Below are 57,671 nucleotides of genomic sequence, written 5' to 3' on the forward strand. Positions count from 1 at the left end.
ATCAATCAATCAATCAATCAATGCAACCATAAATTAGGAGAAAAAAAATCGAATGACAAAATCCCAAAACGCGGTTGTCAGCACCCCCACAACGATACTAAAACCGATCACCAGATTGACCAATTTGGTATTCAGATGGTATTGCTCGGCAATGATCCCTGAGGTTACCAAGGTTGGCATAGCCGCTTCGAATATACTAATCCGCGCAACAGCGCCCTTTACACCAAGTAGTAAAGCAAATAATAATACCAATGCTGGGGCAAGAATCAATTTATAACTCATCGCTGTACTGATCTGCGAAATCTGTTGTCGCCAGCCATCAAACTTCAACTGTAAACCAATAGAAAATAAGGCCAAGGGTCCAACGGTCGCCACCAGCCTATCAAAAAAAGGCTCGGCAACCGAAAGATCAACCAATTGCGACAGCATTAAGGCTGTTATACAACCGATCAGGGGTGGAAAGCTGACTAACTTTCGAAGCATAAATTTGACATCGATCGCCTCGCCATCTTGGGCATTCGCTCGCAGTGCATTGATAAGTCCAGCTGTAGAAAGTAGAATAAATGTGGTTTGGTCGCAAATAATCGCAATCGGCAACTGGGCTTCGCCAAAATAGGCGATGATCAATGGAAAGCCAATAAAGGACGTATTGCTATAACCAGCGGCCAATTCCAAACTACTGCGCGAACGCTGTTTATAGTTTTTACGCCTACAGTACATTTCCATAAATAACCAACTACCTGCCCAAACGAGGATTGCCGAAAACACCGGAAACAGTAATTGCGATGACCATACAATCTTCGGAATATATTTGAAAGACACCGCTGGAAGGGCAAAATAAAGAATCCAGGTATTGATCCCTTTATGTGCTTCGGAATGAATTAAATTTGTTCGCTTTAACAGCATCCCTGCCGCGATGCAAAATGCAATCATTATAAAATTGACCATGTTTTATTACCATTTTATACGACACAAAGGTGCAATAGTACAGCAGGCAATAACATGTACAAATACATTATTTTTATGTACATTTACGGATATATAATCAGGAGAATAATGCGCAAAAAACAGTTTGAGCCTTTGCGGATCAGTGAATTTATTGAGGATAGCTTTCATTTACCTCCACATGAACAGAATTATTATGAGCTTGTTTATATTCGTTCAGGCAAAGGAACCCATGTGATCAACAGATTTGAACTGAACTATGAACGTGGTGATGTATTCTTAATTAGTCCGGCAGACAAGCATTATTTTAACATTGAAGAAAAGACACATTTTCTGTTTATTTTATTTACAGATACCTACTTCCTGCAGAATAAACGCAATCAAAAGCGCTATGCCTGGATTATGGAGCTGATGAACGACAGGGGATTAAAGGAACGCCAATTGGATATGGACGAGCATTATCGCCTGATTTACACTCATATCCTGGAAGCGGTCCGACTGTATAGTCATACCACAGTCCGCGAGCATTCGGACTGGCTATTTGACCAACTCGTCGCGATCTTTGGGCTCTTCAAAGAAATAGCAGAGACGCAACGTATACCCCAGCAGCATGAACTATATGTTGACCGATCGATTTCGGCTTACATTCATCAGCATATTTTTTCGCCCGAACAACTTCAGGTCAGCCTACTGGCTCAGAAATTCAATATTGCCCCATCCTATTTTGGGACCTACTTTAAGAAGAACTTCGGCAGCAGTTTAAGAGCGTATATCAATACCTACCGGATCGAACTCATCGAGAACAGACTTAAATCCAAAGATTATACCTTGAAACAAATTGCTGCAGAACTCGGATTTACCGACGAGAGCCATCTTTCCCATTTCTACAAACGCGCCCGGGGATTTAGTCCTTTACATTATCGAACTCAGCGGACTAAATAGTAGGCTTTCCAGATAATACACCCTGTATACGCGGAAAAATTGCAATTGAATGGGCTAAATCTTGGGTGGAATGACGCTATAAAACTTCAAGCCCTCAGCTTCAAACTTCTTATACAATACAAGTAAGACATCATTTTTAAAGGCAGAAGCATTGGCAGCAAAATTTACCCAGCCGGAAACACTCAGGTAAATCATCTCAGCACTGATGTCCTGTATACTGATTCCGCTATCTCTATCCTTGATAAAATGGTCACTACTTTCCATAGCGTCTTTGATCCATTGTTTGGCTTGGTCCAAATCTGCTTTCCGATCGATATGGAGAACAAAACTTGTCTTGCTGTATTCTTGGGATAAGGTCCAATTGACAACCCTTCCCGACAGCAAATCACCATTTGGAATAATGACATCTGCACCATCACCTGTTTTTAAAACACTGGCGCGTATACCGATTTCCTTGACGCGCCCTTTTTTGTCGGCAAGCTCAATTTGATCACCAACGCGAAACGGCTTATCAAAAACCAAAATTATGCCCGAGACAAAATTATTGATGATATTCTGCATGCCGAGTCCGATACCAACACTCAATGCGCCAATCACGACCGTAAGTTTGTCCAAACTCATACCCAGGGCCGAGATGGCCATAAAGAAACCGATCAGAATAATGGCCAAGCGAAAGAGCGGAAATAAGGTCATCTTCTGATTATAGACCTGGCTGAGCTGACCGTCTTCACCACCAAGAACGATCAAACTAATATTTTTCTGAAACCAATTGGCCACCAACAGCAGTAAAACCGCTACACCAAGATTTCCTAAGGTAAAAGAGATGCTGCCGATGCTGCGTACTTTTCCGAAGAATGTTTCGCTCAATGCCAATAAACTTTCAATAAACTGTAAGTTATTTGCCAGCACAATGATCGCCAAAAGCACACAGACAATACGCAGAATTTCGGTGATGATAGCCAAGGTGCGCTGCTCGTTGAAACGCATCCAAAAACCGGAAGTCAGCCGATCTTTTTTAAACTGATTGCGGACATCCGCCTTAATCATATCCGAAAAATACTGCAGTGTAAAAGACTGCACCAGCCCCACAGCACAGGCAATACTAAAACTACGTGAATGCTCCACATGCCCGATAATATTCAGTGTAATTGCGGTCACGTTGAGTATAGCAAAAATTACATAAATAAAATTACTGATATAACCCGGACTATCCGCATTCTTTATACGCCGTTTCGTATAACTGACCAATCCTAAAGCAATCAAATTGAAGGCAATACAAACGATACGTAAAAACAGGTCATCGCTTACGATCATATTGACAAATACATCCAGGATATAGAATACAATAAGGATAATGGCAATTTTACGCTGCAATCCACTCATGCGATGCCTGAGCAAAAACATGAAGATTAACATGATGACCAATTGGGAAGCCTGCAAAATGAAACTTGGTGTAAAGAAGTTTACAAAAGGCAACAGTGTCAGGAGAAAAATAATGGTTTTCCCAACGATCGCATCAATCGCAAGTTTATGTTCAGGATCATTTTGCCGAAGGATATAAGACACCCGTACAATCCAGTAGCAATACCCCAATCCCAGTACAATCAACAGGATACGGCTCGCCCAATCTGTCCGATTCACATATTTGTCTATCGACTTATTGTTACTGTAATTACTCCGGATATTATTTAAGATCACATCTTTAGAGATGGCTGCCGTATTGGCTTTCCATATCGAACTTTTAGCGGTCACGGAATCGGCTTTTTTGTTTCCGCTTTTTATTTCGTGAACGGTTTCAATCCGAATCAGATGACGTTGATTTTTAGCTATAAGTTCATCAATCGTCCGATTGATCGCTTCCAGCGAATCTTGTTTTGCAGCTAGTTTAAGCTGCGCATTGTCGAGATATTGATACGCTCTACTGTGATTATTGGCACTGATATCATAGCGGTTGATCAGCGTCTTGATCTGATCTGCTGTCACATTGAGGCTATTGGAATAATTGCTGATACTGCCTTTAATTGACTTCAACTGGCTGATTTCTTCATGGATACTATTTTTTATTAAAGCAATACTATCTTTAGCCGATCCAGCATTCGTTGTCAAGTAGCCATTGGATTTTTCATTCAGCTGCGCGATAAGCTCGGCCATGGAAGCCGTACGAATATTGGATAAAAAGTTTAGATTTACTTTGCGCAGATCATTTCGTAGCTCATTCCGCAGTGAGTCATTTCCAACCCGCGTCGAATCCACATTCGACCGTCTACTTAGGCTGCTATGGCTCGCCGTGCGATCGCCTATCTGATTCTTCCGAACCTGAACGGAGTCCTGTGCAAATCCGTGCAGCTGAAAAGTCAAGAGACTTAAGACAAAAATAAAACGCTTAACAATGCCCAATTTCATACTTCTAATTTTGTTGACTTTCTTTCCTGGCAACAGGTAGTCAAATGCCATGGAAACTACAAATTGCAAAGAAAGGACCAAAGGTTTTTCTCCGACAAAAATAACTTATCTCCTGTTAAAATCGAATAGCATCGGAGAGTTTTAGTTCTTCCAGCCGTTTTATTTTATCATCACGATAAAATAAATTCATCGTCTCAAAAGGAATCAACTTCAAGTCTTTATTGACGATGTGGACACAAGATTTCTTAACAGCACGAACATCAAAATCGTAGGCATCCATAAAATTCATAATGATAATGCGGAAAAGATTGTCGTAATCAAGATCAGGTGCGCACACTTCTGGCAAACAGCAAAGTAACTGGTTTACTTTTGGCTTTACCTTATCCACCGAAATTCCGGTACTAAATATATCCAGCAATTGCATCTGAACACCTTTGTCCTGTTCATAGACAATGGTATTGCGCGATTGGTTATTTAATAAAATAGCCGGATCAATATGCCGGGTCAAGGGTATCCGCTCATCGCCTATCTTCAGGATATAACCCATCGCCAACGCATCAGGATTACAAGGAACAGGAATAATATCATGTGGATCCAATAGGGAATATTGATTCAGAATTTCCTGACGCACCTCGGTCAGTGTCATTTTATGCTGCTGTGCATCGGTCGCATTTCGCCCGGCAATTTCCACCGGTTGAAAAGTTACCCCGCGTACACATCGCTGTTGTAAAGCGTACTCCAAGATTTTACCAATTTCATCATCATTGGTTCCCTTTTCTAAGACCACAACCAATGTTGTACTCAGATTGAGCGCATTTAATTTGTCAATGGCCTTTTTTCGGACATCCGTGAGATCTTTGCCCCGAAACTTTTCGAGCACGGATGGGCGAAAAGAATCAAACTGGAGATAGATTTCAAATTCAGGCGCATAGGTGGCGAGTTGCTCAGCAAAACCAGGATCATTGGCAATTCGGATACCATTCGTATTGAGCATGAGATGCTTAATAGGTTTTGTCTTCGCAATGTCTAAAATCTTAAAAAAATCAGGGTGTATGGTTGGCTCTCCACCGCTGATCTGAACAACATCCGGTTCACCCTCACTTTCGACGATTTTGTCAAACATCTGTTCAATCTCTTCCAGCGAGCGATGTCGTCCGTAGTGGGGCGACGACATGGCGTAACAAGTTGGGCAGGTCAAATTACAACGGTCGGTCACCTCAACAATGGACAGGCAGCTATGCTGCTCGTGATCTACACATAAACCGCAATCGTATGGGCAGCCATAATGTACTTCATTGTCAAATTTCAACGGTGTTTCGGAGGCTTTATTATAATTCCGAATGTTCTTATAATAGTCAACATCCGTCGCAATCAGCGTTTTGAAAAAACCATGATTGGGACAGTTTTTGGTCATAAATACCTGTTCATCCTCGATAATAATCTTGGCACCCACACGCGAAAGGCATGTTGGACATAGGCTAATGGTATAATCGTAGTACGTATAGTTTCTTACTGGCATCGTTCTGATTTCTAGTTCATAAAGGTAAGTCCGCAGGCAAGCCCCCCTGCCAGCATTGCTCCAATTCCGCCCAACAATAATTTAAGCCAGGGATTGACATTAAACTTCGACTCCTTATTACCTGCTTTAATAATCGAGCCGATAATAATAACCAAAAGTGCAATGCCAATCACAATAGCACCTATAGTAAGAAGAAAAAGTCCCAACATCGCGGTACTTTCCGATCCAAATGATCCTTCAAGCAAATACATGATTCCTATTTTTTGATTAAACGTTCATTTTTTAATAAATAAATATAATAAATTATCACCACGATGCAGGTAATTTGTATGGTACTTAGCCCCAAAAGTATAATTGCCCGTGGCTTAATAAAGTCCAAAAGGAAACGAAAACTAAAATAACTAAGCATAAAAAGCTGAAACAACACACCATTTCGATAATTGTATCGTCGTTTAAAAAGTTGGAGCGTTACAAATAAAAGCAGCAAAAATGCGATTTCATACAGCGCAACTGGATGCCGTTTGTAGGCATCGCCCAAGTACATCCCCAATGGAGAGGTAGTGGGAAAACCGTAGGTCTGCTCGAATACACCCGTGTAAAAACATCCTATCCTGCCAATGACAATTGCGGTAATTAAAGGAAAGACCATCCGATCCCCGGTACTTTCTTTTTTACCCATGATCTTTTTCATCCCTTCTACAGCAACCAAACCTCCTGCCAAACCACCGATTATCGTATTATTCACCCAGATGTAGGTCCATTTATGTGTCGCATTGAGCAACTCAGCCGGACGCTCGAGGGACCCGATAATATGCGAGCCGATTAAAGCGCCTAAGCCGGCAGCAATAACAATAAGAAGTGAATTGGTATGCCCTAAACTTTCCTCATCCTTCCACTTGAGCAGTTGGTAATAACGCATCCCTATAAACATCCCCAACCCTTCCATAAAAGGATGTAAGAGAAATGTTTTTCCAAACAAATCTATCGTAACCGGAAATTCAATTAGCACAAGCATAAACAAGTATACGAAAGACGATCAACAAAATGATAAACAAAATTGCTCACCAAGCAGACAGGACGCCAGCATTTAAAAACAAAAAAAGCCAGTCCGAGAAATGGACTGGCTTAAGAATAATTATTTTACGACAGCTATTAAAGCTGATTGCTATACACAAACCGTATTTCCTCACGGAGGTTATAACGCGAAGCCATCACTTCGCCATAGGCGCCTGCAGAACGAATGGCAATTAAGTCGCCACGTTTTGAGACCGGAAGTGGCACTTCCTTACCAAAACAATCTGAAGATTCACAGATCGGTCCAACCACATCATAGTTAATGGATTCTACAGTGTCCACCGCACTGATATTCTCAATTTTATGATAGGCCTGATACAAGGCCGGGCGCATTAATTCAGTCATTCCGGCATCCAATACCAAGAAATTCTTCTTGACACCATTTTTGACATACAAGACACGGCTTACCAAGCTTCCGCATTGCGCAACCAAAGCCCGTCCCAATTCAAAGTGCACTTCTTGCTGTGCTGTACGCTCCAGGAAGCGGTCGAAAATATCAAAATAGGCTTCAAAATCGGGAATTGTATTCCCATCCGGATTTTTATAATCTATCCCCAACCCGCCACCGACATTCAATACACGGATTTGTGTACCGCGTTCTTCAAACCAGTTTTTCCATTCATTGACTTTCACACACAGGCTTTTGAATACGGTCATATCCGTAATCTGTGAACCGACGTGAAAATGAAGACCTACCAATTCAATAGACTCACATTTTTTAAGCACGGCTGCACATTTTTCCAAATCGGCATTGGGCACACCAAATTTGTTTTCATCAAGCCCTGTTGTAATATAATGATGGGTATGTGCATCCACGTTTGGATTGATCCGTAAAGCTACATTCGCTTTTACACCTTTCTTTGAGGCAAGCTCATTGATGACCTCAAGCTCCTGAATGGATTCAACATTAAACGCGAAGATATTTTGATCGAGCGCGTAATTGATTTCCTTATCGGATTTACCAACTCCTGCAAAAGTAACTTTTTTGGAATCAAAGCCACATTCAATGGCTTTCTTCACCTCATTGCCGCTCACACAATCCGCACCAAAGCCGACCGCTTGAATCGCCTTCAATAACTCGTCATTAAAATTGGCCTTTAATGCATAATGAACATGAAATCCCCGTTTGTGCGAAGCAGCATGCGCAGCCTCCAGGGTCTTGTTTAACACATGCAGATCATAATAATAAAACGGCGTTTCTTTCTCTGCAAACTTCGCCGCGATACCTGTATTTATCATATAAAAACCTAATTCTTAAAATAAACGATTGTGCAATGAACGTAATGCTTCAGTTTTATGATCTGAATTCAATAGAATTGACACGTTAAAGTCTGAACCACCATACGAAATCATACGAACTGGAAGGTGTTTTACAGCATCAAGTACGCGAGCGGCATAGCCATGGCTATTCAAACCAAAATCCCCTACAACGCATACAATGGTCTGATCACCATCCACTGTTACTGAACCAAAATCTTCCACTTCTTTGATAATATCCGCCAAATTTGTGGTATCATCAATCGTCAAAGACACCGCCACTTCCGAAGTTGTGATCATATCGATTGGTGTTTTATAACGCTCGAATATTTCAAAGACACGGCGCAGGAAACCGTAGGCAAGTAGCATTCTCGACGAATGGATATGAATTGCTGTGATACCGTCTTTCGCTGCTATAGCACGAATACAACCTTTCTGCGCACCGTCTTTACTGATCAATGTCCCTTTTGCATTGGGTTCCATCGTATTCAACAACCGAACTGGAACGTTATATTTTTGCGCTGGGAACACCGATTGTGGATGTAAGATTTTAGCACCAAAATAAGCCAGCTCCGCTGCTTCATCAAAGCTTAGATGTGCAATCGGTGTGGTTCCTTTGACAACACGGGGATCATTGTTGTGCATCCCGTCGATGTCAGTCCAGATCTGAACTTCCTCGGCACGGATTGCTGCCCCGATCAAGGAAGCCGTATAATCTGAACCTCCACGGCGCAAATTATCAATTTCACCAAAAGAATTACGGCAAATAAAACCTTGCGTGATAAATAGGGTATTTTCTGGACTCTGGGCCAAAATATGGCTTAGCTTTTCGCCAATGTAATCAACCATAGGCTCATTGTCTTCATCAATTTTCATAAAGTCCAGGGCTGGCAAAAGCACGGATTTTACGCCAATTTCATTCAGGTAAAAATGCCATAAAGCGGTAGACATCAATTCGCCTTGTGCTAAAATAACTTTCTCCTCGATGGGTGTAAACAATTCGTTGGCCAAGGTAGAAATCAGGTTAAAATGGTAATCGATCAATTCTTTACCATTTTTATATCCCTGTTCAGTACTGAAAAGTTCTTTAATAAGGTCTTCGTACTTATCCTTATGCTTCTTGACCAACTCTTTAGCTTCGTCCTTCTTACCTGCTGTGTAAGCTTGACCGATTTCAACCAAAGCATTTGTCGTTCCAGCAACTGCGGACAACACGACGATCTGACGTTCAGCAGGGTTTACAATATCCAACAACCCTTTGATACGTGCTGCACTCCCCACGGAAGTACCACCAAATTTTAAAACTTTCATACTGAAGTTACAATTATTAAATTTCTGTGTGCCAATATAGGCAATTCATGAATTTATATTAAAAAAATGCGGCACAAAATCATGAAAGTTTTGTGCCGCATATCTGATATGTTATGCGGAAGAATTACTTCTTCAAGTTTTCGATCAGTAGACCGGCCAATTCTTCGCCGATTCTTTCTTGAGCTTCATTAGTTGCCGCTCCAATATGTGGCGTCAATGAAATTTTCGGATGTTTCAAAATCTCCTCACGTGGAGTAGGTTCGTTGTCGAATACATCTAAACCAGCAAATGCTACCTTGCCCGAATCCAATGCTTTCACCAATTCCAACTCATCAATAACGCCACCTCTAGAAGCATTGACTAAGCCTACACCATCTTTCAATAATGGGAACTCCGCAGCTCCAATCGCTGGTTTATCCAAAAATGGAACGTGTAAAGAGATAAAATCTGAAACTTTCAATAGCTCGTCCATCTCCACTTGTTGAATAGGCACGTCAACCTGGATACCACCTGAAAGTGTTATGGTCAACGCTTTTGGTCCTTCGAACAAATCCGTATAAACCACATCCATCCCTAGACCAATGGCGATTTTGGCAACTTCACGACCGATACGGCCAAATCCAACGATACCGATCGTCTTACCACGAAGCTCCGTACCGGCACCATAAGCTTTTTTAAGGGCGCCAAATTTTGTGTTGCCCTCAACTGGCATTTTTCTGTTGGCATCGTATAAGAAGCGGACACCATTCAATAGGTGAGCAAACACCAGCTCAGCAACGGATAGCGAAGATGCCGCCGGGGTATTGACAACAGCGATGCCTTTTGAACGGGCATATTCTACGTCAATATTATCCATGCCTACTCCACCACGGCCGATAACTTTCAAATTAGGGCAGCCATCAATCAGGGCCTGACGCACTTTAGTTGCGCTACGTACCGTGATTGCGTCATAAGCAAGAAGCTTTTCTGGAAGCTCTTCTTGTGGAATATGCGTTGTATCTACACTATGACCGGCATCTTCCAGCATTTTTTTTCCTAGTGGATCGATACCGTCATTCGCTAATATTTTCATCTTTATAATTCGTTTTTAAAGGTAGCAGTACCATTCAACTCATTGGAAGATCCAATCCCGTGAATACGATACGACCTTTATAATTCGTAATCTAACTAATTATTTATTCGTCAACTGTTAAATTTCAGCAACATGCATGCAGCCTTAGGCTGTATGCGTGTCCTCAAATTCTTTCATGGCATCAATCAACGCATTTACGCTGCTCAATGGTAAAGCATTGTAGATTGAAGCTCTAAATCCACCGACAGAACGGTGACCTTTGATGCCAATCAAATTACGTTCTTTCGCCAAAGCCAAAAATTCAGCTTCCAACTCTGGTGTATCCATCACAAAAGTAACATTCATGCGTGAACGGTCTTCTACAGCAGCAGTACCTTTGAATAATGGGTTGCGATCGATTTCATCGTATAAAGCACGTGCTTTGATGATATTCTCTTGTTCCAATACCGAAACACCGCCTTTTGCTTTTAACCAACGAAGGTTTAACATCGAAACAAAAATCGAATATACCGGTGGTGTATTGTACATTGAACCACCGTTGATATGCAATTGATAATCCAACATCGATGGAAGAATACGTCCTGATTTACCTAAGATATCATCTTTAACAATCACGAGTGTAACACCTGCAGGTCCCATATTTTTTTGAGCACCAGCATAAATCAAATCATAGTCAGCAACGTTGATCTCACGTGAAAAAATATCAGAAGACATGTCAACAACCACTGGCAAAGCGGTTTCGGGTTTATCAAAAACCTCCGTACCGTAAATGGTATTGTTGGCTGTATAATGAAAATATGCCGCATCTGTTGGGATGGCATATCCCTTAGGGATATAGGAATAATTTTTATCAATCGACGAAGCTACAACATCTACTGTACCGAATTTTTTAGCTTCTTTTAATGCTTTTGTAGCCCATACACCCGTATCCAAATAAGCAGCCTTACCGCCTTCAGGTAAAAGATTCAACGGCGCCATTGCAAATTGCAAACTTGCCCCTCCTTGAAGGAAAAGAATCGAATATCCCTGAGGTACTGCCAATAACTCGCGTACTAATTGTGTGGCTTCATCTATCACTGCTTCAAACTCTTTGGAACGGTGAGAGATCTCTAAAATTGATAAACCGGTGTTGTTAAAATCAATTACAGCTTCTGAGGCTTGTTGAAATACTTCCTTTGGCAGAATACATGGACCTGCTCCAAAATTATGTTTCATTGATGTTATAGTTTGTTTGATTGCTATTTTTTAACCCTAGCTAAGCAATCCGTTGTTTAAAAACCAAAGGTAAAATAAAATTATATATTTTTCAACTAATCTGTTTTTTTATTGAAAATTTATAAAATTCTAAATGATTTCAATAAAAAGATCGCACAACAAACAGCTAATTCAATGCAAAAAACATCAAATAAGCAACACTTTCCATGCCATATCTACCTGATTATCTTGCAAATACTCCTTAGCCTTGAGCTGAAGATGGGTATTACGAGAAGATTGATCACCAATAAAGGCATTTAGCAATTCGTAAATTTCAGGGAGACTCGTTATATCATCTACCTCCTGTGGCGTGGGTAAACGGTCGACCTGAGCCAACTTCATTTTTTCGTTCTCCGTAAAAACGGTCGATTCCTTTATAAAAAGTGGCAGCTGATTGTAATCCATAAAAAAGCAGAAATTTTATTCAAATTTCTGCTTAATATCTCAGAAAATAAAATTCTTATATTTTTTCAATAATTCGATCTGCAAATTCGCTTGTTTTGACCAAGGTCGCATCATCCATCAAATTGTAAAAATCCACCGTCACAGTCTTAGCCAATATCGTTTCTCCTAAGGCCTTAACAATTGCCGCCGCCGCTTCGGTCCAGCCGAGGTATTCGAATAGCATAACACCGCTTAAAATAACCGATGAAGGATTCATGGTATTGGTATTTGCAAAGCGAGGTGCAGTACCATGGGTGGCTTCAAAGACAGCGTGCCCGGTTTTAAAATTGATATTAGCACCCGGTGCGATCCCTATACCGCCAACCATTGCTGCCAGCGCATCAGAAATATAATCACCGTTCAGATTCAACGTTGCCACAACAGAAAAATCCCGTGGATTCAGCAGGATCTGCTGTAAAAAGTTGTCGGCAATCATGTCTTTAATCAAAATTTTACCGGAATCTAAGGCCACTTTTTGTTCTTGATTGGCAACCTCCACACCCTTTTCTTCTTTCGTTCGCTCCCACTGTCCCCACGTATAGGTTTTGTCGGCAAATTCCGTTTCAGCAACCTCATAACCCCAAATCTTAAAAGCCCCCTCCGTAAATTTCATGATATTTCCTTTGTGAACAATCGTCACGGAAGGCAAGTTGTGATCAATAGCATGTTCTATTGCTGCACGGACTAATCTTTTGGATCCCTCTTCAGAAACCAGTTTGACACCGACGCCTGTCGTGGCCGAGAAATTGTAATCAATATCAAGCTCATCATGCAAGAAATCCTGGAATCTGTTGGCTTCAGCTGTTCCTGCCTGAAACTCTATTCCAGCATAAATATCTTCGGTATTTTCGCGAAAAATCACCATATCCACATACTCGGGATGTTTGACTGGCGAAGGTACACCCTCAAACCATTTTGTCGGGCGTTGACATACATAGAGATCCAAATCCTTACGCAACGCAACATTCAACGAACGGATTCCCCCGCCTACTGGCGTGGTGAGCGGCCCTTTGATTCCAACCAGGTACTCTTTTAATACATTCAGCGTATCTTTTGGTAGCCATTCGCCTGTTTCGTTGAAAGCTTTCTCACCTGCCAACACCTCCTTCCATGTTATTTTCCGTTGTCCGCCGTACGCTTTCTCCACCGCCTGATCAAAAACACGCACTGCCGCATGCCAGAGGTCAGGACCAATGCCGTCGCCGATAATAAAAGGAATTGTTGGAAAATCTGGAACCTGTAAAGTTCCTTCACTTGACATTGTAATCTTATTTGACATAACCTTCAATTTTAACGGACAATAACTATCCCTTATTAAACATATTTCCGATTTCTTTGCTAATTTTTCTAAAGATTGGTGCAGCTTCAACATCTTCATATTCGTCGATGTGCGCATTTTCCACTCTACTAGGAAACACTAAAACAAGATTTTCGTTTGCATAAATACGATCTAATTTCTTTGCTACTCCATCCAGCGAATCCCGATAGGAAACTTCTCCATTTCTAGCCGACACAAAAATAAACATCGCATCCTCCTCCTTAAACGCTTTAAGGCCCTGTAAATTGTCCCAGTTGTCGTAATGTTTGAATGTGACAGGAACAGAATTTTTCAATTCGACGAGATGTTCTTCAATGGCAGCGGCAGAACGTGTATCAACCACAAAAGTGATGGACAGGGATAATTCCTTGGCAAACTTGACCACCTTCTCCAGCCAGTATTCGAAACCAAATTCCGCCTCGCACATCGGTGGTGCAAAAACGACAATCGACTTATTCGAAATAAAAGGTTTTTTAAAATGACATAACATCACATTAGCCGAGGTTCTATTTAAAATACTTTCCGTTTTCTCCCCGACAAACTTATCCATAAAATTGGCCGCACTTGGCCAGCCCAAAACAATACAATTGGCAGAAACCTCTTTTGCCGACCGCGCAACCCCGCTGGCAATGTTTAAATCTATTGTAGCACTTATATTCACATTTGTTTCACTACCCGAAGCATACCTGACCATATTGTCCAGGTTCTTCCGTGCTTTAGACATGTTTAATTGTGCCTGTTCATTATCTTTCACAACGGACACAATATTGACAGGATAGGAACATTTCTTGCTTTTAATATAGGTTGAAAAATCCAAAATCGGCTCCATATTATCCATATTAGCGATAGAAATCAAGATGTTTTCATCTTTTTCCTTTACCACATCAGTATGTTCTTCGTCCTGTTCGCCATCCATAACCACTTTACGTGAGGCATTTCCCGTCACCACCGTGGCGACAATGCAGGTCACCAAAATCAGCAGAATCGTACCATTAAGCACATTCTCATCGATAATGCCGTTCTTATGTCCAACCATAATAACGGCCAGTGTTGCCGCAGCATGTGCACTACTTAAACCAAATATTAGGTTACGTTGACCACGGCTGTATTTAAAAACAATCTGTGTCAGCCAGGCGGCCACATATTTTCCGACGATAGCCACAACGGTCAGTGTTCCGGCAATAATAAGAGCCTGCGGCCCTTTCAAGATCACGCTGACATCGACAATCATGCCCACAGATATCAAGAAGAAAGGAATAAAAATCGCATTACCGATAAACTCGATCCGGTTCATCAAAGCCGAAGAATGTGGAATCAGTTTATTGAGGGCCAGACCGGCCACGAAAGCCCCAATAATCGGCTCAAGGCCGGCAATTTCCGCTAGAAAGGCCGCAAAAAACACAACCGAGAGAACGAAGATATAATTGGACGTCTTCTCACTCCCCAAGCGCTCAAAAAACCATTTCGCGATCCTCGGAATAACACCAAACATGATAAACAGAAAGATAGCAAAGGAAATCGTCAGGGTAATCCAAAATTCATTACCTATATTTCCCTGAGAAACGCCAGTAATTACAGCAAGAATAATCAGCACGGCCGTATCGGTCAGGATTGTTCCACCGATCGTAATCGCAACAGCCTCCATTTTTGAAATACCATAGCTATTGACGATGGGATAAGAAACCAGCGTATGGGTAGCAAACATGCTTGATATCAACAAACTCGGCAAAACACCGTAACCCAATAAAAAGTGACAAACGGGATAGCCAATACTGATCGGCACGATGAATGTCAAGAAGCCAAAGAGCAAGCTCTTATTTTTTGTCTTTTTAAATTCATTCATGTCCAACTCGAGCCCGGCAATAAACATGATATAGAGCAGGCCTATTGTTGAAAAAAGCGTTATGGCCGAGTTTTTTTCCAGCCAATTTAGTCCATGCGGTCCAATAATAACGCCGGATATAATTAATCCTATAATCCCCGGAACCTTAATCGGTCGCAGTACAATCGGTGATAACAGGATAATAAAAAGTACCAGTGAAAATATAAGTACAGGATTTTGTAAAGGTGCTTCGAAGGCGTGGGAAATATGCTCAAAAGTTTTATTCATATGTGCTTGTATACTAGCCGTAAAATATAAATACTTATTTTTCTATACAGCTCGAAAAATAGTTAACAGCACTAAAAATACGATTTTTTAAAGAAAGCGAAGCCTAAAAAGAGCGTTACTTAAAAGAAATGGCTTTAATCGGACTAATTTTGGTAATTAGCATTGACGGAATAAATAAAGAGATCATTCCGATAAACACAACAGCCAAATTGGCAAGAATCACATCAGACCATTGAAGTTGAACGGCCACATAGGAGATATAGTAGGTCTTCTCATCCAATTTAAAGAAATGGGTAAAATCCTGAAAAAAGTAAAAACCGAGGCCAATAAGATTACCGATTAACAATCCGAGGCCGATCAGGTACAAGGCACTGTACATGAAGACGCGGCGAATTCCGGCATTGTGATACCCCAACGCCTTTAAAATACCGATCATTGAAGTACGCTCAAGAATGGTGATCAGCAAGGCGGAAATCATATTGATAATAGCCACGACCGTCATCAATATAAAAATGATTTTGGTGTTCATATCCAGCAGTTCCAGCCACTGAAAAATATCGGGAACCTGATCCTTGATATTAATTGCCTGCATATCGATAGGCAACAGATCTTCAACCTTGTTTGTTGTCCGTTCGAGCTGACTAAAATCTTTGATCCGAATCTCATAGCCCCCTACCTCATGATCATCGAGGTTGCTCAGTTTGCGGATGACATTGAGAGACCCGATCACATAGACCTTATCTAATTCTTCAGAGCCTGTATTAAAAATGCCCTTAATGACAAATTTACGTTTGCGTATAGGATCCTGCACGAAATACATAATAAAATCGTCACCGACTTTTAAGAGCAATCGATCTGCGAGATACTTAGAGACTAAAATCTGATTATCGGCATTATCCGATTTAAAGTCTATCATATTCCCTTCCACCAGCATACCTTGAAACGGCTGCTGATTATACAATGAATCGATACCCTTGAGAACCACGCCTTCCACTTCATTGTTGACATTGATGATTCCGGCCTTGGTTGCAAAGGAACTGATGGAATTGACTTGAGGAATTGCCAATATGGACTTGCGGACCTCCGGTGCAAGTGTTATGGGCGAATTTTCGTAAGACTTATTCAGGTCGTAACGTAAAACCAATACATCGGCAAAAAAACTCCGTTGCTTACTGATAATCTCTCCCTTAAATCCGCGCAATACCGCAATAGATATAATAATCGCTGCAATAGCAAGAGCAATGGCACCAATAGTCACCCGAACGATCAATTTTGAGAACGTTCTTTTTCCAGAAAATGCGATCCGATTTGCTAAAAAATAAGGAAAATTCAAGCTTTCAATATATTTATGTAACTTCGCAAAGTTATAAAAATTTGTTATTTACAAAACTGAAATGACAAATTATTAGGTGTTTTTCAGTAGGCTATTCAACGAGGAGGCTCCTGCACTGGTTTAAAGAGTTTTATAAAAATTTTCAAGTATTATGCGTATTATTTTCATGGGTACTCCCGATTTTGCTGTAGCTTCACTTGAAGCACTGATTCAGTCTGGCGAACAAGTTGTCGCTGTGGTTACTGTACCGGATAAACCTGCAGGACGCGGACAAAAAATACATGAATCTGCGGTGAAAATATTTGCTAGACAACATAACATCCCAGTTCTTCAACCCGTGAAACTTCGCGATGAAGCATTTCTGAATGACCTCAAAAGTTTTCAGGCGGACCTACAGGTTGTGGTCGCATTTCGTATGCTACCTGAGATCGTCTGGAATATGCCTAAATTTGGAACAATCAACGTTCACGCCTCACTCCTTCCACAATATCGGGGTGCAGCACCGATAAATCATGCCATCATCAATGGCGAGAAAGAATCGGGCGTAACGACATTTTTACTACAGCACGAAATCGATACGGGAAACATCTTATTGTCGAAAAAAGTTACCATCAAAGAAACAGACAATGCCGGCGATCTCCACGACAACCTTATGGTGGCTGGGGCAGAAACGCTCCTTCAAACCATCCAGCAATTGAAGGCCGGCACTTTGCAGCCTAAACCTCAAGACGTCCTTCTCACCACGGAGCCACTCAAACACGCACCAAAAATCTTCAAAGAAGACTGTAAAATAAACTGGGATCAGCCCACTGCGCAGGTTTATAACTTCATTCGCGGTTTAAGCCCTTATCCAGCGGCATTTACCCTCTTAAATGATAAGGTACTAAAAATCTATCGCACAGAAAAAGAGCTTGCCCATACAGCTACAATACCGGGCACCGTAGAAACTGACAAGAAAAGTTTCTTAAAAATTGCGACACAAGACGGCTATATTGTCATTTCTGACCTTCAACTCGAAGGCAAAAAAAGAATGAATGTAGTCGATTTTTTAAAAGGCTATCGATTTTAACCTTTTTCATCACCACCATCATAATATTGCAGCAGATCACCAGGCTGGCAGTCTAGCGCTTTGCATATCGCTTCAAGAGTATCTAATCGCAATGCCTTCGCCTTTTGATTCTTGATGATTGAAAGATTGGAAAGGGTAATTCCGACGTTGTCACTCAATTGGTTAAGCGACATCTTTTTCTCTTTCATTATTTTATCCAAGTGAATTAAGATTGGCATAATATAATTTTTATTCTTTTAAATTTATTTAATGTCACTAATAAAACAAAAGATCCATCTTTTTGTTTTATCATAAAATTATCATTTTAAAATAAATTTGAGGAATGCATGGTGCATAATAAATCAGCTGCCGACGAGTTAAATTGTTTAGAACAATAAAAAAAATTAAACCTTTTAGCTCTTTAAATATCAAACAGTTGAATATTACAGCAACAGATAAGAGGAAAAAAAAATATTAAAATGGAATAGTTTTTGATGATTAAAAATTGAAACTCAAAAAAGCCTAACTCATTAAATATGAGTGGCTAGATAATCAATTTTCCATTAATAATTCAAAAATTTTTCGTATTTTCGCAAACATTTCTTAGAGAGGAGAATTAATAAAAATTAATGAGACAGCTCAAAATTACACAATCTATCACCAATCGTGAGTCACAGTCTTTGGACAAATACTTACACGAAATTGGTAAAGTAGACTTAATTACAGCAGAAGAAGAAGTAGAATTAGCACAGCGTATCCGCGAAGGCGATCAAGTTGCCTTGGAAAAATTGACTAAAACCAACCTTCGTTTCGTAGTATCAGTAGCAAAACAATATCAAAATCAAGGTTTAACCTTAGGTGATTTAATCAATGAAGGTAACCTGGGCTTAATTAAAGCGGCTAAACGTTTTGACGAAACAAAGGGGTTTAAATTCATTTCTTATGCCGTTTGGTGGATTCGCCAATCTATTCTTCAAGCAATTGCTGAACAATCGCGTATCGTACGTCTGCCATTGAATCAAGTTGGTTCATTGAGCAAAATCAGTAAGGCTTTCTCAAAACTAGAACAAGAATACGAACGGGAACCATCTCCAGAAGAATTGGCGGATATCCTTGAAACCACAGTAGACAAGGTTTCGGATACGCTAAGCAACTCTGGCCGTCACGTATCTATGGATGCTCCCTTTGTTCAAGGTGAAGAAAACACACTTTTGGACGTTTTGGAGAACCATGATCCAGACACAGACAGTTCTTTGATTGATGAATCTCTGTCAGAAGAAATCAAACGATCATTGGCAACATTAACAGAAAGAGAACGTGAAATTATCGTGCTTTTCTTTGGCTTAGGTTCCAATCACCAATTGTCGTTAGAGGAAATCGGAGAAAAATTCAATTTAACACGTGAGCGCGTTCGTCAGATCAAAGATAAAGCTCTTCAACGTTTGAGACACACTTCAAGAAGCAAAATCTTAAAATCCTATTTGGGTTAACAAGAGATACTTATTAGACATTTTGGCAATCCCAATCAGAAATGGTTGGGATTTTTTGTTCCTAATTTTTTAGCCAATAAAAAAGGGTTGCCTACTACGCAGGCAACCCTTCTGTTTTCCAGGACTCCTGTTATTTAGAATCCGGCATCAAAATAAATTCAAAAAGTCGATCTCTTTTCAAATATTTTCCGGCAACATCCTGCACCGACTTCGAAGTTACCTTCTTCAAATTGTCTATTCTACGTGTATATCGTGCAAGATCAAGATCATTCTGATAAGAACTTGATATATAATTCAGCCAATAACCATTTTCACGAAGATTTAACTCATTTTGTCGCTGTTGTTCTGCTAGGAACTTTTCGATATCTCCATTTTCGGGGCCTTTTTCCTGAATCTTTTTTACTTCATCCAAGGCCGAAGTGATTAAAGCATCAGCCTTATCTACTGCCGAACCAAAACCAATGGAAAAAGCATAACGTGCTTTTGGCAGCTTACTGAAACTCGCCCGAGCGCCCACGCCGTAAACTCCACCTTCTTTTTCACGGAGTCTTTCCAACAATTTGATCGTCAACACACTCTCCAAGGCTTCCATATTCACATTTTCAGTTTCATTATAGGTATAGTCCCCATAGTAGGCCAATTGCGTACTTGCCTTCTCCTCTTTGCCTTTATGAACAACTACGCGCTCGCCCTTGCTCGGCTCCAGAATATTTAAATCCTTGTAGCTTTCTCCTCTTTTAAGGGCCGGCAATGAAGCCAGGTAGGTTTCTAAATAAGGCTTGATCTGATTCTCGTCAAATGACCCCACAATTGTAAACACAAAATCCGAAGCATCAGCAAATCGTTCTTTGTAAATTGCCAAAGCACGTTCCCGATCAATTTTATTGATCGTTTCTACCGTTGGGTTTTGCCGGCGGACATTGTTGCCATAAAGCACTTCTTTCACTTTATCCGAGAATACATTATTTGGATTGCTCAACCTATTTTCCAAAGATCCTTTTGCCCGGGTCATGGTACTCTGGAAAATATCCTGATCCAATCGAGGCTCGGTAAAATAACCATAAATCAATTCAAAAGCATTCTTCAAGCCTTCTTTATCTGTACTACCTGAAATACCTTCGTAACGTTCGGAGATATACGGAGAGATGGAGACATCTTTTCCTGAAAGATACTTCGTAAGCTCAACGTTGTTCATTTGTCCAACGCCGCTTGCATCAATTAAAGAAGACGCATTGGAGGCTGAGAAGTAGTCTGCATCACTATAGCCTGATGTTCCACCCGGACTATACGCCATAATCTGTATCTCATCATTTTTAAAGTCCGTAGGCTTTAAGATTACTTTCACACCATTGCTTAAGATCAATTCTTTCGCTTGAACGGCGTCAATACTTTTTGACGATACAACAGTGCCTTTTACGGGCTCTTTTGAAAGCAAGGGAAGATTGGAAACTTTATCTTCATATGCTGTCACGGGACTCTCTTCCACTGCCTTTACCCAGCCCGTCACGGTAGACTCAGCGGGTAAATTGGCCTTATCCTTTTCTGGCCCCATAACTAAAACATCGCGGTTCAGATCGGTATAATATTTTTTCACCAAACCATTCACTTCCGACAGTTTCAAGGTTGGTAACAGCTGTTTTGTCAAACGATAAGCGTTTTCATTACTTAAAGCAGGTTCATCATCAATAAAATAATTGAGATAACGGTTTACATAGCTATCCGACTTCTTTTTATCACGCTCGATAAATGACATCTCGTTACCCTTTTTCATATCGGCGATGGCACGATCCAACTCCGTCTGTGTAAAACCGTATTTTTGAATGCGCTCAAATTCGGTTAACATCGCTTTAAATCCGGATTCCAACTCGCCTGGTTTAGGCACCACCAACAATGAAAAAGTATTAAGGTTAGCAACAAAATCGCTGATACTTCCACCTGCCTGCATAAAAGGAGGGTTCGGTTGTTGCATCAATTCAGAAAAACGCCCCGCGATCATCTGATTGAACACATTCTTCAACAGCTCGTTTCTGTAATCTCCTACCGTGGAAACCTTTTCTTTTTCGCTTTTGATCAAAATCTGTGCAACAGTGTAGGGCAGTTCCGGATCTGAAATAGCCAAGAACTGGTTCTTGTTTAACAGATCGACCCGATATTTTTTACGCTCCAACGCTTTTTTGGGCATTTTCATATCGGAAAACAATACTTTCACCCTTTCTTCCATCTCCTTGGGATCAATATCTCCAACGATGATCAGGGCCTGTAAATCCGGGCGATACCAGTCTTCATGGAATTTGCGTATTTCTGTGTAGGGAAATGTTTTCAGTATCTGTTCAGTTCCGATCGGCAAACGCTTGGAGTAAAGGGAACCATTGAGCAACATCGGAAAGTATTGATCCTGTAAACGCTGCTGTACTCCTCTTCCACCTCGTTTTTCTTCGAGAATAACACCCCGTTCTTTATCAATTTCTTCGCCATCCAACAAAGCGTCCTGAGCCCAATCGCGCATTACCTGCAAACCATTTTTTAAAAGTTCAGGATCGTCAGAAGGAATGGGCAGCTGATAAACGGTCTGGTCAAAGCTGGTATAGGCATTGAGGTCCGATCCAAATCGAACCCCCGCTTTCTGCAGGTAGTTAACCAATTCATTCTTTGGAAAGTGCTTCAGGCCATTGAAGTTCATATGTTCTAAAAAATGGGCCAAACCAAGCTGTTTTTCATTTTCTAGAATAGAGCCGGCCTTCATACCCAAATACATGGTAACACGGCCTTTAGGCTCGCTATTTTTACGAATAAAGTATGTAAATCCATTTTTCAGTTTCCCTGTCATGACTTCATTGTCGAAGGGTAATTTTTGATTCAGCGCCAAACTATCTTGGGATAGAATCGCGCGCGCTTCCGCAGTTAATGTGGTTGGCATTTTTGCTTCTGCTATATAGAACGTAGCCGGTAATAGAAAAGCTAATGCGAGTGGTTTAATGAATTTCATACAAAAAAATGTCTTTTTTCAGTTATTTTTGCTAATTGTTTTATATTAGGGTAAACGGAACAGGAGATCAATTGTCCCGATAAATCGTAAAATACAGATTAATACTTTTTTCATTATCCAAGGAGGAATCGGGACCCGCTATAAGGGAACGTCTCTTTGTATCACTTATAATCTGTAAAAATTCCACTTAAAAATACAGAATAACTTTCGAAAAGAACAACAGTTAATTGTAATTTTGTTGCAAATGGATTTTGAAAACTGGACTGATATAAAAAAAGAATTCGAACAATTCTTAAAGTTCGAAAGAGGCTTAAGCGTTAATTCAATTGATGCTTACTTAAATGACGTATCCAAATTTCAGATCTACTGCGAAGACAATCATTTGGTTTTAAATACTGTAACGAGAAAAAATATACAGGAGTTTTTGGCTTGGTTGCAGGAGTTTAATATTTCACCCTTCACACAATCCAGGCTGATCTCTGGCCTGAAGACTTTCTTTAGCTTTTTGATGATCGAGCATGAATTCGTCCACAATCCGACAGATCTTCTTCAGGCGCCACGCTTGGCACGCAAGCTGCCCAGCGTTTTGAGCATACATGAGATCGATCAATTGATCGCGGCAATCGATCTTTCTTCACCCGAGGGTGAGCGCAATAAAACGATCATCGAAATCTTATACGGATGCGGTCTCCGTGTTTCCGAACTTGTCACACTCAAGATATCGAACCTTTTTTTAGATGTTGAATTTATCAAAGTTGAGGGCAAGGGAAGCAAAGAACGCCTCATTCCAATTGGTCAACACGCCATTAAACACCTCCGTATCTACTTAGAAACGATCAGACCTCATATCAAGATTAAGGCCGGAAATGAAGATATTGTATTCCTCAACAGAAGAGGCGCCGCATTATCCCGGGTCATGATCTTCTTGATCATCAAAGAACTTGCCTTAAAAATCGGTTTACAAAAAACCATCAGCCCACATACCTTTAGGCATAGTTTTGCATCACATTTAGTGGAAGGCGGGGCAGATCTAAGAGCTGTACAAGATATGCTCGGTCATGAAAGCATTACCACGACCGAAATATACACACACATCGATAGGGACTACCTTCATTCCGTTATTACGCAATATCATCCACGGTCGTGATGAATGTCCGATCACCTTTTGCCAGCTCGGCCATCCAAATGAACTATACTGGTTTATTCAGGGGCAATCGTGCTAGCCTCCTCTCATTCCACATTGCCCGCCCGATGCTAAGCATATATGGAAACTATTATAGCATTGACGTAAAAAAATAGAGAATTGACAAAAGCTAAACGCTAAAATACTGACGATAAGATGCCTTAAAAATTGATTGCTAAAAGATATAATTTTATCACAAAGATTGTTTGTAAGATCTAGAAAATAGTATATCTTTGCCAGACGTTCCCGTAGTTCAATGGATAGAATTTCAGATTCCGGTTCTGACGATGTGGGTTCGACCCCCGCCGGGAACACATCCTATTTAACAACAAAGACTATCCTAGGATAGTCTTTGTTGTTTAGAAGCTCTTTTGCAATAACTTGTGTTGCGAAGCCGTAAAAATATTCCGGAAGATGATATTGATTTCATGGTCAATGGCGGCCCCCGAAATTCCGGTGTGTGGATAGAGTCTTATCGTATTTGTTAAGATAGATTCCACAAAATCTCTACTTTGTATCCCTATCTGTTCATAAATCGCTGCATTATCATTTCCATCGTGAAGATTTTCCCAAGAAAGAGCGGCCAAATTCATGATTGCTTCCCTCCGATTAACATAATCTTGCTGAAATTCATCGAGTACCCTAAACGCTTCTTTACTTTCAGTCTTCTCCCATTTGGATTGATTGCTTTTTAACACAAATAGTTTTTCGATTAAATCCAAAAAGCGCTTATACATTCCCGTAAAGTTGGCCAGTAAAGTCAATTCCGCAAAAGGCATAAAGGGATATTGATACAACAGCTCGCGACGTGTACTTTTTGCCGCATCAATCTCAAAAGACTGCCTGCTATCAACGAGAACGTCTTCCAGCGAAAAAGAATGCGAAGCTGTAGCTTCCAATCCAAATGTATCCCAGTCATAGTGAATCAGTACATGATCCCGATCGACAAAAAATGATTTTATCAGCGGTTCACCTTTTTCGTCCAAAACGGGTTTTCCCGCCTCCTGAATTGCGGCATTTAATGTGAAGTGCGTTAAATGTGGCGCTCCGGTAGCATATCTCCAGAAACCACGGAGTCGATAGTGGTCCCCTTCACGCGTAGCAGTACCAGATGCCTGTCCACTACCTCCGAAACAAACCCGATCCGTTTCGAAAATTTGATTTCCTATAAGGGGATCAATAAAACCGACAAACAGATTTGCTCCTGAACATAAGGTTACTGTCCAGGCTAATCCCCCATCCCAATAAGCCAGATCAGCCAATAAACTGAGTCCTTCAGGTACACTTAACCCCAATCCACCTAATGCACGGGGAACCCAAATCTTAAACCACTTCCGACGGTAAATCAGATCCAGTTGTCCATCTGACAACGTTTTCTGCTGAATTCCTTTTGCCTGATTATCTTTCAGTATAGCGATATCTTCGCTATTGAATTGCATATCTTTCTTCACGTATTATTCTCCTCCAATTAAAATACCCACTAAATGCCATAACAAATAAAAATAACGTCAAGCCCGAATAAAGAAACAGCCCTTTATGGATCAGTAAAGGAATTGCCATCAGATTACTGATATTCAACAATATCCAGTTTTCTATCTTCCGCTTTGCCAATAACCACATCCCTGCCCAAGCTGTACAGGAAACTGCAGAATCCCAAAGCGGTACATCAGAATCTGTTAAGTGTACCAATCCGAAATAAAACAACAGAAAACCGACAGCACATATGCCACCTACTATCCACCATTCTTTCGGCTCACAGTGTGTTATGGGCGTAGCTACATCACGACTATATTTCCAATAGATCCAGCCATAGATGCTCATGATCAAGTAATAGAGATGTAGCAATATTTCGGCATATAGTTTCGCATGGAATAATACGTATACAGAAATTAAGATACCAATAATCCCAAAAATGTAATTGATCGATTTATTTTGCCGGGAAAACCAAACTTGTAAAACACCAAAAGATACCCCCAACCATTCCGCAATGGTGGCCTGTTGAATCTGTTTTACAAAAGCTTCGAAAATTGTTTCAGAAGTCATCGCCTTGTTTATTATATCGTGTCATTCATAATAAACCTATGGGAGAGAAACGGCTATTTTTTATTGAAATTAAATCCCTACGCCAGCATTACCTGGATCAGGTATATAAAAGCGATTGTACAAGGAGGTACAATCGCTTTTATTGGGTATAATCTCAGCCGAGAATGACCATGGTCATTCCAAGCACCCCATAAGTATATTTTCTGTCGAATTGATTATTCTATATCAATCAATTTCAACGCTTTGTGCGTACGCGTACGCGTTTCTTTACAAAGTTGCGCATCATCGTTCAATGATTTCCCGTGTGAAGGGATCATTTCACGTAGTTTTTTACGGTATTCATCTGATTTGGCACGTTCAGGGAAACATCTCTTCAACAGGCTGATCATAATAGCCACTGACGTCGAAGCTCCAGGAGACGCTCCTAATAGCGCAGCAATAGAACCATCGGCACTCGAAACGACCTCTGTACCAAATTCTAAAATTCCACCTTTCTTTTCATCTTTCTTGATGACCTGAACACGTTGTCCTGCTTTCTCGATAACCCAATCCTCCAATTTAGCTGTAGGCATAAATTGTTTTAAAGACTCCAGTTTATCTTTTGGTGACTTCATGACTTCAGTAATAAGATACTTCGTCAACGGTAAGTTGTCAAGTCCGGCTGATAACATCGGACGGATATTGGACAATTTGATAGAAGCCGGTAAATCGAAGTAAGACCCCTGTTTTAAGAATTTAGTTGAGAAACCTGCATATGGTCCAAACAATAACGCTTGCTTGCCATCAATATAACGTGTATCTAAGTGCGGTACAGACATTGGAGGCGCACCGACAGAAGCTTTACCATACACCTTCGCATGGTGTGTATTAATGATCTCTTCATTCACACAACGCAGCCATTGGCCTCCCACCGGGAATCCGCCATAGCCTTTCGCTTCGGGTATTCCAGATTTTTCCAACAATAACAACGAGTGCCCACCGGCTCCAATAAATACAAATTTTGCCTTGATTTCTCGCTTTGTTCCTGTCTTTAAATCTTTGACTTCCACTTCCCAGCGACCGTCATCTTCACGTTCGATGTCAATTACTTCGTGGTTTAAGGAAATCGAAATATTTTCTTTATTTTCAAGATTAGCGATCAAATCACGTGTCAACGACCCAAAATTTACATCAGTACCCAGATCCATTTTTGTCGCAGCGATTTTTTCGTCTGCCGCACGTCCTTCCATCATCAATGGAATCCACGATTTCAACAATGCTGTATCTTCGGTATATTCCATCCCTTTGAACAAGTTTTGGGTCGTTAGTGTTTCCCATCTTGTCTTTAGAAATTTAGCGTCTTTTTCACCAAAAACCGCACTCATGTGTGGAATACTACGGATAAAATTTTCAGGTTGGGCAATAATGCCTTTATCAACGAGGTAGGACCAAAATTGCTTAGAGACTTCAAATTGCTCGGCAATTTTCACTGCTTTATCAATCTTGACAGAACCATCTTTCTGTTCGGGGGTATAATTTAACTCGCATAAAGCAGAGTGACCCGTGCCAGCATTATTCCATGCGTCAGAACTTTCAGCAGCCACAACATCCAAACGCTCAAGAATTTCAATATTAACGTCTGGGCTTAATTCATTGATTAGAGTACCCAAAGTAGCACTCATAATACCGGCGCCGATCAGAACAACGTCAACTTCTTTATTTGATTTTTTGCTCATGTTTTTGTGATTGATGCAAATTTAATATAGTTTTTGGTAAACGTCCAAGTCTTTTGTCAAAAAACTGTACTTTTTAGAACCACTTATTCAAAAATACCATTGATTTATTAAAATAATCCTAAGTGAGCAATCGCTTACCGCAAAATTCTAAAAATGTTACCTTAAAACACTCCCCCACTCCAAGATAAACACCGGGTCAGCACACAATGTTTTTCTATTTTAAACCGTTATTTATCGAAAGATTTTGTGTTATAATATAGTTTTAACATTTTTGCAGAACGTCGATAGGCAATAGTGTACACGATGGCTAAAAAATAAGATCATTTATTCGCTCATACTATAGCATCGAGAAAAACACAAACACTGTGACATAACCAAGATAAACCTAATGGAAGCGAGTTCATGTATCGTGTTGAATTCCAAGATCAGACGGGCTGTGAGCGAAAGAAAGCACGAGGAAAATGGTCATAAATGCCATAGTGTAATTAATTGAAGAACAAATAACTTATACAGATGAAAATACTTGAAGGAAAAATTGCTTTAGTAACAGGAGCATCAAAAGGAATCGGAAGGAAAATTGCAGAAGTCTTTGCACAACATGGTGCTAACGTCGCTTTTACGTATCTTTCTTCTGTCGAAAAAGGACAGGCGTTGGAGCAGGAGCTTCAGGCTTTTGGCACCAAAGTGATTGGTTATCGCTCTGACGCTTCAAAATTTGAAGAAGCAGAACAATTGATCAATGCGATCGTCGCTGATTTTGGCGGATTAGATATTGTTGTAAATAATGCTGGTATCACAAAAGATGGCCTGTTAATGCGTATGACCGAAGAGAATTGGGATGATGTATTAAATGTCAACTTAAAATCTGTCTTTAACGTTACAAAAGCTGCTTCAAAAATTATGATGAAAAACCGTAAAGGTTCATTTATCAATATGTCATCCGTTGTTGGCGTTCAAGGAAATGCTGGTCAGGCAAATTATGCTGCATCAAAAGCTGGTATCATTGGGTTCACAAAATCGGTCGCTAAAGAATTAGGTTCTCGTAATATCCGTGCAAACGTAGTTGCTCCAGGCTTTATACGTACCGAAATGACAGATGTACTGGATCCTAAAGTTGTGGCAGGATGGGAAGCTGGAATTCCATTGAAACGTGCTGGCCAACCAGAAGATGTTGCCAATGCATGTCTTTATTTAGCATCTGACTTATCGGCATACGTAACCGGACAGGTTCTTCCTGTTGATGGTGGTATGTTATAAAAAATAACAGGCTTAGGTCAAGTTTTCTTACCTTGACCTAAGCCTGTTCTCTAGTTATGTTTTACGACGATCCCGATCTATCTACCCCTCTAATCCGGTTATACTGGACAAAGACACTATACTGCTCCTTCTGTTTACAGAATTTTCTGTCTCCACATACCTGTATTATTAATAATACCAAACATCTTCAATAGGCTTCTGATAAGAAGGAATCTATAGATCGCCTTCAATATTTACAAATTTTCGTTAATTTTGTCGATCAAATTTAAATGCTATGGCGAACTGGAAGGATTTTTTTGAAATTAAAACCGAGGATGATTTTAATCAGCATTGTTTAGATACCTACCAATTCCAGAGCCAGCATTGTAAGGTTTATCGTGACTATATCAGCCTCCTCGGCAGAGAAAAAGACCTTATTCAGCACTATACGGATATTCCTTTTATGCCTATTGAATTTTTTAAGACGCAACAGGTTATTGCTGAAGGAATGGAGGCTGAAATCGTATTCTCGAGTTCGGGTACAACGGGTATGGTCACCTCAAAACATTTAGTCGCTGACCTCCGTATTTACGAACGCACTTTCCGTCGTATTTTTGAAGACTTCTATGGGCCACTGAGCCATATTGCCATACTGGCCCTTCTACCCTCATACCTTGAAAGAAGCGGTTCATCTTTAATCTACATGATTGATGATCTCATGAAGCAAAGTGAGCAGCCTGAAAGCAATTATTTTCTCTATAACCACCAAGAGCTTTACGATACACTTGTGGCGCTCAAAAATAAAGGCACAAAAACAATCCTTTTCGGCGTAACGTACGCCCTACTCGACTTCATTGAACAATACGCCTTTGAATTTCCTGAACTGATTATTATGGAAACTGGCGGAATGAAAGGTAAGCGCAAGGAAATGGTCAAACAGGAAATCCATAAACTCCTGGAAGAAGCCTTTTCCGTCCATGGAATCCATTCGGAATATGGCATGACAGAATTACTCTCACAAGGTTATTCTTCAGGTCAGGGAATTTTCCATCTTCCCAAATGGATGAAAATCTTGATTCGCGACACCAATGATCCATTGAGCCTAATTCCCATGAATAAAACTGGTGGTATCAACGTTATCGACCTTGCGAATCGTTACTCGTGTTCATTTATAGCCACGCAGGATTTGGGTAAAGTATATCCAGATGGATCTTTTGAAATATTAGGACGTTTTGACCAAAGTGATATCAGGGGATGTAATTTGTTGGTTCAATAATGATCCAACATGATTCAGCACGGGTTTTGTGATGATCCTTTATATTCCCAAATAAATGAAAGCGTAGGTGGTGAAACACATAGGGCAATTAAATTAAAACACCTGTTCATGATGTGTGAACAGGTGTTTTTTCATTCGAAGTATGATCTTTATTTCAGACTCGGATCTTCAAAGGTGTTGCCCGATCGCATATCCCCCGAATCATATCCCTTTTTAAACCATTCCATACGTTGAGCGGACGTACCATGCGTAAATGATTCAGGAACAGCATAGCCCTGTGCCTCTGTCTGTAATTTATCATCTCCCACTGCTTCGGCAGCTTTCATACCGTCCATAATATCATTATAATCGATTTTTATATCGGTATATTCATTGAGATAATGCGCCCATACTCCAGCATAAAAATCAGCTTGCAGTTCGGTCATCACAGAGATCCGGTTATTTTCGCGTTCACTCATTTGCCCACGGGCCTGATTGGTCTTTGGTAATAAACCCACCAACTGTTGGATATGGTGTCCAACCTCATGGGCAATTACATACGCCATGGCGAACTCTCCCTTCGCCCCGAATTTATCCGACAGTTCTTTACTAAAGCTCAGATCCAGGTAAATCTTTTGATCGCCAGGACAATAAAAAGGTCCGTAAGAGGCCTGTCCCATGCCACAACCATCCGTTTGTGTACCACCATCATAAAAAACAAGGGTAGTAGGCGTATAACTCTTCTGCATCTGCTCTTTAAACAGCTTTGCCCAAACATCCTCTGTACTTTGGAGTACAGTCAAGGAGAATTCGGTTAGCCTTTTTTCTTCAGGATTTAACTCACGTGGCTGCCCGGACTGTTCGGTTTGCACCCCCATATTTTGAGCCTGCTGTAAGAGTTGACTCGGATCTCCACCCATCAAAAATCCAATGACCAAAACAATAATTCCACCAATTCCTCCTAAAGCAATTTTTCCTCCCCCCGACATTCCTCTGCGGTCTTCAAAATTACCACTTTGTTTACCTCCTTGCCATTTCATAGTATTTCTATATTACAGTTAATAATCTTTTCTAATGTTGGATAAACACAAATTCGGTACCAATGTTTTACATGAAGTAGATTTATTTGAAGAAAAAACTCATGCTACAATTTACATTATAGCTCGCTCATATCATAAATTTACCAGTAAGAAAAGATAGTCATTAGCAAAAACAATGCTTTAAAGGGACAAAAACAGGAGTTATTTCTCTAAGTCGTGATATTCGTCATTGTACATCAAAACAAATTTGGCTAAGTTTGGGCTTTCAAAAAAATTGACATGAAATTAGAAGAACAATTACAAGCGAGAGCTGGCGGAAAATGTGAGCTGACAGGCGAAGATGCCACTTTAATTGCTTATACATTACCACCGGAAATAACATCAAATTTGGACAATACTTTACTGATTTCAGAAACATTGGTCAATCAGCTCAACAAAACGGAGCAATTAAATCCGGACGATTGGAAATTCCTTCCAAATGCAATGTGGTCCGAGAACCCATCGGTACAAATTGTATGCTGGCGTATGTTAAACCGACTAAAAAATGAAGGTTGGGCGTCTGAAGCATTGGATATTCTCTATTTAGACGATGAGACACTAGCTGAAGCTAAGAAAACTGGAGACCATGAAAATGACGGCTATGTTTCATTTCATGAAGATAGCATCGGGCAACGACTATTGGAGGGCGACACTGTTGTTCTGACAAAAACGCTTGATGTGAAAGGCTCCTCTTTAAAAGCGACTTTAGGTACCGTGGTTAAGAATATTCGACTTGTAGCAGACAATATCGAACAAATTGAAGGAAAGATTGAAGGTCAAACCATCGTGATTCTGACCAAATATCTCCGTAAACAAAATTAAAATAGACTTTTCGTCTAAATAATTAAGGCTTAAACTGGGGAACTCCTGTTTAAGCCTTAATTATTTAAATAGATACTAGTTGCCACTATTGCGGATAATTCCGCACAAATTCGAAACGATAGTTTGGATGTTGTTTGAGACTATCGATCAAGTCCGATAATAGCCGCTGCCCTTTTTTCGTTTGGTACATATTGTCATGTGTCAAGAGCACAACATTGTTCTTTGTATAAGACGTACCTTTGCGGAGTAAATTCTTCATTTGGGTATACAATTGATTCACCGATAGGTCCGGTTTCCCTGTAACACCATTAATCTTCCACTCACAATCCCAACCAATTACTTTATAACCATTTTGGTGTAGTAGCTCGGCCGTCGAAGCCCCACTTTTCAAATCAACCTTTTTGCGGTCTCCGATATACCAGATATTTCGTCCCGGCAGCCGCACTATCTTATGTGTTAAGCCCAGCGATTGCTCAGCAAGTTCAAAATCTTCAAAGGCCGTCTGCGCATTCGAATAGAACGTACTGTACTTATTATGTGCATGCCAGTAACTGTGGTTGTAACAATCTACTAATGGATTATTTTTATAACGTTCTGTAAAGCCGTGTAACTTCTTACTCATCTTGTCATGATTACCAATCAGAAAAGCATTGATTTTAATGCCTTTTGCTGTCGCAATGGAATCAAGGTGCTGACTTCCATTTAAGGGTCCATCGTCAAAAGTGAGATAAATGTATCGTGGAGAAACAGTATCAGTCAACAATACCGTTGTATCTTTAGCTCCTTTGTAGTCCACATCTTCTTCCATTTTTGTAATGGTGTCTTTCCGTAGCGAATCTACTTTACTTATTGAATCCTGCACGGCAAGTAAACTATCCTTTTTTGGTGGCATAGAGTCAACAGCCCCCACATTTTGCACCTTATTTGTCCCACTTTGATTGCAGGAGTAAAATCCCAAAATAGATATACTTAACCCTACCCATACAACACCCGAATTAACTACTTTTCTCATTACAAAAATTAACTTACCATCACAATTATTTCACAAATACTCAAAATCATCTAAAATAAGCTGATTTCAGTCCCGTGTTGCGCAAAATTAATATATTTTTCATTAATAAAGCTGTTATGTTATTTAATTTATTGTGCATGGCACTCAAAGCGTCATGATTTCGCATGCCTCCAGCGCTACGAAAGCAGACCAGCTGTTATTTCCGGCCAAAAAAAAGGAACCTATGTTGATATAGATTCCTTTTTTATTCTGTTATTCAGCTACTCAATTAATCCCGATGTCTTCCGCCATGACCGTTACCTCGCCCGTGTCCATGTCCCTGATCATTGCCACGCCCGTGACCACCTTCGCGACCTCGTCCATAACCGCGGTCGTTTCCTCTATCGTATCCCCGACGCTCACCCCATGAATGTTCGCGGCTTACCCGACGCTCGCTTGCAAATGAATATCCACCACCATGATGACTGTCTCGAATGGCGACCTGCCTTCCCCGATAACCGCCATAACGGCTTCTGTAGCGATCGTGATGATGCCAAGGTGTGCGATCGTTGATTACTACTTTATGCACCCGATAAAAATCGTAATGTCTATATCGTCTCGGTAAACTTGCTCTTCTTATCCAGCCGCCGTTATCATAATAAACGTAACATCTCGCGGGTACATCGTAATACATATTGTATTCTGGCATATAATAATAACGCGCGTAATCATAACCCGCTGGCCCCCAACTAGGCTGACTTCCAATATTGACACTGATACTCACTTGCGCCTGTGCGGCTCCCGCCGTAAAAAGGCCTGCAATGATCGCCGCCGCATAAAACAATTTTTTCATAAGTAGCTCCTCCCTTAGTTTGTAATTTCTTCTTTACAATACGACAACAAACAGTATGCAAAAGATTAATGTTCAAATGTTAATTTTTGTTAACGCAACAATAAAAACCTCATTTTGAACAGGTTGAAAATAGTGTAATTCACAAAATACCCCAAACCTTTTTGAAGGATCCGTTGTTCAGATTGATAGGACTTTAATGAATAATTACCATGAGTATATATAACGTAGGCATATTTGTCGGCAGCTTGAGAAAGGAATCTTTCAATAAAAAGATCGCACAGTTTATCCTCGACCAGGAGGAATCGAAATTTAGCTATCGCATGATTGATATCGGCGATCTCCCCTTATATAATCAGGATTTTGACGATGCTGGTAACCCACCGGCTAGCTATACCCGTTTCCGTCAAGAGGTCGCGTCCTTGGATGCTGTGCTTTTTGTTACCGCAGAGTATAACCGTTCGATTCCGGCGGTATTAAAGAATGCGATTGACGTGGGTTCGAGACCCTATGGAAAAAATAAATGGGATGGTAAACCTGGCGCAATAATTTCCTCATCAACGGGAGTTTATGGGGGCTTTGGGGCCAACCATCATTTGCGTCAATCACTTGTCTTCGTCAATATCCCAACGATGCAGCAACCTGAAGCTTATCTGGGCGATATCGGCAGCTGTATCGGTCCAAGTGGAACAGTGGAATTAGCAAAAACCAAAGATTTTCTCCGCAGCTTTAAAACAGCATTTGAGCAATGGGCTGAGCGAATCATTCATACAAAAAGGCAGAATTAAGTTCTGCCCTTTTGTATGAATGATCAAATTAAACTAGTCTTGTTCATCACTGAGGTCATAGTTCCAATGCTGTAATTTTTCCTGTAAGATCCGCGATATCTTATTGAAATAGCGCTTTTGCTTATAGCCCATTACCCATTGTACCCCCTGTACAGCATTGGTACAGAAAATCTCATCTGCCCGTTTCATGATTTCGGGGCTTATCTGTGCTTCCACCACTTCTATACCTTCATCCTGTGCCATGTCCATGACTACCCGACGCATCACCCCTTCAATACATCCTTCGGATAATGCTGGTGTATAAAGCACCTTTTCATAATAGACAAAGATATTTGAAATTAAGGATTCACATAGGTAACCTTCCTGATTTAGAATTAACACATCATCAAAAGCCATTTTCTTTTTATAGATGCCAGCTAACACATAAATCTGCGCATTTAAAGATTTAATCTTTGAAAGATCGCTATAAGGTTTTTTGAATTCATTGTACAGCCCTACAATCAAACCGACCTTCTTATCGCGAAGATTAGGTTCTATGCGCTGCACCTGCAAAACAAAACCAGGTTTATTACTCGTCGGACTATACAATCCGCCACCAGATCTAAATACGATCAACCGGATACGAACCTGCTGTCCCAACATATTGTTTTTACGGATTAATTCTTCGGATCTCGAACGAATAAAAAATGCATCGAAAAGGTTTGCATCATCCAAATGAATCAACTCCATTCCTTTTTGTAAACGCTCGACATGAAAATTTAGAAAGCGGATATCACCATCCTTATACAACATCGTTTCGAACAGTCCGTCCCCATAACGAAAACCTCTATTCTCAATGCTAAATATTTCCTGATCTTCCGGCACTACATTGCCATTGAAATTGATATAGTTTGTTGGCATCTTAATTTTGTTCTAAATTTTAATCATGTTCTATAGCCATTGAATTTGCCGCATATCCGCGCCACTTTTCTAAAGCTAAACGAAAATCTTCCGGATATGGTACCTCAAAATACATATTTTCTTTTGTAGAAGGATGAATAAATCCCAATACTTGAGCATGAAGTGCTTGTCGCGGCAGCAATGAAAAACAGTTATCCACAAACTGCTTGTACTTTGAAAACACGGTACCTTTTAAAATCTTATCGCCACCATACATGGCATCATTAAATAGCGGATGACCAATAGATTGCATATGCGTACGAATTTGATGTGTACGTCCCGTTTCTAATTGACATTCTATTAGGGTAACATAGCCCAGTCGCTCCAAAACTCGGTAATGTGTCACTGACCAACGCCCCTTGTCTTCACTATCATACATCGCCATGATACGTCTGTCTTTTAGATGACGTCCAATATAACCTGTGATTGTTCCGTCCTCTTTTAAATCTCCCCAAACTAATGCAATATATTTACGGGTAATGCTGTGATCGAAAAACTGCTTTGCCAAAAAGGCCATTGATTTTTCATTTTTAGCAATGACCAATAATCCGGAGGTGTCTTTATCGATTCGATGCACTAAACCCGGGCGATCGGAGTTTCCAGGTAGCTGTGGCAGCTGCTGTATATGATACGTTAATGCATTGACCAAGGTTCCTGTATAATTATTATATCCTGGATGCACGACCATTCCCGCCTCCTTATTCACGATCAACACATCGTCATCCTCGTATTTGATATCTAATGGAATGTTTTCAGGATAAACTTCGTTATCCCGTGGCGGATCAGGTAGCACCAATGTAATCACATCATCAGGTCTAACCTTATAGCTCGCCTTGATCTCCTTACCGTTAACCATGACAGAACCAGCTTCAATAGCATGCTGAATTTTGCTCCGCGTAGCATTTTCCACCCTGTTCATCAGATATTTATCAATGCGGAGTAATGCTTGCCCCTTATCCACCTCAATACGTAGATGCTCAAATAATTCCTGTTCTTCCTGATCTTGCGATCCAATTTGTTCTGTCATGCTACAAAAATAAACCAAATGAAACAATTTTCGTTAAATTTGTTTTCATTTAATGTTATGTTGCCGTTCAAAATCCATAGTCCCGAAACTGAATTGTGCCTTCCGGCCTGGGAGAAGAAGCATATTAAAGTAACGCTTAAGCGGGATGACCTCATACATCCGTTTATTTCGGGCAATAAGTGGCGAAAATTAAAATATAATCTGGAAGAAGCAGTGCAGCTAGGGAAAAGCCATCTGGTTACATTTGGCGGGGCATGGAGCAACCATCTTTTGGCTACTGCTTGCGCCGGCGCTACCTTCAAGTTTAAAACAACTGCTTTTGTTAGAGGTGAAGAAGGGGTTAACAACCCTGTTTTAACGATGTGTCGTCTTTTTGGGATGCAGCTTATTTACGTCGACCGCGAATCTTACCGAAATAAAGAAAATTTATACGAGCGTTATTTTGGTCAGGATCCGACGACATTCTATATACATGAAGGCGGTTACGGTATGCTCGGAGCGAAAGGTTGCGCCGAAATCGTTGACGAACTCCAACATGAATATCAGCATATTTTTACAGCCTGTGGTACAGGAACAACATTAGCGGGAATAGGCAATGCTGTCGAAAAACGAGATCTATTTACCCATGTACATGGCGTTCCTGTTTTAAAAAATGGTGGCTTTATTCAAACGGAAGTCGATCAACTTTACCCCAACATCCCCCCGCCTATTTTACACCTTGATTATCATTTTGGTGGTTATGCCAAATCCAACGCCGACTTGCTCGCCTTCGTTCAACATTTTATAGCATCCACAGGAATAATGATTGAACCTACTTATACCGGCAAATTGCTCTATGCCGTGGATGACCTGATCAAAAAGGACTACTTTACCCCCGCCGATCAGGTACTCGTAATACATACCGGCGGACTTACAGGTCTACTTGGCATGTACGAACGTTTTAATTTTCTTGATCTACATCAATAAATAAAGCAGAACACCCCACAGAGACATTTGATTGACATTTATTCAGCAATTATATTGTAAGTTTGACCCGATTTAAAAATAAATCAAATCGAAAACATGCGAAAACCATGATTTTCCAAAGGTAACAGCGAGGCCAGTATGGGGTATTTTTAACCCTATGCAGCACCTCATAAATTAATGATATAAAGATGAAAATATTAGCATTTGCAGGCACAAGCAACAAAAACTCAATCAACAAAACATTTGTCACAAGTACTTCAAAATACTACAAGGAAGCCGACGATACCATCGAATTGCTAGACTTAAACCATTTTGAAATGCCGATCTATTCTTACGACAAAGAAGTCGAGTTGGGCATTCCACAATTAGCGCATGACTTTGCAGCTAAAATGGATGCCGCAGATTTCCTGTTGATTTCTTTGGCCGAACATAATGGATCCTATACCACAGCTTACAAAAATATCGTTGACTGGGTTTCACGGATTCCTAACCGTAAATTATTCAACGGCAAACCTGTTTTCTTATTGGCTACTGCCCCTGGTCCAATGGGAGGTGCCACAGTTTTGAACACTGCTGTCAATCGAATCACTTGGGACGGTGCCGATATATTAGATTCCTTTTCTCTTCCCGAATTCCACAAAAACTTTGAAGAAGGTAAAGGTATTATCGACCCGACTTTAAGAAGTCAATTAGAAGCTAAAGTACGTAAAACAAAACGTGCACTTGCCGAAAAATTATCCGTTCAGGGTTAACAAAAGATTAACAAATAATCATTGTAAAAACCTCTTTTAATATGTAAATTGAAAACCTATTAAAAGAGGTTTTTTGATATGGCAAAAAAAATATTACTACTTGTAGGAGACTTTGTAGAAGACTACGAAGCAATGGTTCCATTTCAAGCAATGGGTTCTATAGGGATAACGGTAGATGCAATTGCTCCAGACCGCAAAAGCGGGGATGTAGTTCCCACAGCAGTACATGATTTCACTGGTGATCAGACCTACAAAGAATTGCGCGGGCATAATTTCGCAATCAATAAAGATTTCGACCAGGTAAATGTTGAAGACTATGACGGTCTATATATTGCTGGCGGACGATCGGCAGAATATATTCGACTCAACAAACGTGTTTTGGAGATTACGAAACACTTCTTTGAGCACAACAAACCTGTGGCGGCAATATGTCATGGTATCCAGGTGTTAACAGCTGCAAAAGTACTCGCAGGTCGTACATTGACAGCCTATGTTGCTGTAGGTCCAGACATTGAATTAGCAGGCGGCACATGGAAAAATATTCCTGCAGATCAAGCGGTCGTAGACGGAAATTTGGTCACCTCTCCTGCTTGGCCAGGACATCAGGCAATTTTAAAAGAGTTTTATAAGTTATTAGGTATTACTATTACAATTTAAGTGTTTTTTAATGAAGAAGAATAAAAGGTTATGGCTTTTGGTCATACCGATTTTAGTGCTGCTGGGTTTTATTTTAAAAGATAGCTTCAATCAGAAAAGTATTGAAGGTTTACCGGGAGGTTTTAAGGAAGTCGCTTTCGTCAGAAATGAACAAAATAAAGGCGGTATCATACGCATCTATGCCGTTACAGTAGGTGACCTGTTGAACGCAGATTATACAGGCTGTCTTGACTTGATGCCTGTCAATGATTACGGAAGCACAACAACGGTGTATTTCTTCGATCGAAGTGCACCTTATCCAACAAGCTTATCAATTGACACACCCCATTTTGACACGACGAAATACAAAGCTATTCAAATTTCCAAAAAGTACGGAAAGAAGAAATAGACGAAATCAAACATAATGACATGTCCCTCAAAGTCTGCTAGACTTTGGGGGATTTTTTTTTGCCACGCTATGCTCTACCTTGTAGCGGTTATTTCTAGGGAAGAAGAATGATGGCAAAAATGCACCTTAAAACGACGCTCGAAATACATCAACAAAAAATAACTTAATAATTCTTTAACACAAAAAAGTTCGATTATCCCCTGCAGAGCTATAGTTTTGCTTTTTAAATTTACGTATATTTAGCTATGGCGAAAAAATTTATTCCTAGAGACGTTAGTTGGTTGAGCTTTAATGGCAGAGTACTTCAGGAAGCTGCGGATGAGACTGTCCCTTTACCCTTAAGAATCAAATTTTTAGGTATATTTTCCAATAACCTCGATGAATTTTTCCGCGTGCGTGTTGCAGGTCTAAAACGGGCTATAGACCTCAAAGATAAAAGTGCCAATCAATCCTTCTATGAAGATCCTCAGCTTATCCTAGAAGAGCTCAATATCCGGGTCATCAAGCAGCAAAAGAAATTTGACAGTACCTGGAATCGTATCCAAAAAGATATGGCCAAACAAAATGTCTATATTAAGACCAGTGAGGAACTCAACCCCGAACAACAGAAGTTTGTGAGTGACTATTATCAGGATGACGTAGAATCGAACGTCATTCCGCTGATATTGGACGATGTGCGGCCTATGCCTTATATTCGGGATAAGAGCCTTTATTTGGGCATTGCTATGGGAAAACAGGAATGGCAGTACGAAACCAAATTTGCACTCATCGAAATCCCGACCAGTCAAAATGGACGCTTCGTCCAGTTGCCATCGCCAAAAGATGAAAAACACATCATACTTTTGGAGGATGTTATCAAGTTTAATCTTCCTCTGATATTCTCCTATTTCGGTTTTGATGTATTCAATGCACATGTATTTAAAGTCACAAAAGACGCCGAATTTGACATTGACAATGACATCAACACGACGCTGGTCGAAAAGATAAGCAAAGGGGTAAAAAACAGAAGAAAAGGTAAACCTACCCGATTTATTTTTGATCAAGAGATGGACCATAAATTGGTAGAATTCCTGATCAAGAAACTTAACCTTTCAAAAAAAGACAGCATCATTCCAGGACAAAAAATACACAACTTCAAACACTTCATGGATTTTCCCAATGTGTTTAAATCCTATAATCAGCCCTTGGAACGGACGTCCTTTCCACACCCCTATTTCAAGAACTACGAACGTGTAACGGATACTGTATTGAAAAAAGATGTGCTGCTCTCCTTCCCCTATCATGAGTTTAGACCGATCATTGATCTACTTCGTGAAGCAGCGATGGATCCAGATGTGAAAACCATCCAGATTACGGCATACCGCTTAGCCTCGAATTCAAAAATTGCAAATGCCCTGATTAACGCGGCCCGCAATGGAAAGGAAGTCACCGTGATGCTTGAACTTCGGGCAAGATTTGATGAAGAAAACAATTTGGACTGGAAAGAGAAACTTGAACTGGAAGGCATCAAGGTATTGACCGGTATCCCAAATAAAAAGGTCCATGCAAAACTATGCGTCATCAAAAAACGTATTGGAATGAAAACGATCCAGTATGGTTTTGTCAGCACAGGAAATATCAATGAAAAAACGGCTAAATTATACGGAGATTACTGCCTATTAACGAGTAATAGGGATGTTATTGCCGATATAAATAAGGTTTTCAATTACCTGAGACGTCCTAAGTCAAATCCGGCTGAAATTATCAAAAATTGCAAAAGTCTGTTGATATGCCCAACGGATATGCGCAGGGAACTTCTACACTACATCGATCAGGAGATTACCGAAGCCAAGGCTGGTCGAAAAGCATATATTATTGTCAAGGTAAACTCACTGAGCGATAAAGAAATGATTAAAAAGCTCTATGATGCCGCAACAGCTGGTGTCAAAATAGACCTTATCATCCGGGGAATCTACTGTGCAACAAATCAAAAAACCTTTAAATTGCAAATGAATGCCATTTCAATCGTCGATGAGTATTTGGAACATGCACGTGTGATGTATTTCTACAACGCTGGCCGAGAGCAGCTATTTATTTCCTCGGCAGATTGGATGACAAGAAACTTGGATCATCGCATCGAAGCAGCGGTCAAAATAACAAGTAAAAAAATCAAGGAAGATTTAAAAGAAATGCTTCAGATCCAGCTCAATGATAATGTCAAGGCCCGTATACTCAACAATTCACTGAGCAATCATTACGTTGAGAATAAAAAGGCGCCATGCCGTTCGCAGATTGAAATATACAATTATCTGAGAAAAAAATTAGCGGATCATTAGTGGGCTGTTGATCAATACGAGCACAAATTGGTCAATAAGCTGAATTCAAGATCATTCTTGTCATTACGAACGAGAATAACGTTTTATATTATATTAATTAAGACACAAGTTGTATCTTCATTCCATGAAATTTAACTTGTGTCTTATATTTGCCTTAAGCCTTTCCACGCTTTCTCTCAGTGCGCAGGAAAAGACCATGCCTTCAGATTTTGTATACGTCAAGGACATTATTCCAACAATAAGTTTAGAAATGCGTTATTTTGGTAGCCACAACTTCACCGGAAGGCCAATTCAAGGTTATGAAAAACCAGTCGCTATTTTAACGAAGCGCGCAGCGCTAGCACTGCAACAGGTCGAGAACCATTTAAATAAAAAAGGTCTTGGCCTGAAAATATTCGATGCCTACCGTCCGCAACGTGCTGTTGACAACTTTAAAACATGGTCCTTAAACACCAATGATACTATCGCAAAAAGGGAATTCTACCCGCTTATCAATAAGAAGAACTTGTTCAATCTAGGCTTTATTGCCTCCAAATCAGGCCACAGCCGTGGCAGTACAGTCGATCTAACGCTCATTAGCTTAAAAGATCATAAGGAGATTGATATGGGTGGACCTTTTGATTTTTTCGGCGCAGTCTCCCATCATCACTATGCGCATCTGACCGTCCAACAGAAAGAAAACCGGAAGATTTTAAAAGAAGCGATGGCTAAATTTGGCTTCAAAGCTTATGATAAGGAATGGTGGCATTACACTTTGCAAGATGAACCCTATCGTAAAACCTATTTTGATTTTATCGTAAAATAAACATGTCTGTAAAGGAAACTCCCATCAAAAACAAGGGTTTTTATGTCTTTCATTTTAAGGGCAACAAATCGAAACCTGTCTTTAGTTCCGAGCAGCAGCAGATTTTAACAAAAGGTGACCTCTATTCGCTCTGTTTAATAAAAAAAGGTGAGACTTCCTTCATGATTAATAATGAACGGGTACAAGTTGCGCAAAATCACCTATTGTTAACCAATCCATCCTCCCGAGTGAATGGCTCTTCGGTCGTCAAATCTTGGGATTGTGAGGTATATTTGATTTTCTTTACGCTGGATTTTAGCTTCAAACTGGATTTTCAAGAAGATTTCTTCGAGGTCACCAAAAAATCTCTTGCCTTAAGTGACAGTTACATCTGGTCGCTATCGAACCAAGATTCGATCAACTTATCTAACTTATTTAAACAGTTTATTCATTACGACCGACAAGACTCTAGCTACCTTTTCAAACATCAGATTATTAAGTCATTAACAGAAATATTATTTTGTGAAATAGCCCGTCTAGGAAGCCAAAATATGCGAAATACACCCGCTATTCCCTCCCGGAAAAGAGAGATTCTGGCCAATTTCCATTTGCTATTAAAAAAGTCGTTTCATAAAGAACACATGGTGCAATTTTATGCGATGGAACTCGGCATCACAGCGAAACATCTATCCGTAATTACCAAGGAACTAACTGGAAAATCAGCAATAGAACTTATTCAGAACGTTTTAGTGGAGGAAGCAAAATCATTACTTTGCCAGGGGCTTCCCATCGGAGAAATTGCAGTGAAATTACATTTCTCGGATCAATCTTTTTTTGGTAAATTCTTTAAGCGAAATGTTGGAATCTCGCCTAAAGAATTTCGTCAGAATCTCTACTTAAACAAAGTCGATTAAATCGAAGATGCTTGTAAATTGCTGGTCTGCAGCTCCAGTATCCTGCAATTTATCCTCGCCCCAAGTCTGCCCTTTCAACCATAAGGTTTGGCAGCCAACCGCTTTGGCAGGTACCATATCTTTACTATAGGAATCACCCACCACCAATACCTCTTGTGCAGGAAGTCCTATTTTAGTTACACCTAAGGCATAAATGGCAGGATCAGGTTTGCGCACACCGACGACAGCCGACTCCACAACTTCCTGAAAATAAGATAGAATCCCAAAATCATCAAGGACCGATTTTAAATTACCATAAAAATTGGAAACCATGACAATCGGATATTTTTCATGGAGTGAATTTAACAGTGGTTTTACCTCTTCAACCGTATTCTTCGCCAATGAATAACCGTCAAAGGCTATTCTATGCGCTAATGATCGGTCTAAGTCGTACCCTGCAGCAATAAGATAATCAAATTGCACATTGAGCTTTGCTTCAAGCACTTCCAAAAAATTAAACTGCGGTTTAATAATAGGTTGTAAAGCCATCTGACGTTCCGCGTAGGTATAGGCCTCCTGAAAAGCGTTCAAATTTACGGGAACCTGATATTTTTCATAACCCGACCAGATAACAGCTCCCCAGTGGCCGCCATTGGTGTCTAAGGTTCCACCATAATCAAAAATAATTCCTTTAATATTAAACTTATCCATGTTATTTCCTTTTTACTAAACTCATCCACCCCAAACCGATCATAATCCACACAATTTCCCTAATTCGTGTCACAACACCCATAAAAATACCGACTTTCGCAGGCAATCCTATACTCATTACGGCCATTGCCAATCCACCTTCCCGGGTTCCCAACTGCATTGGAAAGAAAAAAACAAGATTGGCAAATAGGGAAGATCCTGAGCTAATGATCATAGCATCAATAAAATCAATATTGATATCTAAAGCCAAACCAATAAAATAAATCTCAAAACAGCCTACAACGCGTGCTACAAATTCCCAAAAAAGCGCCGTATAGAAACGATCACGACGATTTTGAAAGAGGTTTTTCACCTGTTGATCGACGTCATTCAAAGTTTCATATTTCGTATCCAGTACATCACCCACTTTCTTGCCTACCAAAGGCAGTTTAGACAAGGCTTTCAATAGTGAAACGGTAATTCCCTTCTTATAAAATTTTGTAAATAGCCAAGTACAGATGATAGCCATTACAAAAATCGCAGCACAGGCCACATTGACCATCGTGCTAGCAGGCACAAACCAAAGAATTAGAAAAACAGAAGCGACCCAAAATAAAATATGCGATAGGATGTGCATGACACCGTATAACAGCACAGATGAACCTGCCTTCGAACCACCGACATAGTTTTTAAGCTCCATAATACGATAAGGCTCCCCTCCTAACGCAACAAATGGTGTTATATAATTGATGGCATACCCCGATATTGTCAATTGTAAGACCTTCCAAAAAGGGACGTTTGTCTGTGGCAATTCCGGTTCCTGAATAATTGCCTTAAATGCCATAGCATTCATCCAGTAGAGTACTGCCCAGCTACCAAGTACAGGCAGAAACCACCAGCCAATATTTTCAAGGTTGTTCCAAATCTCATCAATTCCCATTGCATGAATCATATAGGCCAGTGTACCTATACCGATCAGCATAAAGAGCACTTTATAGATTTTGCTACCCATAGGTTGGATCATTTGTTAATTTATCAACAAAATAGCCACTTACCTTTTCTTGTCGGTTACACATATAGATCAATATCGGATTTAGGACAAACATGTCAAAGAAAAAGTAAATCCAAGGTTGGCCGATAAACAACCAAACAAATAGGAAAATCACCCTTGTATTGAACTGTACAATATTTGTATACTTCATCAATGGTTTATTTTGAGTTCTAAAGTCGACCATTAATTGTTTTGGCAATTCGTCTTTATAGCGACTTTTCACTAGGCGCAGTAGCTTTTGCAGTTTTGGCGAAAGCTTTTCCTGGTTTCGTGTATAGCCCATATAGCCATTTAACACAAATTTGCTGAAAAAATTCTTGCGCCAGGACAAGGCATCGTAGTCAACTTTCAAATCACGTGTATTGTCCAGCTCACTTCCAGCTTTACCTTTAATAAAATACAAATGCACGTTACGATAATAATCAGCCATTGCTGACTGAAGCATATGCGATACACCTGCAAGCACACAAAATACCCATAGCCATTGTGGCCACCCCTCGTTAATACTGCGTAAACAGATCGCAATATGAATAGAAGCAAACCAAAAATCGCCAGCAAAACCATCCAAGATACGACCAAAGCGACTTTTATTGTCCGTCATTCTGGCCAGCTGTCCATCGGCACTATCTAGAGAATTGGCAAAAACCAATAAAAGCATGCCGATCACATTAATCCATAACGCCGGGTAATAGAATAAAATACCCGCCGCAACGCCAAAGAAAATACTAATAATGGTTACAGCGTTGGGTGTAATACCAATTTTTGCACAGACTTGCGCAATGCGATAACCTATAGGTCGATAAAACCAAATATCAATTCGTTCCTCGGTATCATTAGATTTTAAAGATTGTTCGAATGCACTCAAATTATCTTCTTCGATTACATTAACTTGTTCTTTCTGCATTGTGGTTCTTTTCAGTAAATTTATGGTAAACCATTTGAGCAATGGCCTCTGCAGCCTCTGCCCGACAAGGCGCAAAACTTGGCCAGTCATTTAAGTCAATAATATGGAAGTCTCCATTTGCATCAATAATCACGTCGCCGCCGTAGATATGTACATCCAGGACTTCTGCCGCACGATTGGCGACTTCTTTTAGTTTGTCGAGATCAAAAGGAAAGTGTACGACCTCATCATTAATTTGTTCATACAAATCATATTTGTGATGATTGTGTTCATAGGGGTAAAAATAAAAAAAGAAATCCGTTCCCCGCACCGCATAAAATTTTAGTAGGTCTCCGGCAAGATGTTCAGAAATCACCGCCTCTTTAATCCCGCGGAGCGCATATTCATTCAAGATATGTTGCGCTTCTTTCAGACTAGCGGCAAAAGTAACATCTTCTTTATGAATGGCGTGAAAGTCGCCACGTTTGATCCACACACCCTTTCCTTTCAGTTTCTCAAAAATAGATTGAATATCGGCAACCGTAGAGATCACGATACTTTTCGGATAAGGAACTCCACCTTCCAAAAGCTTAAGGGTCATATTTTTCCGAAAGCAATTTTCAATTCCAAATCCAGAATTCAAAACATTGACCCCATTATTTTGAAGAGATTGCAACTTTTTCACTAAAGTCTTTGTTCTCCCCATAGTCAGAATATTATCCTGCTTCACGGATGCTGAAGACAAAAATTCATCCTCGTTACAAAGCTCTACCGAGGCACCTTTTTCAGTCAGTTTTAAAACTACTTCATTGAATATGGCGGCATCATTCCCCACATGGTTGGGTGAAAAGCGATTTTTTCGAGTTACGCCTAAAATAGAAATCATATCGCTCATTTTACTAACTAACCTCCTCACTCAAAAATTGTTCTGCGACAACACGATCTTTTAAATGATCAATATCGACCACCTTTTCAAATACAAATGCTTCTACTTGTAAATCGTTTTCCAATAGAGCACGCTGAAAATTACGCATTCTGGAATTACCTGCTTCGACGGAGCTCAACGCACAGTCCATCGCCGCCTGACGAAAGCAGTAAATTCCCCCAGAAACGTACTTCGTTTTGGCGGTTGCCGTATCCAAAAAAGCTTCCACCCGAAGCTGCGAATTGGTGTTCACATAGAGCGGACTCTCATCGTCAACAAAAGGAGTTACAGCCATAAAAGCATCGGCCTGTTGATGTTGCTGAAATGCTTCTAAATAGGCATGAAATTCATGTGGCCTAAAAACCGTATCTGTTGTGGTCAGACAACAGGACGACCAATCGGGGTTGTTTTTGACAAGCAAGGCAAAACTATGCAATGAACTTGCAGTATCTTCCTCTATAAGCACAATAGGTAATTCAAACGTCGTTTTTTCCAAAAACAATTTCAGCTCCGGAGATTGTTTATTGATAATAACATGAACTCGTTGCGCTCCTTCTTTAACAAACATGCGAATCAATCGTTCAATTAATGGAACTCCATGTAATGGTAGCAAGGGTTTCGGTAAATTGAACCCCTCTTTTCGCAATCGAGAACCTTCTCCCGCTGCTATAATTGCAAATTCCATTTCTTCTAATTGCAAAATAAAATCATTTATAAAAAAGCAAAACCCCCGTCACTATCTCAGCGTTCGTAAGCGCAAAAGTCTACAGAGGGTTATATCACAAATCTTCAATACCGTAAAGATGTTGAAGAAAAAGGGGAAAAACTGTTTTTAGACAATTGTTTCCCCGCTCTTATTAAGTTAGCTTATTGAATACTATCGACTAGCTCCTGGTAATAATCCAGTCCTAAATGTGTGATTAAATCTTCACCCATAATGTGACGCAATGTATTTTGCAATTTCATCAATTGTTTGAAGATATCGTGTTCAGGAGGCAATCCTGGAGCTGTTTGAGGCGACTTCAAGTAGAATGACAACCACTCTTGAATACCCGACATGCCTGCACGTTGCGCCAAGTCAATAAACAAAGCCAAATCCAAGGCAACCGGTGCTGCTAAAATTGAATCGCGGCATAAGAAATTGATTTTAATCTGCATTTTGTAGCCCAACCAACCGAAAATATCGATGTTGTCCCAAGATTCTTTATTATCACCGTGTGGAGGATAATAGTTGATACGTACTTTATGGTAAAGGTCACCGTATAACTCAGGGTTCTTTTTCGCATCTAGAATTTCTTCCAATACCGATAATTTAGACACTTCTTTTGTTTTGAAATTTTCAGGATCATCCAATACTAATCCGTCACGGTTACCTAAGATATTCGTCGAAAACCAACCTTCAACACCCAAAGCTCTCGCTTGAAGACCAGGTGCCACAATTGTTTTCATCAATGTTTGACCTGTTTTAAAATCTTTACCTGCAATTGCTACACCATTTTCATGCGCCAACTCAACAATCGCTGGAACGTCACATGTTAAATTTGGTGCACCATTGACATACGGAGCGCCCTCTTTCAATGCCGCATAACAATAGATCATACTCGGTGGAATACGTTGATCATCATTATCTAACGCTTCCTCTAATTTAGCTAAGGTTGAAAAAGCTTCGTTTGTCTCAATATAACGCTCAGTAGATCCACACCATACCAAGACAATACGGTCTAATCCGTTTTTCTCTTTGAATTCACGAATATCACGTTGTACAGCATCTGCCAATTCACGGCGAGTTTTTTCAGATTTGATGTGCGTTCCGTCCAAATTTTTCACAAAATTACGGTCAAACACAGCTTTCATCGGTTGGATAGCCTCCAATTCAGCCTTAACAGCATCCAATTGACCTTGCTCCAATACCTGTGCTTTTGATGCAGCCTCATATACGTTATCTTCGTATACGTCCCAGCCACCAAAAACAACATCTTCCAGTTTTGCTAAAGGGACGAAATCTTTAATTAATGGATTTCTGTTCTCAGTGCGTTTACCCAGACGGATTCTGCTCAATTGAGAAACAGATCCGATTGGTTTTGAAAAACCTTTGTTTATAGATGCCACACCAGCGATTAATGTTGTAGCCACAGCACCTAATCCCGGAATAAGAATACCCAATTTTCCATTGGCATCTTTCACTTGTTGTCCCATATTAATTCTATATACTTAAATTGTTATTTAATTGATGTATTATGATAAAATAATTCTTAAAATTAGCTTAAAAAAACATATTTCATACCACCCCGCACTTAATTTATAAAATCGTGACAAATAGCGATACGAAGCCTATTCGAAACCTTAAGAAATAATCCGAAAATGAATTATTATTTAGTATTCTACTAGTCCATCTAACTGGAATTTAACGTTTTTAGCTAAAGTTGTTAACCCAAAAAACAATTGTCCTTAATTTTACTCAATATATCAAGATTCGAAAACTAATCCAAATTCAATCCAAAAAAAGTTTTTCTTTCTTAAAAATTGGTCAATTTTTCTTTTTCTATTTCCCATAAATATGACAATAAAATTGGAAAATGGTTTTAGTAGCACTAACTTTAGCCTAAAATCTAAATACAGGCAATGAGTCTATCGTTCAATTTATAAACCAACAGCATTTGACCTGCGCATTGTTATTGGATAAATGCTCTGCCAATCGGTAGCGCGATGACAAATTTAACGGTATCCCCTATAGCCTAAGGTGCATAAGAGTATCCATAACATTGCAACGAACGAAACCAAGTGTAAAGTAGAGTTTTACACCAAAGAATGTACTGAACAAATAATTATCTGAATGAAAAATACAATTTCGTGCCTAACTTTGGCGCTTTTAAGCGCAAGCCAGTTACATGCTCAAACCGCTGCCGACTCGGCTTATGTTAGAGATCATTATGAAAAGACCGAAGTAGCAATCCCCATGCGAGATGGGAAAAAATTATTTACTGCGATCTACAGTCCAAAAGACAAATCGAAGAAATATCCAGTTTTGCTCAATAGAACGCCCTACACGGTTTCTCCTTATGGACAAAACGAATACAAAAAAAGCCTGGGCAACTTTCCGACGATGATGCGTGAAGGCTATATTTTCGTCTACCAAGATGTGCGGGGCAAGTGGATGAGCGAAGGTGAATTTGAAGATGTACGTCCGACCACCTACAGCAAAGACAAAAAAGCCATCGATGAAAGTACAGATACCTATGATGCGCTTGAATGGCTACAGAAAAATCTCAAAAACTATAATGGCAAAGCCGGACTCTATGGGATCTCCTATCCAGGCTTCTATTCTACCGTTGGATTGGTCAAAACGCACCCGAGCTTGAAAGCGGTCTCCCCACAAGCTCCGGTAACAGACTGGTATATCGGCGATGACTTCCACCATAATGGCGTACTGTTTCTTCAGGATGCATTCACCTTCATGTCAACCTTTGGTGTCCCGCGTCCAAAACCCATCACCCCAGATCAATTCAAGAGCAAAATTCAGATTAAAGAAGCCGATAAATACAACTTCTTTTTAGAAGCCGGAACAGCACGGGAACTGAAGGAAAAGTATTTTGGTGACTCCGTACAGTTTTGGAATGACCTGTTTAAACATCCCGACTATGATGATTTTTGGAAGTCGCGTGTGATCACCAATTCTTTACAGGAGGTAAAACCAGCGGTGATGGTCGTCGGTGGTTTCTTTGACGCGGAAGATGCTTATGGAACATTTAAGACCTATCAATCGATTGAGGATAAAAGCAAAAAAAACAACTCGATTTTAGTCGCGGGACCTTGGTATCATGGCGGCTGGGTTCGTGCAGAGGGAAACTATTTAGGTGATATCCAATTTGAGAAAAAAACCAGCGTTACCTATCAGGAACAATTTGAACAGCCTTTTTTCAAATATTATCTAAAAGATGAAGGGAACTTCGCACCATCGGAAGCGAACATTTTTGTCTCTGGAAGCAATGAATGGAAACATTTCGAACAATGGCCACCCAAAAATGTAGAAACAAAAAAACTATACTTCCAACCTCAGGGGAAACTTGGATTTGACAAAGTTCAACGTACAGATTCTTGGGATGAATATGTCACTGACCCCAATAAACCGGTTCCGCACCAGGGTGGGCTAATCCAAAACCGAACGCGAGAGTATATGGTAGATGATCAGCGTTTCGCCGCTAGTCGCCCTGATGTCATGGTTTATCAAACGGAACCGTTGACAGAAGACCTGACTATAGTTGGCCCCATCAAAAATTTCCTTAAGGTTTCTTCAACAGGTACAGATGCAGATTATGTTGTCAAACTGATTGATGTTTACCCGAACGATGCAGCAAGTTATCAAGGAAAAACAATGGCTGGATACCAGATGATGGTACGTGGTGAGATCATGGCCGGGAAATACCGAAATGGTTTTGAAAAAGCGCAGGCCCTGACTCCAGGAATGGTCGAAAAGGTGAATTTTGAAATGCCAGATGTTGCGCATACGTGCAAAAAAGGACATCGCATTATGGTTCAGGTACAAAACTCCTGGTTTCCGCTGGCAGAACGAAATCCACAGGTGTTTTTAGCGCCTTATACAGCTACCAAAGCTGACTTCCGTAAAGCCACACAACGTATTTTTCACGATGTGAACAATGCCACGTACATCGAATTTTCTGTCCTCAAAGATTAACAGTTAAATTTGAATAATAGCGTTTAAGAGCGAATTGAATAAGGCTACATCAGCTAAACAGCTGTGCCTGATGTAGCCTTATCTTTAATCTTCCGCTACATACTTATCTTCCCCGGCCTTCCATCCTGCAAACAATAAAAGTACGATACTGCCCGCTAAAAAATAGAAGGAGTAATTCCAGGTAGCATCTATTTCGTGCAGCTTACCGAATACCGGCGGGCCAAAAGCTGCAATCAGATAACCAACAGACTGGGCCATGCCCGATATTTTAATCGCATTCGCCGTTGACCTCGCCCGCAGGGTAAAGAAAAGAATAGACAAACTGAAAGAAAGTCCATTGGAAAGTCCCAACAATATGGCGGCAACATAAATTCCCTGAAGTTTGTAATGCCAAAATATAAAGATACTTCCAAACATGCCTATCGCAACAGCCGCTGCCATTAGACGCTGATCCTTCATCCGATGTGCCAAAATAGGCCCAATAAACATTATGGGAATCATGGCAATTTGGATCAAAAAAAGCAACCAGCCCGTATCCTCCGCTGGCATACCATAATCGACCAATACTTTAGGTAACCAAGAAATCAAACTGTAGTAAATTAAGGACTGAATACCCATAAATAAGCTGATATACCAAGCTAATCTTGACCTAAAGATATGTCCGATTCCACTTGTCGCCGGTCTATTTTCAGTGATACCCTGTGCTTTCTTTCGGCTTAAAGCATCAAAGGAAACAATGATAAGGGATAACAAGGCTAAAATCACCCAAACCCCCAAGGAACCCTGCCACCCGAGACCAGTCCATTCGCCCAATCGTAAACTAAACCCCGAAGCAAAAGCTGCGGTCAGATTCATTGCTACGGCAAAAATGCCTGTCATCAGTCCAATCTGCTTTGGAAAATTTGTTTTTATATAACCGGGCGTAACGACATTGCCCACACAGATCCCAAGTCCGATTAAAAAAGACCCCACAAACAGCGTTGGCATATTGCCCCAAATCCGAAGCACAATTCCTACACTCAACGCCATTAAACCGAGTAATAAAAAACGGTGCATGCCCAGTTTATGTGAATATCGGCTCACTGCTACAGAACAGCTCGCAAACATAAAAAGAGGTATTGCCGTCAATAGACTGCTTTGAAAACTATTTAATTGCAAATCTTCACTGATTTGCCCCAGTACAGGGCCAACGGCTGTGATTGGCGACCGCAGATTGGTTGAGACTAAAACAACAACCAATATGGGTAACCAGGTCCAAGAGACAGCTGCGGATATTTTTATATTTTCTTTCATCATAAAACCACACTATACATGTAAATTAAGCTATACACGTAATGAATGCTTGCAAAGGTATGTATGGAATTTTAATTAAATTTGCCATTAATTTAATTTAAAACGACATGGATCAGACAAATCATACGTTGATAATTGAAGGCATCCAGAAATCAACCTATGTCTGGTTTGAAGAAAACTGGATACACGACGACGAGTTACACAGTCATCGGAAAGGTCAATTGATTTATGTTGAGCAGGGTTTTCAATACCTTACCGTTGCAGGAAAAATGTACCTACTCCCCCAAAATCACGTTGCTTGGATTCCTTCAGGTGCATTACATAAGACCAACTCCCACTCGGAACGCATTAAGCTTATAGTCCTTTTTTTTGATCCCCCACAATTTGACAGCTCACAAGAGCATTTGTTTTTCAATCAGGTACAGCTATTTTCGGCGCCTAAAGTATTACGGGAAATGATTTTATATACCGAAAAATGGTCAAAATTGAGAGAAGAAAATGAACAGGAAAGAGTTTTCCTCGGTGCTTTACTCCATGAACTCCCCTATTTCTGCTCACAATTACTCCACTTAGAAATTACCCTTCCGCATGAAAGCAGGCTTCAAACGGTCTTAAATCACCTACATGACCATTACACAGAAGCCATCACGTTAGACGAGATTGCCATGCTGTCCAATCTTTCGCTCCGAACTATTGAACGCCTTTTTAAAAAAGAAACCGGAATGACGCTTGCAAAATATCAGCAGCTCCTTCTCATTATCAAGAGTTTGGAGCTTTTGAGCACAAAACAATTCACCATCTCTCAAATTGCGTATAAAGTCGGTTATAAAAGCGTCCAAGCATTTACCAATAGCTTTTATGCGGTGATGAAATATAGACCTTCGCACTTCATGATGGACTAGTTTTGGCGTAGCTACAGGCGGTTTGTAGCTAAGCAGCTACAAAATTTAGGACGTTTAAAAAAAATAGTAACGAATATTTGCACAGGTGTAATATTTACACTATCTTTGTATCATCATAATTTAGGTTTATAATTGGTTATTTAAGGTTTTCATTCTCCCCGTTTGAAAACCTTTTTTTATTTATTTTCACCGTCCCTCAAATCATTTCGCTACTCCGCAAACGTAATAATTTCCCTTTTAGGCCCAAACAAAAGCAGCTGATCGCATGTTCTCAAAAAATAGCGTTCAAATTAATTCTCAAAAAATTCAAGATATTCTTTAACAATACTGTATTTTTAACGAATATATTCGGATGAGAAAGGTCACGCGAATAGAAAAGAGTTCAAATATTATATTGAAAAAATAATCTAAACATATATGGCAGAACATGGGGATTTGCAAATCGCAATACTAATCGATGCGGACAATGTATCTTATCGAAAGATCGAAGAGATTTTGAATGAAGTCAAAAGATATGGAATTCCGACCATCAAACGCATCTACGGAGACTGGACCAACCCATATGTTGAAAAATGGAAGGATAAACTCCTTACCCATGCAATTACCCCCATACAACAATACAGTTATACACAAGGCAAAAATTCTACTGACTCGGCATTAATTATTGATGCCATGGATATTCTGCATTCAGACCGAGTTGATGGGTTTTGTATTGTATCCAGCGACAGCGATTTCACCCGACTGGCTACACGTCTTCGAGAATCCGGTAAACTGGTCATCGGTATCGGCGAGAAAAAGACCCCCAAACCCTTTATTGCCTCCTGCGACAAGTTCATCTACGTCGAAATTTTTGAGAAAAATCAAAAGAAAGAAACGGTCGCAAAGAAAAAGCAACAAAATCAGCCCAAACCTGCTCCCGTTGACAATCCAACAAGTATTGCCGTATTGGACGAGGAGACTTTGGAACTTTTAAAGGACACGGTGGATGATACTGCAGATGAAAATGGCTGGGCATTCCTGGGTGAGATCGGAAGTCTTTTCAACAAAAGAAAGCCTGATTTTGATGCGCGCAACTATGGATACGACAAGATGTCTCATCTTTTCAAAGCTTACAAAGAAGATTTTGAAATTGAGGAACGAAACACCGACAAATCGCGCATAAAACACTATTACATCCGTAATATTATTAAACGGCCTTTAGCAATGGCCAGCCCAGCTACAGCAGTGGACACCGAGCACAAAACTCCTGCTACTCCTACTCCTTCCGTACCCTCTACAGAAACTACGGAAAAAACTGCAAATCAAAACACCAGAAAGAAAGGGCGGCAAGATAAGAAACGTCAGGATAAAACAAACTCTGAGCCGATACAAAACGAGGCTCCAAAAGTTCAGGAAATTCAGGAACAAAAAACAGAAACGCCCCCCCCTACAGCTGACACTCCGCCCACGAACATGTTGTTTCCTTCTGAAGGTAACAAGATCACTACAGATGACGTAAAAAAATCGCAAATACGGATCACGAAAGAATTTAAACCCCTATTCCCAACCAAATCCCAAAAATTAAGGATTATGATCAACGCTGGAGAATATGAATGTAATTTTACCTATCGCGGCAGAGGGTTTCATGTGCTTAAATTAGGAAAAGATGCGGCGACCAAACTTGGCCTTTCCGAGGGGATACAAATACAAATAGTCAGACTGAACGAAGTTAGCTTTAGCCTTCAAAATAAATCAGTTTAATATCATTCAGCGGAATTATCTTCTGTATCATACGATAATAGGACAACAATACATTGTCCTATTATCGTATTAAAGCCTTATGCAGGAGGTTTGTCGTATTGAAATAACAATTAGCGTCCACCAGCAAATTCCATCGTAAAATGGTAGTTCTCATCGATGGCCATTGGCTTACGATCCACTTTACGAAAATCGCGTGCTTCTTCAGTCCACAGGAAAGGGTAAAATGAAAAAACTTGATTGCCGCTCAGGAGTTTGACCTCTTCGCTCCAGTCTTTCCATTTAAATGTTTCGTAAAACTGTCTAATATCCCCTTTCAATGCCCAAAAAACAAAATCTGAATAACCACATTCCAAACTTTCCCATTGTAAGGTATCTTGTGCGAAATAATAGACCTGTCCAATAGCATCTCCCAGCGCACCAGCATTAATAGCGAAATAACCACCTAGAACATCGTCTGCAATCAGCAAAAAACCACCTTTTTCGCCTTCCTTGTCAAAACTTTTCCCTTTATTCCATTCCATAATCCCTCGGTCCAACTGCGACGAGCCAGAGCCTAAAATACGTAACCAGCCCCCATCGATTAAAATACCACCAGTTTGATGAATAATGGCTCCCATAGGCGATTTTGTGGTAATTTGGGCCCTTAAAAGTTCCTCATCAGCCCGCTTAGGGTTTCGAGGAAGCACTTCATAAGCATTCGTCGCTTCTTTCATCCAACTTTCTACCAACTTCCATCCTGAATTACTTGTATCAATCAGTTCTTTTAGACTTTTCATTTCCTATGTGTTTTATGCAGCGACCAGCTAGTCTACCGGTCGAATTCGAACGCTATCCAGCTATTCATTGTGCCGAAATTACCATAATTCTTTATCGCATCCAAATTACAGCAGACCCAAGAGCAAATCGAAGAAAATATTCTTCGAAAACATACACCTAAAGATTAGGAACCTTGTGTCTATTTTAACTAATTTTAAGTCATGCAACATGAATTAGAAAAACTCAGATACCCTATAGGTCGCTTTGCGATACCCGATGTCATCAACAAATCCCTGTTGAATGACTGGATCAAAACAATTGCCGACTTTCCGGCCCGGTTAAAATCCGAAGTCGGCGATCTAACAGACGACGTACTGGAAAAACGCTACCGTCCCGAAGGCTGGACGATTCGTCAGGTCGTTCATCACTGCGCCGACAGCCACATGAACAGCTTTGTCCGTTTTAAATTAGCCCTCACAGAAGAAGACCCAACCATCAAATTATATGAGGAGAAATTGTGGGCCGAGCTTCCCGACGCAAAAAATATTCCAATAGAAAGCTCGATCAAATTGCTCGAAGGTCTACATGAACGCTGGGTTATTTTGTTGAAAAGCCTGACTGGCGAACAGCTTGAAAGAGGTTTTATTCATCCTGCGACCAAAAGGTTGATTTCTTTAAAGATCAATATTGGCCTCTATGCCTGGCATTGCAATCACCACCTGATGCACATTGTCAATGCTAAAAACCATTGATGGGCATCAAATATCGCAATGATCATTTCACTTAAAGTCAACAGATCATTGCGATAAATTTACTCTATTGCCGTCACTTTACGATAATGACATCGCCCATATAAAGGCCAGCAATCCGGCGGCAACCAGTCCAATAACACCCGATACCACAAAGGATAGGAAATAATATCCTACCGTCCGTGTTTGCTTCTTTACACGATGAACAATGCCTGCAGATAACGTATAAAGTGTTCCAAATCCAAAAAAAACAATCAGGATCAAGTCGATCAGAATGCCACCAAAATCTATATTTGCTGATGATAACATAATTTACTTTTTCTTTTTAAACAGTTTGCCAAAAAAGGACGAGCTAGCACCTGAGTCTTCAGACTGATTATCCCATTGCAATAAATCCAGTTCGATATCCAGTTCATTGTTTTTTGCAAAATCAAGCCAATGGACATATTTTTCCTGATTTCTAAATGTAGGATCATTCTTGTAATAATCCAATAAGCGAGCAGTGGCACTTTCGTAAACACCATAGTCGTTGGCTCGTTCAAAATAGTGGATCGCCTTTTTACTGTCCTTTTTAAATTTAAGTCCCTGATCATAGAGCAATCCATAATAAATATTGGAATAACTATTTTCTTTATCCCTTTTCAAATAAACCAATAGACGATCGTAATCCTCCAAACTGTAATAGATAGAAGCTATATTGCTGTTGTTCTCAACTAATTTTAATTCAGCTTTCTGATAATAGCTGAGGGCTTTTTCCAGATCTTCTTCGACATAGGTTCCACTTGAATAAAAGTAGCCTA

At 40.2% G+C, this 57,671-nt stretch carries 52 protein-coding genes and 1 tRNA gene (1 of these 53 cut by a window edge); 20 read left to right on the forward strand and 33 right to left on the reverse strand.

What is annotated here, in order from left to right:
• Positions 1-33 precede the first annotated feature (33 nt).
• Complete coding sequence (locus tag B4Z47_RS17735; RefSeq protein WP_286727705.1) at positions 34-948, reverse strand: AEC family transporter; 915 nt, start codon at positions 946-948, stop codon at positions 34-36.
• Positions 949-1,056: 108 nt separating this feature from the next.
• Here B4Z47_RS17735 and B4Z47_RS17740 point away from each other — a divergent pair, with 108 nt between their 5' ends.
• The gene (locus B4Z47_RS17740) at positions 1,057-1,887 is read left to right on the forward strand and encodes a helix-turn-helix domain-containing protein (protein WP_159332891.1); all 831 of its coding nucleotides are present in this window, start codon (positions 1,057-1,059) and stop codon (positions 1,885-1,887) included.
• Positions 1,888-1,941: 54 nt separating this feature from the next.
• Here the strand turns inward: B4Z47_RS17740 and B4Z47_RS17745 are convergent, their stop codons facing one another.
• From B4Z47_RS17745 to B4Z47_RS17800, 12 genes are all read right to left on the reverse strand, one after another.
• Positions 1,942-4,341 (reverse strand): mechanosensitive ion channel family protein, encoded by a 2,400-nt coding sequence (locus B4Z47_RS17745; RefSeq protein ID WP_070569701.1) that lies wholly within the window; start codon positions 4,339-4,341, stop codon positions 1,942-1,944.
• 64 nt (positions 4,342-4,405) lie between these two features.
• Positions 4,406-5,809 carry a radical SAM protein gene (locus tag B4Z47_RS17750; RefSeq protein ID WP_070569699.1) on the reverse strand — a complete coding sequence of 468 codons (1,404 nt, stop codon included), beginning with the start codon at positions 5,807-5,809 and terminating at the stop codon, positions 4,406-4,408.
• 11 nt (positions 5,810-5,820) lie between these two features.
• Complete coding sequence (locus tag B4Z47_RS17755) at positions 5,821-6,060, reverse strand: hypothetical protein (RefSeq protein ID WP_070569697.1); 240 nt, start codon at positions 6,058-6,060, stop codon at positions 5,821-5,823.
• Positions 6,061-6,065: 5 nt separating this feature from the next.
• Positions 6,066-6,824 (reverse strand): prolipoprotein diacylglyceryl transferase, encoded by a 759-nt coding sequence (locus tag B4Z47_RS17760; RefSeq protein WP_070569694.1) that lies wholly within the window; start codon positions 6,822-6,824, stop codon positions 6,066-6,068.
• A gap of 137 nt (positions 6,825-6,961) precedes the next feature.
• Positions 6,962-8,122 carry a diaminopimelate decarboxylase gene (gene lysA / locus B4Z47_RS17765; protein ID WP_070569692.1) on the reverse strand — a complete coding sequence of 387 codons (1,161 nt, stop codon included), beginning with the start codon at positions 8,120-8,122 and terminating at the stop codon, positions 6,962-6,964.
• Between the two features lie 15 nt (positions 8,123-8,137).
• Positions 8,138-9,451, reverse strand: a complete 1,314-nt coding sequence (locus tag B4Z47_RS17770; RefSeq protein WP_046675821.1) for an aspartate kinase — start codon at positions 9,449-9,451, stop codon at positions 8,138-8,140.
• Between the two features lie 124 nt (positions 9,452-9,575).
• Positions 9,576-10,523: a D-2-hydroxyacid dehydrogenase gene (locus tag B4Z47_RS17775; protein WP_115048054.1), complete on the reverse strand. Its 948-nt coding sequence runs from the start codon at positions 10,521-10,523 to the stop codon at positions 9,576-9,578.
• A 144-nt stretch (positions 10,524-10,667) separates the two neighbouring features.
• Complete coding sequence (gene serC, locus B4Z47_RS17780; protein WP_070569687.1) at positions 10,668-11,738, reverse strand: 3-phosphoserine/phosphohydroxythreonine transaminase; 1,071 nt, start codon at positions 11,736-11,738, stop codon at positions 10,668-10,670.
• Positions 11,739-11,924: 186 nt separating this feature from the next.
• Positions 11,925-12,182 carry a hypothetical protein gene (locus B4Z47_RS17785; RefSeq protein ID WP_070569685.1) on the reverse strand — a complete coding sequence of 86 codons (258 nt, stop codon included), beginning with the start codon at positions 12,180-12,182 and terminating at the stop codon, positions 11,925-11,927.
• Positions 12,183-12,237: 55 nt separating this feature from the next.
• Positions 12,238-13,500: an NADP-dependent isocitrate dehydrogenase gene (gene icd, locus B4Z47_RS17790; protein WP_070569683.1), complete on the reverse strand. Its 1,263-nt coding sequence runs from the start codon at positions 13,498-13,500 to the stop codon at positions 12,238-12,240.
• A gap of 25 nt (positions 13,501-13,525) precedes the next feature.
• Positions 13,526-15,649 (reverse strand): cation:proton antiporter, encoded by a 2,124-nt coding sequence (locus B4Z47_RS17795; protein WP_115048052.1) that lies wholly within the window; start codon positions 15,647-15,649, stop codon positions 13,526-13,528.
• Between the two features lie 115 nt (positions 15,650-15,764).
• The gene (locus B4Z47_RS17800; RefSeq protein WP_286727706.1) at positions 15,765-16,982 is read right to left on the reverse strand and encodes an ABC transporter permease; all 1,218 of its coding nucleotides are present in this window, start codon (positions 16,980-16,982) and stop codon (positions 15,765-15,767) included.
• A 151-nt stretch (positions 16,983-17,133) separates the two neighbouring features.
• Between B4Z47_RS17800 and fmt the strand changes: the two genes are divergently transcribed.
• Positions 17,134-18,051, forward strand: a complete 918-nt coding sequence (gene fmt, locus B4Z47_RS17805; RefSeq protein ID WP_070569676.1) for a methionyl-tRNA formyltransferase — start codon at positions 17,134-17,136, stop codon at positions 18,049-18,051.
• On the opposite strand, the gene B4Z47_RS17810 is transcribed toward fmt, so the two are convergent.
• Positions 18,048-18,269, reverse strand: coding sequence for a helix-turn-helix domain-containing protein (locus B4Z47_RS17810; protein ID WP_046675813.1), 222 nt, complete (start codon positions 18,267-18,269; stop codon positions 18,048-18,050). The two genes, fmt and B4Z47_RS17810, sit on opposite strands and share 4 nt — an antisense overlap.
• A gap of 390 nt (positions 18,270-18,659) precedes the next feature.
• On the opposite strand from B4Z47_RS17810, the gene B4Z47_RS17815 reads away from it, so the two are divergent.
• The gene (locus B4Z47_RS17815) at positions 18,660-19,520 is read left to right on the forward strand and encodes a sigma-70 family RNA polymerase sigma factor (RefSeq protein ID WP_028068906.1); all 861 of its coding nucleotides are present in this window, start codon (positions 18,660-18,662) and stop codon (positions 19,518-19,520) included.
• 130 nt (positions 19,521-19,650) lie between these two features.
• On the opposite strand, the gene B4Z47_RS17820 is transcribed toward B4Z47_RS17815, so the two are convergent.
• A complete protein-coding gene (locus B4Z47_RS17820; RefSeq protein WP_115048050.1) occupies positions 19,651-22,506 on the reverse strand; it encodes a M16 family metallopeptidase in 2,856 nt (951 codons plus the stop codon).
• A 244-nt stretch (positions 22,507-22,750) separates the two neighbouring features.
• Here B4Z47_RS17820 and xerD point away from each other — a divergent pair, with 244 nt between their 5' ends.
• Both xerD and B4Z47_RS17830 read left to right on the forward strand, forming a co-directional pair.
• Complete coding sequence (gene xerD, locus B4Z47_RS17825; RefSeq protein ID WP_070569672.1) at positions 22,751-23,653, forward strand: site-specific tyrosine recombinase XerD; 903 nt, start codon at positions 22,751-22,753, stop codon at positions 23,651-23,653.
• Positions 23,654-23,931: 278 nt separating this feature from the next.
• A tRNA-Arg gene (locus tag B4Z47_RS17830) sits at positions 23,932-24,003 on the forward strand.
• A 45-nt stretch (positions 24,004-24,048) separates the two neighbouring features.
• On the opposite strand, the gene B4Z47_RS17835 is transcribed toward B4Z47_RS17830, so the two are convergent.
• From B4Z47_RS17835 to B4Z47_RS17845, 3 genes are all read right to left on the reverse strand, one after another.
• A complete protein-coding gene (locus B4Z47_RS17835; protein WP_070569670.1) occupies positions 24,049-25,128 on the reverse strand; it encodes a hypothetical protein in 1,080 nt (359 codons plus the stop codon).
• Positions 25,115-25,732: a nicotinamide riboside transporter PnuC gene (gene pnuC / locus B4Z47_RS17840; protein WP_070569668.1), complete on the reverse strand. Its 618-nt coding sequence runs from the start codon at positions 25,730-25,732 to the stop codon at positions 25,115-25,117. The genes B4Z47_RS17835 and pnuC overlap by 14 nt, the downstream gene beginning before the upstream one ends.
• Before the next feature lie 215 nt (positions 25,733-25,947).
• On the reverse strand, positions 25,948-27,447 hold the full coding sequence (locus tag B4Z47_RS17845; RefSeq protein ID WP_070569666.1) for a malate:quinone oxidoreductase: 1,500 nt from the start codon (positions 27,445-27,447) through the stop codon (positions 25,948-25,950).
• Between the two features lie 513 nt (positions 27,448-27,960).
• On the opposite strand from B4Z47_RS17845, the gene fabG reads away from it, so the two are divergent.
• Together fabG and B4Z47_RS17855 are read left to right on the forward strand one after the other, a co-directional pair.
• On the forward strand, positions 27,961-28,704 hold the full coding sequence (fabG, locus tag B4Z47_RS17850) for a 3-oxoacyl-[acyl-carrier-protein] reductase (RefSeq protein WP_046675808.1): 744 nt from the start codon (positions 27,961-27,963) through the stop codon (positions 28,702-28,704).
• Between the two features lie 274 nt (positions 28,705-28,978).
• Positions 28,979-29,959, forward strand: a complete 981-nt coding sequence (locus B4Z47_RS17855; protein WP_070569664.1) for an acyl transferase — start codon at positions 28,979-28,981, stop codon at positions 29,957-29,959.
• Between the two features lie 149 nt (positions 29,960-30,108).
• On the opposite strand, the gene B4Z47_RS17860 is transcribed toward B4Z47_RS17855, so the two are convergent.
• Positions 30,109-30,978, reverse strand: coding sequence for a KPN_02809 family neutral zinc metallopeptidase (locus B4Z47_RS17860; protein WP_286727707.1), 870 nt, complete (start codon positions 30,976-30,978; stop codon positions 30,109-30,111).
• A 279-nt stretch (positions 30,979-31,257) separates the two neighbouring features.
• On the opposite strand from B4Z47_RS17860, the gene B4Z47_RS17865 reads away from it, so the two are divergent.
• Entirely contained in the window at positions 31,258-31,839 is a 582-nt protein-coding gene (locus B4Z47_RS17865; protein WP_046675805.1) for a PhnA domain-containing protein, read from the forward strand.
• 85 nt (positions 31,840-31,924) lie between these two features.
• Here the strand turns inward: B4Z47_RS17865 and B4Z47_RS17870 are convergent, their stop codons facing one another.
• Positions 31,925-32,851: a polysaccharide deacetylase family protein gene (locus B4Z47_RS17870; RefSeq protein ID WP_070569659.1), complete on the reverse strand. Its 927-nt coding sequence runs from the start codon at positions 32,849-32,851 to the stop codon at positions 31,925-31,927.
• A gap of 268 nt (positions 32,852-33,119) precedes the next feature.
• Entirely contained in the window at positions 33,120-33,683 is a 564-nt protein-coding gene (locus B4Z47_RS17875) for a hypothetical protein (protein WP_115048048.1), read from the reverse strand.
• A 209-nt stretch (positions 33,684-33,892) separates the two neighbouring features.
• Between B4Z47_RS17875 and B4Z47_RS17880 the strand changes: the two genes are divergently transcribed.
• Positions 33,893-34,468, forward strand: a complete 576-nt coding sequence (locus B4Z47_RS17880; protein ID WP_070569655.1) for an NADPH-dependent FMN reductase — start codon at positions 33,893-33,895, stop codon at positions 34,466-34,468.
• A gap of 33 nt (positions 34,469-34,501) precedes the next feature.
• Here B4Z47_RS17880 and B4Z47_RS17885 read toward each other — a convergent pair whose 3' ends face one another.
• Positions 34,502-35,368 carry an aminotransferase class IV gene (locus B4Z47_RS17885; protein ID WP_046675801.1) on the reverse strand — a complete coding sequence of 289 codons (867 nt, stop codon included), beginning with the start codon at positions 35,366-35,368 and terminating at the stop codon, positions 34,502-34,504.
• 19 nt (positions 35,369-35,387) lie between these two features.
• The gene (locus B4Z47_RS17890) at positions 35,388-36,434 is read right to left on the reverse strand and encodes an RluA family pseudouridine synthase (RefSeq protein ID WP_046675800.1); all 1,047 of its coding nucleotides are present in this window, start codon (positions 36,432-36,434) and stop codon (positions 35,388-35,390) included.
• An 18-nt stretch (positions 36,435-36,452) separates the two neighbouring features.
• Between B4Z47_RS17890 and B4Z47_RS17895 the strand changes: the two genes are divergently transcribed.
• The 7 genes from B4Z47_RS17895 to B4Z47_RS17925 all read left to right on the forward strand — a co-directional run bounded on the left by B4Z47_RS17895 (position 36,453) and on the right by B4Z47_RS17925 (position 43,210).
• Entirely contained in the window at positions 36,453-37,400 is a 948-nt protein-coding gene (locus tag B4Z47_RS17895) for a 1-aminocyclopropane-1-carboxylate deaminase/D-cysteine desulfhydrase (RefSeq protein ID WP_053003927.1), read from the forward strand.
• A gap of 188 nt (positions 37,401-37,588) precedes the next feature.
• Positions 37,589-38,152 carry an NADPH-dependent FMN reductase gene (locus B4Z47_RS17900; RefSeq protein ID WP_046675799.1) on the forward strand — a complete coding sequence of 188 codons (564 nt, stop codon included), beginning with the start codon at positions 37,589-37,591 and terminating at the stop codon, positions 38,150-38,152.
• A 78-nt stretch (positions 38,153-38,230) separates the two neighbouring features.
• Positions 38,231-38,809: a DJ-1/PfpI family protein gene (locus B4Z47_RS17905; RefSeq protein WP_070569652.1), complete on the forward strand. Its 579-nt coding sequence runs from the start codon at positions 38,231-38,233 to the stop codon at positions 38,807-38,809.
• A 10-nt stretch (positions 38,810-38,819) separates the two neighbouring features.
• Positions 38,820-39,197 carry a hypothetical protein gene (locus B4Z47_RS17910; RefSeq protein WP_070569650.1) on the forward strand — a complete coding sequence of 126 codons (378 nt, stop codon included), beginning with the start codon at positions 38,820-38,822 and terminating at the stop codon, positions 39,195-39,197.
• Between the two features lie 245 nt (positions 39,198-39,442).
• Positions 39,443-41,512, forward strand: coding sequence for a polyphosphate kinase 1 (gene ppk1 / locus B4Z47_RS17915; RefSeq protein ID WP_046675796.1), 2,070 nt, complete (start codon positions 39,443-39,445; stop codon positions 41,510-41,512).
• Between the two features lie 124 nt (positions 41,513-41,636).
• Complete coding sequence (locus B4Z47_RS17920) at positions 41,637-42,317, forward strand: M15 family metallopeptidase (protein WP_201303506.1); 681 nt, start codon at positions 41,637-41,639, stop codon at positions 42,315-42,317.
• A gap of 2 nt (positions 42,318-42,319) precedes the next feature.
• A complete protein-coding gene (locus B4Z47_RS17925; RefSeq protein WP_070569648.1) occupies positions 42,320-43,210 on the forward strand; it encodes a helix-turn-helix domain-containing protein in 891 nt (296 codons plus the stop codon).
• Here B4Z47_RS17925 and B4Z47_RS17930 read toward each other — a convergent pair.
• From B4Z47_RS17930 to B4Z47_RS17955, 6 genes are all read right to left on the reverse strand, one after another.
• On the reverse strand, positions 43,193-43,900 hold the full coding sequence (locus B4Z47_RS17930) for an HAD family hydrolase (protein WP_070569646.1): 708 nt from the start codon (positions 43,898-43,900) through the stop codon (positions 43,193-43,195). The genes B4Z47_RS17925 and B4Z47_RS17930 overlap by 18 nt on opposite strands.
• Position 43,901: 1 nt before the next feature.
• Complete coding sequence (locus tag B4Z47_RS17935; protein WP_070569644.1) at positions 43,902-44,891, reverse strand: lysylphosphatidylglycerol synthase transmembrane domain-containing protein; 990 nt, start codon at positions 44,889-44,891, stop codon at positions 43,902-43,904.
• A complete protein-coding gene (locus B4Z47_RS17940; RefSeq protein WP_070569641.1) occupies positions 44,884-45,834 on the reverse strand; it encodes a CDP-alcohol phosphatidyltransferase family protein in 951 nt (316 codons plus the stop codon). The genes B4Z47_RS17935 and B4Z47_RS17940 overlap by 8 nt, the downstream gene beginning before the upstream one ends.
• Positions 45,815-46,699 carry a hypothetical protein gene (locus B4Z47_RS17945; protein WP_231585333.1) on the reverse strand — a complete coding sequence of 295 codons (885 nt, stop codon included), beginning with the start codon at positions 46,697-46,699 and terminating at the stop codon, positions 45,815-45,817. Before B4Z47_RS17945 ends, B4Z47_RS17940 begins: the two co-directional genes overlap by 20 nt.
• Positions 46,700-46,712: 13 nt before the next feature.
• On the reverse strand, positions 46,713-47,438 hold the full coding sequence (locus B4Z47_RS17950; RefSeq protein WP_236560164.1) for a nucleotidyltransferase family protein: 726 nt from the start codon (positions 47,436-47,438) through the stop codon (positions 46,713-46,715).
• A 167-nt stretch (positions 47,439-47,605) separates the two neighbouring features.
• The gene (locus B4Z47_RS17955; RefSeq protein ID WP_070569637.1) at positions 47,606-48,934 is read right to left on the reverse strand and encodes an inositol-3-phosphate synthase; all 1,329 of its coding nucleotides are present in this window, start codon (positions 48,932-48,934) and stop codon (positions 47,606-47,608) included.
• A 637-nt stretch (positions 48,935-49,571) separates the two neighbouring features.
• Here B4Z47_RS17955 and B4Z47_RS17960 point away from each other — a divergent pair.
• Positions 49,572-51,431 (forward strand): CocE/NonD family hydrolase, encoded by a 1,860-nt coding sequence (locus tag B4Z47_RS17960; RefSeq protein WP_286727708.1) that lies wholly within the window; start codon positions 49,572-49,574, stop codon positions 51,429-51,431.
• A gap of 84 nt (positions 51,432-51,515) precedes the next feature.
• Here B4Z47_RS17960 and B4Z47_RS17965 read toward each other — a convergent pair whose 3' ends face one another.
• Positions 51,516-52,727 carry a CynX/NimT family MFS transporter gene (locus B4Z47_RS17965; RefSeq protein WP_201303505.1) on the reverse strand — a complete coding sequence of 404 codons (1,212 nt, stop codon included), beginning with the start codon at positions 52,725-52,727 and terminating at the stop codon, positions 51,516-51,518.
• A 104-nt stretch (positions 52,728-52,831) separates the two neighbouring features.
• On the opposite strand from B4Z47_RS17965, the gene B4Z47_RS17970 reads away from it, so the two are divergent.
• Both B4Z47_RS17970 and B4Z47_RS17975 read left to right on the forward strand, forming a co-directional pair.
• Positions 52,832-53,626 carry an AraC family transcriptional regulator gene (locus B4Z47_RS17970; RefSeq protein ID WP_070569631.1) on the forward strand — a complete coding sequence of 265 codons (795 nt, stop codon included), beginning with the start codon at positions 52,832-52,834 and terminating at the stop codon, positions 53,624-53,626.
• Between the two features lie 417 nt (positions 53,627-54,043).
• A complete protein-coding gene (locus B4Z47_RS17975) occupies positions 54,044-55,366 on the forward strand; it encodes an NYN domain-containing protein (RefSeq protein ID WP_070569629.1) in 1,323 nt (440 codons plus the stop codon).
• A gap of 110 nt (positions 55,367-55,476) precedes the next feature.
• Here the strand turns inward: B4Z47_RS17975 and B4Z47_RS17980 are convergent, their stop codons facing one another.
• Positions 55,477-56,142 carry a DUF2625 domain-containing protein gene (locus B4Z47_RS17980; RefSeq protein WP_070569625.1) on the reverse strand — a complete coding sequence of 222 codons (666 nt, stop codon included), beginning with the start codon at positions 56,140-56,142 and terminating at the stop codon, positions 55,477-55,479.
• Between the two features lie 201 nt (positions 56,143-56,343).
• Here B4Z47_RS17980 and B4Z47_RS17985 point away from each other — a divergent pair, with 201 nt between their 5' ends.
• Positions 56,344-56,874: a YfiT family bacillithiol transferase gene (locus B4Z47_RS17985; protein ID WP_070569622.1), complete on the forward strand. Its 531-nt coding sequence runs from the start codon at positions 56,344-56,346 to the stop codon at positions 56,872-56,874.
• Between the two features lie 78 nt (positions 56,875-56,952).
• Here B4Z47_RS17985 and B4Z47_RS17990 read toward each other — a convergent pair whose 3' ends face one another.
• Positions 56,953-57,180, reverse strand: coding sequence for a hypothetical protein (locus B4Z47_RS17990; RefSeq protein ID WP_070569618.1), 228 nt, complete (start codon positions 57,178-57,180; stop codon positions 56,953-56,955).
• Positions 57,181-57,183: 3 nt separating this feature from the next.
• On the reverse strand, positions 57,184-57,671 hold the end of the coding sequence (locus B4Z47_RS17995) for an SEL1-like repeat protein (protein ID WP_115048046.1). 2,062 nt of this gene lie beyond the right edge of the window; the window shows 488 of its 2,550 coding nt (coding positions 2,063-2,550); the start codon falls outside the window, past its right edge; the stop codon is at positions 57,184-57,186.

It is taken from the genome of Sphingobacterium sp. UBA2610 (assembly GCF_002339225.1).
Classification (GTDB): Bacteria; Bacteroidota; Bacteroidia; order Sphingobacteriales; family Sphingobacteriaceae; genus Sphingobacterium; species Sphingobacterium multivorum.

Bases quoted from the DNA above. Each gene is read 5' to 3' on its own strand.
- B4Z47_RS17735 (WP_286727705.1), bottom strand. From the start codon at position 948: ATGGTCAATTTTATAATGATTGCATTTTGCATCGCGGCAGGGATGCTG.
- B4Z47_RS17740 (WP_159332891.1), top strand. From the start codon at position 1,057: ATGCGCAAAAAACAGTTTGAGCCTTTGCGGATCAGTGAATTTATTGAG.
- B4Z47_RS17745 (WP_070569701.1), bottom strand. From the start codon at position 4,341: ATGGCATTTGACTACCTGTTGCCAGGAAAGAAAGTCAACAAAATTAGA.
- B4Z47_RS17750 (WP_070569699.1), bottom strand. From the start codon at position 5,809: ATGCCAGTAAGAAACTATACGTACTACGATTATACCATTAGCCTATGT.
- B4Z47_RS17755 (WP_070569697.1), bottom strand. From the start codon at position 6,060: ATGTATTTGCTTGAAGGATCATTTGGATCGGAAAGTACCGCGATGTTG.
- B4Z47_RS17760 (WP_070569694.1), bottom strand. From the start codon at position 6,824: ATGCTTGTGCTAATTGAATTTCCGGTTACGATAGATTTGTTTGGAAAA.
- lysA (WP_070569692.1), bottom strand. From the start codon at position 8,122: ATGATAAATACAGGTATCGCGGCGAAGTTTGCAGAGAAAGAAACGCCG.
- B4Z47_RS17770 (WP_046675821.1), bottom strand. From the start codon at position 9,451: ATGAAAGTTTTAAAATTTGGTGGTACTTCCGTGGGGAGTGCAGCACGT.
- B4Z47_RS17775 (WP_115048054.1), bottom strand. From the start codon at position 10,523: ATGAAAATATTAGCGAATGACGGTATCGATCCACTAGGAAAAAAAATG.
- serC (WP_070569687.1), bottom strand. From the start codon at position 11,738: ATGAAACATAATTTTGGAGCAGGTCCATGTATTCTGCCAAAGGAAGTA.
- B4Z47_RS17785 (WP_070569685.1), bottom strand. From the start codon at position 12,182: ATGGATTACAATCAGCTGCCACTTTTTATAAAGGAATCGACCGTTTTT.
- icd (WP_070569683.1), bottom strand. From the start codon at position 13,500: ATGTCAAATAAGATTACAATGTCAAGTGAAGGAACTTTACAGGTTCCA.
- B4Z47_RS17795 (WP_115048052.1), bottom strand. From the start codon at position 15,649: ATGAATAAAACTTTTGAGCATATTTCCCACGCCTTCGAAGCACCTTTA.
- fmt (WP_070569676.1), top strand. From the start codon at position 17,134: ATGCGTATTATTTTCATGGGTACTCCCGATTTTGCTGTAGCTTCACTT.
- B4Z47_RS17810 (WP_046675813.1), bottom strand. From the start codon at position 18,269: ATGCCAATCTTAATTCACTTGGATAAAATAATGAAAGAGAAAAAGATG.
- B4Z47_RS17815 (WP_028068906.1), top strand. From the start codon at position 18,660: ATGAGACAGCTCAAAATTACACAATCTATCACCAATCGTGAGTCACAG.
- B4Z47_RS17820 (WP_115048050.1), bottom strand. From the start codon at position 22,506: ATGAAATTCATTAAACCACTCGCATTAGCTTTTCTATTACCGGCTACG.
- xerD (WP_070569672.1), top strand. From the start codon at position 22,751: ATGGATTTTGAAAACTGGACTGATATAAAAAAAGAATTCGAACAATTC.
- B4Z47_RS17835 (WP_070569670.1), bottom strand. From the start codon at position 25,128: ATGCAATTCAATAGCGAAGATATCGCTATACTGAAAGATAATCAGGCA.
- pnuC (WP_070569668.1), bottom strand. From the start codon at position 25,732: ATGACTTCTGAAACAATTTTCGAAGCTTTTGTAAAACAGATTCAACAG.
- B4Z47_RS17845 (WP_070569666.1), bottom strand. From the start codon at position 27,447: ATGAGCAAAAAATCAAATAAAGAAGTTGACGTTGTTCTGATCGGCGCC.
- fabG (WP_046675808.1), top strand. From the start codon at position 27,961: ATGAAAATACTTGAAGGAAAAATTGCTTTAGTAACAGGAGCATCAAAA.
- B4Z47_RS17855 (WP_070569664.1), top strand. From the start codon at position 28,979: ATGGCGAACTGGAAGGATTTTTTTGAAATTAAAACCGAGGATGATTTT.
- B4Z47_RS17860 (WP_286727707.1), bottom strand. From the start codon at position 30,978: ATGAAATGGCAAGGAGGTAAACAAAGTGGTAATTTTGAAGACCGCAGA.
- B4Z47_RS17865 (WP_046675805.1), top strand. From the start codon at position 31,258: ATGAAATTAGAAGAACAATTACAAGCGAGAGCTGGCGGAAAATGTGAG.
- B4Z47_RS17870 (WP_070569659.1), bottom strand. From the start codon at position 32,851: ATGAGAAAAGTAGTTAATTCGGGTGTTGTATGGGTAGGGTTAAGTATA.
- B4Z47_RS17875 (WP_115048048.1), bottom strand. From the start codon at position 33,683: ATGAAAAAATTGTTTTATGCGGCGGCGATCATTGCAGGCCTTTTTACG.
- B4Z47_RS17880 (WP_070569655.1), top strand. From the start codon at position 33,893: ATGAGTATATATAACGTAGGCATATTTGTCGGCAGCTTGAGAAAGGAA.
- B4Z47_RS17885 (WP_046675801.1), bottom strand. From the start codon at position 35,368: ATGCCAACAAACTATATCAATTTCAATGGCAATGTAGTGCCGGAAGAT.
- B4Z47_RS17890 (WP_046675800.1), bottom strand. From the start codon at position 36,434: ATGACAGAACAAATTGGATCGCAAGATCAGGAAGAACAGGAATTATTT.
- B4Z47_RS17895 (WP_053003927.1), top strand. From the start codon at position 36,453: ATGAAACAATTTTCGTTAAATTTGTTTTCATTTAATGTTATGTTGCCG.
- B4Z47_RS17900 (WP_046675799.1), top strand. From the start codon at position 37,589: ATGAAAATATTAGCATTTGCAGGCACAAGCAACAAAAACTCAATCAAC.
- B4Z47_RS17905 (WP_070569652.1), top strand. From the start codon at position 38,231: ATGGCAAAAAAAATATTACTACTTGTAGGAGACTTTGTAGAAGACTAC.
- B4Z47_RS17910 (WP_070569650.1), top strand. From the start codon at position 38,820: ATGAAGAAGAATAAAAGGTTATGGCTTTTGGTCATACCGATTTTAGTG.
- ppk1 (WP_046675796.1), top strand. From the start codon at position 39,443: ATGGCGAAAAAATTTATTCCTAGAGACGTTAGTTGGTTGAGCTTTAAT.
- B4Z47_RS17920 (WP_201303506.1), top strand. From the start codon at position 41,637: ATGAAATTTAACTTGTGTCTTATATTTGCCTTAAGCCTTTCCACGCTT.
- B4Z47_RS17925 (WP_070569648.1), top strand. From the start codon at position 42,320: ATGTCTGTAAAGGAAACTCCCATCAAAAACAAGGGTTTTTATGTCTTT.
- B4Z47_RS17930 (WP_070569646.1), bottom strand. From the start codon at position 43,900: ATGGATAAGTTTAATATTAAAGGAATTATTTTTGATTATGGTGGAACC.
- B4Z47_RS17935 (WP_070569644.1), bottom strand. From the start codon at position 44,891: ATGGGTAGCAAAATCTATAAAGTGCTCTTTATGCTGATCGGTATAGGT.
- B4Z47_RS17940 (WP_070569641.1), bottom strand. From the start codon at position 45,834: ATGCAGAAAGAACAAGTTAATGTAATCGAAGAAGATAATTTGAGTGCA.
- B4Z47_RS17945 (WP_231585333.1), bottom strand. From the start codon at position 46,699: ATGATTTCTATTTTAGGCGTAACTCGAAAAAATCGCTTTTCACCCAAC.
- B4Z47_RS17955 (WP_070569637.1), bottom strand. From the start codon at position 48,934: ATGGGACAACAAGTGAAAGATGCCAATGGAAAATTGGGTATTCTTATT.
- B4Z47_RS17960 (WP_286727708.1), top strand. From the start codon at position 49,572: ATGAAAAATACAATTTCGTGCCTAACTTTGGCGCTTTTAAGCGCAAGC.
- B4Z47_RS17965 (WP_201303505.1), bottom strand. From the start codon at position 52,727: ATGATGAAAGAAAATATAAAAATATCCGCAGCTGTCTCTTGGACCTGG.
- B4Z47_RS17970 (WP_070569631.1), top strand. From the start codon at position 52,832: ATGGATCAGACAAATCATACGTTGATAATTGAAGGCATCCAGAAATCA.
- B4Z47_RS17975 (WP_070569629.1), top strand. From the start codon at position 54,044: ATGGCAGAACATGGGGATTTGCAAATCGCAATACTAATCGATGCGGAC.
- B4Z47_RS17980 (WP_070569625.1), bottom strand. From the start codon at position 56,142: ATGAAAAGTCTAAAAGAACTGATTGATACAAGTAATTCAGGATGGAAG.
- B4Z47_RS17985 (WP_070569622.1), top strand. From the start codon at position 56,344: ATGCAACATGAATTAGAAAAACTCAGATACCCTATAGGTCGCTTTGCG.
- B4Z47_RS17990 (WP_070569618.1), bottom strand. From the start codon at position 57,180: ATGTTATCATCAGCAAATATAGATTTTGGTGGCATTCTGATCGACTTG.